Below are 55,262 nucleotides of genomic sequence, written 5' to 3'. Positions count from 1 at the left end.
AGCCGAAATGCTCGGCCAGCGCGTCGAGGGTCTGGCCGTAATAGGGCGAGGTCGATTTCGCCCAGGGGCCGACCGCGCCGCGCTTCAGGCTCAAGGCCGGATCGGAGATCACCAGCTCGGGATCGATCCGCATCTCGTGGCCGATGCCGCTGCAGGTCGGGCAGGCGCCGAACGGGTTGTTGAACGAGAACAGCCGCGGCTCGATCTCCGCGATGGTGAAGCCCGAGACGGGACAGGCGAAGCGCGACGAGAAGGTGATGGTCCGGGGCGCCTCGCCCTCGGGCGCATCCGCGAACACGATTTCGGCGATCCCGTCGGCGAGTTCCAGCGCGGTCTCGAAGGAATCGGCCAGCCGCGAGCCGATATCGGCCCGGACCACGATCCGGTCGACCACCACGTCGATGTCGTGCTTGAACTTCTTGTCGAGCTTGGGCACGTCGTCGATGGCGTAATACTCGCCGTTGACGCGCAGCCGCTGAAAACCCTTCTTTTGGTAGTCGGCGATTTCCTTGCGGTACTCGCCCTTGCGGCCGCGGACGACGGGCGCCAGCAGGTAGAGCCGGGTCTTCTCCGGCAGTTCCAGCACCCGGTCGACCATCTGCTGGACGGTCTGGCTCTCGATCGGCAGGCCGGTGGCGGGCGAGTAGGGGATGCCGACCCGCGCCCAGAGCAGGCGCATGTAGTCGTAAATCTCGGTGACCGTCCCCACAGTGGAGCGGGGGTTCTTCGAGGTGGTCTTCTGCTCGATGGAGATCGCCGGCGACAGCCCGTCGATCTGGTCGACATCGGGCTTGGACATCATCTCCAGGAACTGGCGGGCATAGGCCGAGAGCGACTCGACGTAGCGGCGCTGCCCCTCGGCGTAGATCGTGTCGAAGGCGAGCGACGACTTGCCCGACCCCGACAGCCCGGTGAACACGACGAGCTTGTCCCGGGGGATGGTCAGATCGACGTTCTTGAGATTGTGCTCCCGGGCACCGCGGACCGCGATCACCCGCCGGTCATGGGCGCTCCCGGGCGCGGCATCGAACAGGGCCGCCAGCTTGGCGTCGGTGGCAGCCTCCGCGGCCGCTTGGGGCTGGGCGGGTGCTTTTTCGAGCTTGGCGCGGGCCGGCTTGGACTGGGCTGCCTTGGGCTGTGCCGCCTTGGGCTGTGCCGCCTCGGCGGCGACAGGCTCCTTCGGAACCGTCGGGGTGGCAGTTTTCGGAGCGGCTTGAGCGGCGCCGGCGCGGCTTGCGACACGACTTGCGACACGACTTCCAGCTTGGGCTTTGGCCATGGGGGCGGCGGTCTTTCGAGGCGTCGACGCGGTCGGATCGGATTCGCGCGCGGGCCAGCCGCCGCATCGACTCATGTCGAGCCCGAAGGGCCCATGGCAAGATGCGGCCGGCGGGACGCAGGCCCGACATGCGCCGCCCTTGCTAGAACGAAACGCGTACGGCGGCAACCGCTCCGCGAGCGCGCAACTGTCCTTGCGAGCGCAGCGAAGCAATCCAGGGCAGCGCCGCGTTCGACGGCGCTCTGCGTCCCCGGGTCGCTGCGCTCGCGCCGATGCGGTGCAGCCGACGGCCGCCCTCAGCGTCGGCGGCCCTATGTTCGCCAAACCTTGGCCCATCTCCGGTGATGCACCGCGGGAACCGAGATCCACGCCGCCAGATCCCACGCTCAGATCCCCATCCAGACAGGTGCCGATGCCAGCACGCGACCTGACCGATCCGGTTGCCATCCCCAGGGCCGACGACCGGGCCCAGCAGAGGCTGTCGACGCGGCTGCTGTTCCTGATCGTCGGGATCGCCAACGCCACCTGGGCGCCCCTGGTGCCGCTGGTGAAGGACCGCGCCGGTCTCGACGCGGCCGGGCTCGGCCTGCTGCTCCTCACCTTCGGCATCGGTTCGATCCTGGCGATGCCGAGCGCCGGGATGGCGGCCGCGCGCCTCGGCTTCCGGCCGGTCCTGCTCGCCGGCACGCTGGCGCTCGGCCTCGCGCTGCCGGTGCTGGCCGTGGGCGCGGGACTCGTGCCGCTCACCGGAGCGCTTCTGCTGTTCGGGGCCGGGATGGGGGCGATCGACTGCGTCATGAACCTGCAGGCCGTCGCGGTGGAGCGCGCGGGCGGGCGCCCGATGATGTCGGGCTTCCACGGCCTCTACAGCCTCGGCTGCATCCTGGGGGCGCTGCTGGCCAGCGTCCTGCTGGCCACCGGCCTCGGCGCGGGCTGGAGCGTTCTGATCCTGGTCGCCGGCATCGCGGCCCTGTTCGCGGCCGCCTGGCCCGGCATTCTGCGGGCCAACCGGACAGGGGGGAGCGGGCCCGCCTTCGCGCTGCCCCGCGGCCCGGTGCTGGTGCTGGGCCTGCTCTGCTTCGTGGTGTTCCTCACCGAGGGCTCGGCCCTCGACTGGAGCGCCCTGTTCCTGATCCAGCAGCGCGGTCTCGATCCGGCCTGGGCGGCGCTGGGCTACGCGGCCTTCTCGGTGACCATGACGGCCGGGCGGCTCGGCGGCGACCGGGTGGTGGCCCGGCTCGGAAGGCGGCGCGTGGTGGTCCTCGGCGGCCTGCTGGCGGCCGCGGGTCTCGCGCTCTCGGTTCTGGTTCCGGCCTGGGAGGCGGCGCTGGGCGGCTACGCCCTGGTCGGGGCGGGCTGCGCCAATATCGTCCCGGTCCTGTTCACGGCCGCCGGCCGCCAGACCGCGATGCCCGCGAGCGTGGCGGTGCCGGCGGTGACGACGCTGGGCTATGCCGGGGTGCTGGCGGGCCCGGCGCTGATCGGCTTCGCCGCGCAGGCGCTCGGCCTGCCCGCGGCGCTGCTGATCGTGGCGGCGCTTCTCCTCGGCGTGGCGGCGGCCGGGCGGTCCCTGCGGGCGTGAGGCTCACGCATCGGCGTTGCGCGCCATGAAAGTCGCGGGGCTGCCGTCCTCCGGGTTGACGAAGACGATGTCGCTGGGTGGCCGCCGGGGCGTGTCGAGCGACAGGAAGGTCACCGGCGTGCCGGGCTCGATCTCCGGCATGGCGTGGACCGTGCCCTTGGCGAAGAACAGCAGCTGGCCGGGCCCGAACGCGGCCACGGAGGCGGGGTCGCCCATCCAGAAGGTGCCCCGGCCCGACAGGCAGTACAGGTACTCGTCGCAGGTGGCGTGGTAATGCGGCGGGGTCGGGCGGTAGACCCGGAACACCCGGGCGCTCGCCGCCGCCCGGTCGGTCAGATAGGTGTCGACCAGGAGCGTGCTGGCGCTGTCGGGCAGCGCCGCCGCCAGCGCCGCCACGTCGAAGATGCCGGTTTCCGCCATCCTGTCCCCCGTCACGCCGAAAAGCCTGCGAGCACGATCTTGCCCTTGGCGCGCCCGCTCTCGATCAGCGCATGGGCGCGCCGCAGGTTCGCGGCGTCGATCCGGCCGTAATGCTCTCCCAGAGTGGTGCGCAGGCGGCCCGCGTCAACGAGGCGGGCGACCTCGTCGAGCAGCGCGCCCTGGGCGGCGATGTCGGCGGTGGCGAACATCGACCGGGTGAACATGAACTCCCAGTGCAGCGACAGGCTCTTGCGCTTGAGGAGCCCGACATCGAGGCGCTCCGGATCGTCGATCAGGGCGAGGCGGCCCTGCGGGGCGATGAGCTCGGCGATCGCGGCGAGGTGCGCGTCGGTGTTGGTCGTGGAGAAGACCAGACCCGGCGCGCCGAGCCCCAGGGCCGCGACCGCGGCCGCCAGGGGCCTGGAATGGTCGACCACGTGATGCGCGCCGAGGTCCCGGCACCATTGCGCCGTCTCGGGCCGCGACGCGGTGGCGATCACGGTGAGGCCGGTGAGATTCCGGGCGAGCTGGATCGCCACCGAGCCGACGCCCCCCGCGCCGCCGACGATCAGGATCGCCGGGGCGGCCCCGGGCACGGGCTTTCCCGCGTCGAGCCGGTCGACCAGGGTCTCCCAGGCGGTGATCGCGGTGAGCGGCAGGGCGGCGGCCTGCGCCCAGTCGAGGGTTTGGGGCTTGTGCCCGACGATGCGGGCATCGACGCAATGGAATTCCGCGTTCGTCCCCGGCCGGGTGAGGTCGCCCGCATAGAACACCGCGTCGCCCAGTGCGAAGTTTTGGACCTCCGCGCCCGCGGCCACGACGGTGCCGGCCGCGTCCCAGCCCAGCACCCTGACGCCGCCTTCCTCCGGCTCGGCCCGGCGCCGGACCTTGGTGTCGACCGGGTTCACCGAGACCGCCTCGACCTTCACCAGCAGGTCGTGCGGGCCGGGCTCGGGCTGCGGCAGGTCGCAATCGACCAGGGCTTCGGGATCGGTGATCGGCAGGGACTTGCGGTAGCCGACGGCGCGCATCGTGGTCTCCTCGGGCTGTCGCCGCAGGAGATGCCGCCCGCCTTCACGGACCGCAAGTACGCACATAAAACGCCCATAGTGACGAGAATGATACCGTCGGAGACATCGCCATGCCGCGCACCCGCCATCACGCCGGCGCCTGCAGCCCCGGCTGCGCCGTCGAGGCGACCCTCCGGTTCATCGACGGCAAGTGGAAGGGCGTGATCCTCTATCACCTGCTGGAAGGGACCCTGCGGTTCAGCGAGATCCGCCGGCGGCTGACCAGCGTGACCCAGCGCATGCTCACGAACCAGCTGCGCGAAATGGAGGCGGACGGCCTGATCACCCGGACGGTCTACGCTCAAGTCCCGCCCAAGGTCGAATACAGCCTGACCACGCGCGGGCGCTCCCTGGAACCGGTCATCCGCGCCCTGAAGACCTGGGGAGACCTGCACGCCGATCAGGCAGCGACCGCCTAGGACGCCGCTTGATTGGGCAGGCGGGACCGGCGGCCTTGGCAGACCTATAACGTGTTCTTTAAGACTTGGCCGGATGGTGAACCGTCTTCTTCCGGACACTTCCAGATCCACCGATGCCGATCCTCGCCTCGCTCCGCGCCCGCATCCTGGCGGTGGCGCTCGCCCCGTGCCTTGCCTTCGCGGGGGCGGCGGGCCTCGCGGTGTCCGACCAGTGGGCGCGGCGGGCCGAGATGGACCGGGTCGAGAGCCTGGTCGGCCTCGCCTCGCGGATCAGCGCCTTCGTGCACGAGGCCCAGCGCGAGCGCGGCGCCTCCAGCCTGTTCCTGGGCGCGAAGGGCGCGCAGTTCGGGCCGGAGCTGGCGGCCCAGCGCGGGCGCACCGACGCGGCGCTGGCCGGCCTGCCCGAGGCCATGGCGGGCGCGACCGGCTTCGGTCCGCACTTCGCGGCCCGGGGCAGGGGGTTCGCCACGGCGCTGACCGGGCTCGCGGCGCAGCGCCGGGGCGTCGATGCCCTCGGCCCGAGCGCGCCGCAGGCGGCCGCCTTCTACACCGGTCTGATCGGCGAGGGGCTCGGGCTGGTGCGGGCGATGGGCGGCGTGATCGACGAGGCCGGCCTCGCCGCCCGGGCGAACGCCTACGCGGCCTTCCTGGCGCTGAAGGAGGCCGCGGGCCAGGAGCGGGCCGCCGTCTCGGCCGCCTTCGCGTCCGGCAGCCTGGACCTCGCGGCCGCGCGCCGGCTCGTCGCGCTCTCGGCCGAGCAGGCGACCCATGCCGCCCTGTTCCGGGCCGGGGCCGAGGCCGGACAGGCGGTCCTGCTCGACGCCGCCGAGGCGACCGAGCCGGCCCGGGCGGTGGCGCGCCTGCGCGAGGGCGCGCAGGCAACGATGCCGGGGACGTCGCTCGCCTTCCGCGACGCGCCCGCCTGGTTCCGCCTCGCCACGCAGCGGATCGACGCCCTGAAGGGCGTGGAGGACCGGCTGACCGCCGACCTCGTGGCGGCCGCCGGCGCGGTGCGCGCGCAGGCCGACCGGATGCTGACCCTCTGGATCGCCGGAGGGCTCGTCCTGTTCGCGCTCTCGGCCGGCCTCGCGGCCTGGCTCGGCACCGCGATCGCCCGGCCGCTGGCCCGGATGGCGCGGGTGCTGACCGCGATCGGCCGCGACGCGGGGACCGAGGATCTGGCAATCCCGTCCGGCGGCCCGCGCGAGGTCCGGGCGATCGCCGCCGCCGCGCTCGCCTTCCGCGACAGCGTCGCCGAGCGCCGGGCGGCCCGGGCCGCGCAGGAGCGGCTGGCCGCCGAGACCCGCGCCGCCCAGCGGGCGGCCGCCCGCGGCCTCGCCGACAGCTTCGAGCGCCAGATCGGCGGCATCGTGGCGGCGGTCTCGGCGGCGTCCGGACGGCTGGAGGCCGCCGCGCACGGCATGGCCCGGGCCGCGCAGGACACGACCGATCTCAGCCGCACGGTCGCGGAATCCGCGGATTCTGCCGCACGTTCGGCCGACACGGTGGCGGCGGCCACCGAGGAGCTCACCGCCTCGGTACGGGAGATCGGCGTGCAGGTCGGGGCCTCGGCCGACCTCGCGGCCGCGGCGACCCGGGATGCGGACGGGATGGCCGGGGAGGTGCACCGCCTCGCCCGGGCCGCCGGCAGCATCGGGGAGATCGTCGCGATGATCTCGCAGATCGCCGGCCAGACGAACCTTCTGGCGCTCAACGCCACCATCGAGGCGGCGCGCGCGGGCGAGGCCGGCCGCGGCTTCGCGGTGGTGGCCGCCGAGGTGAAGCACCTCGCCGAGCAGACGGCCCGGGCCACCGCGGAGATCGCCGCCAAGGTCGCGGAGATCACCGGATCGACGGAGGCCTCGGTCCGGTCCATCGGCGGCATCACCAAGGTGATCCGCACCCTGGCGCGGATCGGCGCCGAGATCGCCGCCATGGTCGAGCAGCAGGGCGGCGCGACCGCGGAGATCGCCCGGACCACCGCGCAGACCTCGCAGGACACCAGCGGGGTCTCGAAGCATATGGCGGGCGTCGGCGCGGCGGCCGGCACGGCGAGCCAGGGCTCGGCCCAGGTGCTCCAGGCGGCCGGCGACCTCTCCCGGCAGGCGGGCGACCTGCGCGGCGCGGTGGAGGACTTCCTGGCCCAGGTCCGCGCAGCCTGAAGCGGGATCCCAAAGGGCTCAGCCCTTTGGCGGGGCGTCGGGGCAGCGCCCCGACATTCGGGCCGTGCCCGCGAAAGGTCTCGACCTTTCGAGACCCGACTGTCCCTACGCCCCCAGGCCGAGCCCGAGGAGCCGGTCGGCGTTGCGCCAGAGGGCGGCGTCCAGGGCCTCCTCCGACAGGCCGAGGCCGCGGAAATCCGCGACGCCCTGGCCCATCGGGCGGAACGGGAACGAGGAGCCGAACAGGAACTGATCCCTCATGAACCTGTTCGCCGCCTCGACGTAGAGGCCGCCGCCCGGCGCGAACGTGTACATGTCCGGCGAGACGAAGACGTTCTCGTTGCGGAGCGCCACCGTCACCATGTCGGCGACGCGCGGGTAGAACCCGTGGCAGCACACGATCGGCAGCTTCGGGAAGGTCCGGGCGACCCGGTCGACCGCGAGCGGGTCGTTGAGGCGCAGGTCCGGCGTCGTCGGCCCCGACATCACGAAGGCCGGGACCTTGAGATCCTGGCACAGGTCGTAGAGCGGCATCAGGCGCTCGTCGTCGGCCGTCATGGCCTCGCGGTAGAAGCCGGCATCGAGGTTGATGCCCTTGAAGCCGAGCTCGGTCACGGCGCGCTTCGCCTCCGCGACCGCGGCCTTGCGGCCGAGCTTCACCGGATCCACCGAGGCGATGCCGATCAGCCGCTTCGGGTCGTGCCGGGCGGCCTCCGCCAGCGCGTCGTTCGTGACCCGCACGCCCGGCACCGAGCGGGCGACCATGATTGCGACGTCGATGCCGGCCCCGTCCATCTCGGCGCGGAAGCCCTCGATCGTCGCGCCGCGGGTGAAGTGCTCCACCTCCCGGCTGCCGACCCGGGCATTCAGCCAGCGCGCGATGCCGAATTCCGGCGTGTCGGGCTCGGCGCCGAAGAACCGGTGCAGAAAGGTCGGCCGGCTGCGCATGTCCACGACGGGCATTTCTTGTGACTCCCCAGTGTGATCGGCGGATAGCTCGGATTTCCAAAGGGCCGAGCCCTTTGGCGGGTCGTCAGGGCGGAGCCCTGACCGTTCAGGTTCCAGATCGCCTCAGTGCGAGACGGCCTCCAGCACCTTGCCGCGGGTCTCGACGCCGAGGGTCAGCACCAGCAGGGCGGCGATCAGGAAGCCGCCCGCGCCGACCTGGAAGGCCACGGCCGGGCCGTGATCGCGCACCAGCACCGGCACGATCATCGGCCCCAGGATCGCGCCGATCCGCCCGAAGGCCGAGGCGAAGCCGGCCCCCGTGGCCCTGGCCCGGGTCGGGTACAGTTCCGGCGTGTAGGCGTAGAGGCAACTCCACATGCCGAACATGAAGAACTGCATGACGAAGCCGGCGACCAACAGCCACGTCACCGCGACCCCCGCAACGGTCAGCACCGCGTCCCCGCCGGCATTGCCGTAGAGGTAGGCCGAAGCCGCCGCGCAGACCAGGAAGAGGGCGGTGGCGGGCTTGCGGCCGACCCGCTCGAGCAGCAGAGCCGCCGCCGCGAAGCCCGGAATGCCGCCGAGCGTGATCAGGGTGACGAAGCCCACCGAGCCGACGATCGAGAAGCCGCGCTCCTTGAGCAGCACGGCGATCCAGGAATTGAGCCCGAAGAAGCCGATCAGCGCGAAGAACCACAGGCCGAACGCCATCACGGTGCGCAGCCGGTATTCGGGTGCGAACAGGGTCGCGACGGCGCCGCGCCGCGGGCCGGAGGGGGCAGCAGCCGCGGCCAGGCCCGGGGCGACCGGGGGCAGGGGCCGGCCGGTGGCGCGTTCCACGGCCCGCTCCATCGTGGCCATCACGGCTTCCGCCTCCGCTCCGCGTCCGGCCTCGGCGAGCCAGCGCGGCGATTCCGGCATGGATCGGCGGACCGCCAGCACCACCAGCGACAGCAGCCCCACCACCACGAAGGCCCAGCGCCAGCCGAGATAGGGCAGCACGAAGAAGCTGATCGCCCCCGACAGGACGTAGCCCACCGCCCAGAACCCCTCCATGATCGCGATGTACTTGCCGCGCACGGAGGCCGGGACGATCTCCGAGACCATGGCCTGGGCCACTGGCGCCTCGCCGCCGACCCCGACCCCGATCAGGAACCGGCAGGCCATCAGCACGGGCAGGCTCCAGGCCGCCGCCGCCGCGAGGCTCGCCAGCCCCCAGACCACCATGGTCACCTGGAACACCGCCTTGCGGCCGAACCGGTCGGAGGCGGTGCCGGCCAGGATGTTGCCCACGAGCTGGCCCGCGAAGGTCATGGCGGCGAGCTGGCCGGCCTCCGTGGGGGTCAGGCCGAACGCCACCACGATCGAGCCGAGCAGGAAGGTCAGGAGTGCCACGTCGATCTGGTCGACGAGCCACGCAGAGGCGATGATCGCGAAGATCCTGCGCTGGTAGCCCGACATGGGCAGCCGCTCCAGACGGGCCGCGATATCGGGGCCGCGCGGCCGTGCGGCTCCCGGAGGAAGGGCGGCCGGGATTTCGACGGTGGGTGGCACGGCGGGCTCTCGTCCTCCGCGCCCCGGACCGTCCTGGGGCGCTCGTGGGGACCCGGTACATCACCCCCGGCCGCCGGAACAGGGATAGGGGCTGGGCGGAGGAACCGCCGGGCGGGCCCGGATCCGGGCCACAATCGGGCGCGATCGCCGCGCCGTTCCATCCGGGCGGCTGACCGCGCGGGTCCCGGAGCGGTCCGATCAGTCGGGGATCGCGAAGCCGATCGACAGGCACAGGGCGGCGACGGCGGTCAGGGCCACGGCGGCTTGCCGGACCTGATACCAGCGCGCGCTGCGGGCGCGCTCCTCCGGGCTGGCACCCAGATGCAGCTCGTCGTCGAACCCCTTCACGAAGGCGTCGAAGCTCGGGAAGGCCCGCCGGGCGAGCCACACCCACACCAGGAGGGCGAACAGGCTGAAAGCCCAGCCCCCGTAGGTCAATGTATCGTCCAGCATCCGGCGCACGCCCTCAAGGCTACGCCCCCCTCGCCAGTCACTCTACGGCAGGTTGCGGATATTGACTAGGTCGAACGACGACCGCCGCTGCCGCTGCCGTGTTTCCGGATGTCTCCGGGCGGCCTGCAGAGCACCGACCCGGGCGCTGACCCAGGCGGGCATTGACGCAGGATCGTGCCCCGGACGCCGCCTCAAGCCGGAATCCGGCCCAGGGCGTAGAGGGTGATGGCGGCCGCGTTCGAGACGTTGAGGCTGCGGATCGCCCCCGAGAACGGGATCCGGGCCAGGACATCGCAGCAGTTCCGGGTGCGCTCGCGCAGGCCCTTGCCCTCGGCACCCAGCACGATCACCAGCGGCCGGGCGACCGTCAGCGCGTCGAGGCTCTCGGGCGCATCGGAGTCGAGACCGACCCGCGTGAAGCCGCGCTCGCCCAAGGCGATCAGCGCCTCGGCGAGGTTCCGGACGGTCACGAACGGCACGTGCTCAAGGCCGCCGGAGGCGGATTTCGCCAGGACCCCGGTGGCGCCCGGTGCGTGCCGTGCCGTGGTGACGATCCCCGCCACCCCGAAGGCCGCGGCGGTGCGCACGATCGCCCCGACATTGTGCGGGTCGGTGATCTGGTCGAGCGCCAGCAGCAAGGCGTCGGCGGGCAGGTCGTCGAGACCGGGGGCGGGCAGGGCCTCCGCCTCGAGATACAGGCCCTGGTGGACCGCGTCGGGCCCGAGCAGCCGGCCGATCTCGCTCGGCCGCACCAGTTCGGGGACGATCCGCAGGGCGCCACCGAACTCCGCCTCGAGCCGCGCCGCCGCGTTCTCCGTGGCCAACAGCCGGTGCAGCCCGCGCGCCGCGTTGCCCAGGGCCTGCACTACCGGGTGCCAGCCGTAGAGCACGGTGGATCCGTCGGCGCCGGCTTGGCTTCTGGCTTGGCTTGCGGCTCGGCCACCGGCCTCCCGCCGGGAACCTGCCGGAAAGGGCCGGTGTCCCGGCCGGTGCGGGCCGGGCGGCCGGCCATGCGGCGGGCGTCCGTCATTGCGGCGGTCGGTCATCGAAGCGCGATCGGGAAGCAGGGCATCGGCACGGCGTTCTCTGGCGGGCCTCTCGGGACATCCCGACAAACCGGGCGGCATGGTCCGCGTCAAGCCGGATCCGCGGGGACCGGCCCGATCAGGCCCGGAACTTTCCCCGGCGAGTGGCCCGGCTTGTGGAAAAAACCGGAATATTCCCTTCAAACCGTGTGCATGCCGGCACCTCCGGCGTTCGTTCGTCAGAACGAACATGGCTCGGCGGCACTAGGAAAAATATCTAGAAGACCTTTTCAGAGAGTCAGTTCAGCAAGCTATATGGGGTGGCAAATAGCCTCTCTCTTTCAGTGGCTTGGCTCGGATTTCCGTATCCCACTCTGCGCGGAGGCGCATCGAGCTCTGCGTAGCGGCGTATCGGAATCTGCGCGGGGCCGGCGGGTCGGCGTATCGGAGTCTGCGCGGTTGCGTATCGGATTCGGCGCGGATTCGGGCTTGGCGCGGTGAATAACGGGGACGGAACGGGCGGATCCCGGCGTATCGGACTCTGCGTGGGCCGAACCGGCCGCGCCTGCCCGTATGCAACTCTGCGCAGATGCGATCGCTTGCCGGTCGCACACCCCGCCCGGGGAAGCGTGGATTGCCGGGACAAGCCCGACCGGGCCGGGATCCCGGAGGCCGAATCGTGTCATGGCAGGATCGGGCCGCCCTCCCGTTCGCCGGAGGGCGGCTTCGACTGACGCGGGCCGAGGGGCGATGGGCATCGAGGAGAAGATCGCCGGGATCCACGATCCGGACCTGCGGGCGGAGATCGAGGCGGCGCGGGGCGGCTTCCTGTTCGCGCAGATCGTCGAGCATGTGCTGCATCGCCAGCGCGAGCGCGACGCCCAGGCCGCGCTCCACGGCGAGGAGGAGAGCCGCCGCGCCGGGCTCTCGCGCGACCAGCGCCGCCGCGACGCGGTGCGCCTCGTGATCGAGAGCGAGCCGGCGCTGCCGTCGAGCCTGCAGCACATCCACTCGGTGCTGGCCCTGTGCGGCCTGCCCTACCGCGATCCCGGGCCGGTGCGCGAATTCAACCGCACCTACGGGCGCAACTCGCTTAGCCTGATCGCCGGCCGGATCAAGGATCCGGAGACCGGCGCCTTCGCGCCGCAGGGGTTGCCCTACGGGCCAAAGGCCCGGCTGGTGCTGCTTCACCTCTGCACCGAGGCCGTGCGCCAGCGCAGCCCCACCGTGAAGGTCGCCGAGACCCTGTCGGGCTTCATGCGCGAGATGGGCTTCGCGGTCACCGGGGGCGAGCGCGGCACCATCCGGCAGTTCAAGGAACAGCTGAACCGGCTGGCCGCCTGCTCCATGCAGATCGGCCTGTGGGACGGGCGCGACAGCGCCACCACCCTCAACGTCCCGCCATTCCGCAGCCTGGAATTGTGGCGCCCCCGGGCCGGGGAGGGTGACGACGAGGCGGGGCGCACGGTGCGCTTCGACCCCGAATTCTACGAGACCCTGATCCGGCACGCCCTGCCGGTGGACGTGCGGGCGGCCCGGGCCTTCTCGGGCTCGGCGCGCAAGCTCGACCTGCTGTTCTGGACCGGCTACCGGCTGCGGTCGCTGCAGCGCCCGCTGCGCCTGACCTGGACCAACCTGCACGCGCAGTTCGGCGCCGAGAACGCCTCGATCCGCAGCTTCCGGCAGGCGTTCAAGGCGGATCTCGCCCATCTGCGGGAGGTCTTCCCGCGCCTGCCCCTGGTGCTCGACGATGGCGGGTTGACGCTCCATCCGGCCGATCCGGGGACGCTGCTGGTGCCGCCGCGCCCGGCAGGGAAGGGAACGCGGATCCGGCGACAGGGAACATGAAGCCCGCAACGGAATATGCCATGTTCTCTCCGGATCGACGACAGAACGATAGGAATAGGAACTGTTATATTCCCTGTTGCGAGGGAACGTGCTAGGTGTGACGTTCACTGGCAGGGAACGTCACGTGAGTTTATCGGAATCCGCGATCGTCGCCCGGCTCGCCGCGTTGCGGAGCCAGCGTGAGGCGCTCGACCGGGAGATTGCCGATCTCGTGCTCTATCTGGAACTCGGCCGCCGCCTGAGCGCCGCCGGAACGATCTCCGACCCGTCGCCCCAGCCCGCCCCGCCGGAGCGCGACCGGCGCGATCCCGCGCCGGCCCCCGGCCGGGCACCCGGCCAAGCTGCGGTTGGGCGTTCCGATCCCGCTGCCCTGCTGCCCTTTGGGCAAGCCACGCCTTCGCTTCGGGGCCCCGAGGCCCCACCGGCGGTTTCGTCCGCGCCACGGTCCACGGCGCGGTCGGACGCACCGTCGGAGTTTCATCCCGAAGCCGGCCGGCCGCCCGGGGCGATCCCGCCGCCGGTCGCCTTCACGGACGATGCCGCGGGGGCCCGCCGCTACGGCCGGGCCGTGGTGCAGGCGGCCTGCGCGGCGATCGCGCAGGCCGGCCGGCCACTGCATGCCGCCGAGATCCTGGAGGTCCTCCTGAAGCAGGGCTTCATCCTGCCGGGCCGGGATCCGGTGGCGGCGCTCAACACCCGCCTGTGGAAGCGGACGGGCACCGGTGGCCCTCTATGCCGCGTCGGCGAGGCGACCTACGCGCTGGCGGCGCCGGGGGCGGTGTGAGCGGCGGCCCACGGGTCACGAAAGCGTGACGGCGCGCCGGCCGACGCGTCCCCCATATTGGGGACGAGGGCGCCCGGAAAACCCGCATCGTACCGCCCTTCGGTATCGGGCCGGATCAGGCGGGCCGTCGGAGAGCGCGTATGATGGACGTCGTCGGCAGGATCGACCGGTGCCCCGGGGGCGCGCGGTGACGGCGGTCCTGGTGACCCCGGCCGCGCAGGCCTGCGCCTTCGTGCTCGGCTGCGCGGTGATTCACGCCGCCCGCGCGCATGCCGAGATCCTCACGCGGCTGCTCGGCGCGGCGGCGGTCGCGGCCGCCGTGCTGGTTCTGCTCGTGGCGTCCATGGACTACGCGCCGGAGCCGGACGAGACCTTCGACGAGGTCTCGGTCTACGCGGCCTCGTGAGCCGTGCGTCCGGCCTGCCGGGCCGGCCCGCCTCAATTGACCAGGCAGAAGCCCGCTCCGGTCCCGACCCGGCGTTCCTGCGCGCACCAGGGCTTCACCGGACCGGGCGAGGTCTTCAGGTCGGCGATCCGCGCCGGGCCCGGATCGGCGCCGCGCAGCGTCAGGCTGGCGACGCTCGCCCGTCCGGCATCCGGGTGCGCCGGCTCGGACGGGCCGCCCGGCGCGGGAGCCGGCTGCGCCAGATCGGGCGGGCTCAAGGTCGCAAGTCCGGGCATGTCCTGCGCGGCGGCGGCGCCGCACAGGACCAGGCAGGCGGCCGGGGCCGCGAGGAACCTGAGCATCGACGAAGCTCCTGCCGAGAACGATCCGCCAACCGGGCCCGCGCGGCGGACCGATCGACGGGGCGAGTCTGGCGGTCCCGCGTTAAGGGGGCGCGAAGATTCAGGATTAACCGGTCTTGAAGACCGCGCCGTTCACGCGGCCCGCGGGCGGCTGCCGACGTAGGAAGTCTCGGCCACGGGCATGTCGGCCTCGGCGATCGGCCGGAAGCGGCCGCGCGCGCCGTCATAGGCCGGGCGTGCGCCGGTCTCGATCTCGAAGAACCAGCCGTGCAGGCGCAGGGCGCCCCTGGCGAGGGCGGCCGCGACGCTCGCATGGGTGCGCAGGTTGGCCAGCTGTACCACGACGTTCTCCAGGGCGAGGGCGTGGTGGCGGTCCTGCTCGGGATAGGCCTCGCAGACGATCCGCTCGGCGGCGTCGGCGTGGCGTAGCCGGGCCGCAACGCTCGGCATCCGCTTGAGCAGGTCCCGGTTCATCAGGCCCTTCATGGCGCCGCAATCGGAATGGCCGCAGACGACGATGTCGCGCACGCCGAGCGCCACGACGGCGTACGCGATCGCCGCGGAGACGCCGCCGACCACGTCGGAGGCCCGGGGCACGATGTTGCCGGCGTTGCGGCAGACGAACAGCGCACCGGGACCCGCCTGGGTGATGTGCCCGGGCGCGACGCGGGAATCCGCGCAGGCGATGATCAGCGCGCTCGGGTGCTGACCGTCCCGCACGAGCTGCCGGTTCATCCGGCGCTGGCCGGGGACGACGCTGCCCTGGAAGGTCGCGATGCCCCGGATGAGGCTGTTCACGAAGGCATCCCTAGACGCTGGACGAAACGAGACGCCGGAGAGCGGTCGGTCGCGCCGCCGGCCGGTCCGGATGGGCAGGGGCCGTCGCGCCCGGCCGGAGACCGGGAGCCCCCTCCGGGCGGCCGGCGGATCTCAGCGGCGGCCCCGGTGGCGCTCGGCGGACCCGGAGGCCCAGTGCGGATCGACCACGCGGCGGCGCACGACCGGGGCTCCGGCCCGCTCGTGGACCATTGGAGCGCCGAGGATCTGCCCGGTGCCGAGGCGCTGCGCGTGCAGCGAGCGCGGATCGTGCTGGGGATCGCCGATGTAGGAACTCATATGGCCGCCCCCCGCGGCCTGGCGGCTTCCGCCGCCGCCCTCGCCCGCCTGGGCGGCCAGGGGCAGCGCGCACGCGCCGGCCAGGAGATCAAGGCCGAGGGTGAAACGGTGACGTGTCGTCGTCATCGGGCTTCCTCACATGTTCGTTTTCTGGTCGGGAACACCATGCGCCCGGCCGATAGGCAGAACATACGCGTGATCGCGCAGAGTTTATGTGCGAATTGGCACAGTATATCAGCGTAAAAGTTAATCCATATCTTCAGTTTTACTGGGTGCGGGCGCGCACGTCAGTGTCCCGGCAGCATCGCGCCGCTGGGATTAAGACCGCCTCGCAGGAGGCCTGCTCACCGGGAGCCCTTCCCGGGCTACGATTGCGCCGCGGAACGTGCGTGAGGGGCTCACGAGTCCGGCGGCCACGCGCCCGGGATGCGTCTGCGGCGACCGACGGTCGGGCGGAGCGCCCTGACGGCGTCCGCCGGAACCGTCCTCAGGCCCGGCCGGCCCGGATCCGCCGCGCTGGAGCCGAACCGGCCTCCGTGCGGGTGGCAGGGGGCAGGGGGCAGGCCGCCCGATAGATCAGGCCTGAGGTCTCGTAGGCGAGGCTGGCGGTGTTCCGGCCCGCGAAACCCCGTTCCAGAAGGCGGCTCCCGAATCCGATCCGCGACGGGGCCGTGACCGGAGGGCCGTCCCGCTCGTGCCAGCGCATCCGCAGGATCCGGGCCTCCGGGCCGGGCTCCAGCGTCCAGGCCAGCGCTACCCGCCCGCCCGGAACCGAGAGGGCGCCGTGCTTGACCGCGTTGGTGCACAATTCGTGCAGGATCATCGTGAGCGCGAGCGCCCCCTCGGGCGGCAGCCGCAGGTCGGGTCCGTCCAGGGTGATGCGCGGGGCCGGCGCGCCCGGATGCGCGTGGTCCAGGAAGGGGCGCACGGCCTGATCGGCGATGCCGCGCAGGTCCGCGCTCGCCCAGCTCTCACGGGTCAGGATATCGTGGGCCCGCGACAGGGCGAGGAGCCGCGCCTCGAAGGCGTCGCGTCCGGCCGCGGCCCCGCCGCCGAGATTCTTCAGGCTCTGCGCCGCCATCGACTGCACGGTGGCGAGGGTGTTTTTCACTCTGTGGTTGAGCTCATCGACCAGCAGCCGGTGGGCCTCCGCGCGCCGGGCGAGCTCGTCGGCCGCCGCGCCGAGGGCGTCGGCGATCATCGCGCCCTCGCGCACGAGGGAGCGGGGGAGGGGCGGCAGCTTCTGGTCGCGGCCCAGCGCGCCCGCGGCGGCGGCCAGGTCCCGCAGAGGGCGGGCGATCAGGCCGGCGAGCAGCCACGCGAGCAGCGCCGAGGCCAGCGCCACGGTGCTCCCCGCAATCAGGATGCTCCGGCGCAGGGCCGCGACCGAGGCCAGGGCCCGGTCGGCCGTCTGGCGCACCACCACCTGCCAGCCGAGCCCGGGATAGTCGCGGTATCCGGCCGTGGCTGCCCGCGCGCTGAGATACGCGGCGGGGCCGTCCGGCCAGCGCCCGACCCGGCTCGTGCCCTGCGGGTCGCTGGACTGGCCGCCGGTCAGTACGGCCGGGGGCAGGGGCCCGCCCTGCAGGGCGGGTGGCCCGAGGAACACGGTTCCGTCACGGGAGAGGATCAGGATCTCGGCGCCCTGGCGGTGGCCCCGCAGCGAGCCTTCGAGGATGCGCGCCATGTCGCGCGCCCAGGTCCAGTCGAGATGGGCGGCCAGCACCCCGAGGACGCGCCCGTCCGCGGCTCGGACCGGGGCCGCGACGTCGAGGAGGCGGAGCGGTTCCCGGGCGGTCGCGTTCCCGCTCGCCGCGTCCGGGCTCAGCAGCGCCTGCAGGAGCTTGGCGGGATGCACGTCCCCCACGAAGGGCCGCTCGCGGCCGGCCCGGAAATAGTCGCGGCCCGAGACGTCGGCGCCCTCCAGGGCGCCGGTGCTGGTCACCGCGACCCGGCCGTCCGCGTCGATCAGCCCGATGATCGAGTAGGCCGGGTAGGTCGCCTGGAGCCGCTGCATCAGGGCGCGCTTGGCGTCCGGCCCCACCCCGGGATCGCGCAGGCTGTCCGAGGCGGCGGCGATCTGGATGTCGCGCCAGCGCTCGAACATGCCGAGGTCGAGACCCCGCGCCATCTGGCCGGCAATCTCGGCGAGCTGGCCGCCGACCTCCGCCTCAAGCCGGCGGCTCGCCTCGCGGCTGACCAGGGCGGCGAGCGCCAGGGTCGCCAGGAAGCCGATCGCGCCGAAACTCACGGCCAGCACGACACGCAACCGCGGCGGCGCCCCGCGGCGCAGCCTGGTCCGGCTCAGGGGAGCCGCTGCCGCACGCACCGCTGCAGGCAATTCCGATTGCGCGCCCGCCTGCATCCGACCCCCCCGGACCCGGCCCTGGAGACCGCGCCCGCCAAGCCTGCTCAGGACACGTTCTGAGCACGCGCCGGGAGGCTCAGCAAGGCAGGTTCGGCTTCCGGCGGTGCACTATTACTATCGAGAGTTGCAAATATGCACCCTGCGATATCGGTCTCGCGTGCGGTCCGCAACCGCTTTTGGATGACTGTTGTCCTCCGGTCGGACCCGTCCCGGTCATGCCCCCAGCAGGGCGTGGGCCGCCCGGACCAGGATCCCGTCCGGCCGGCGCAGGGCGTCGAGCACCGAGAAATGCTCGGCGCCGGGCACCGGCAGCAGGGGGCCGGGAGCGTGGGCCGCCGCCCGCAGGGCGTGCAGGTTGCGGGCGTCATGCACCAGGGCCGGCAGCTCGCGGGTGCCGTAGGCGATGCACAGGGGCTTGCCGATTGCCGGCAGGCGCAGGGGCGAGAGCGCCGCGACCTCGGACTCCGTGAGGCCGAGCTTGGCGTCGAGATAGGTCTGGCGGATCGGCGCGAGGTCGTAGACGCCCGAGATCGCGAGGCCCGCGGCGACCGCCGGATGGGCGAGCTGCATCGCGGTGAGCAGTCCGCCCGCCGACCAGCCTGACAGGACCAGGGGACCGCGGATCCCGTGCGCGGCGCCGTTCGCGGCGAGCCAGTCGAGGGCCGCGCCGGTCTCGGCCACGATCCGGGTGAGGCTCGCCTCCGGGGCCAGGGTGTAGCCGACCATCGCCACCGACCAGCCGGCGGCGTTCGGACCTTCCGCGAAGCAGGCGAACAGCTCCCGGGCGCCCCGCTGCCAGTAGCCGCCGTGAAGGAAGACCAGGCAGGGCGCCGCTCCGTCCCGCGCGGGGTAGAGGTCGAGGGCGTTGCGGGCGCCCGCGCCGTAGGCGATGTCGAGGCCGGCCGGATGGGCGGCCCGGTAGGCCGCCGAGGCTCCGTCCCGCGCGTCCACCTGCCGCGCACTGTCGGCCACCGCCCGGGTGTTGTCGTAGCAGGCGTCCCGCGCCGCCTGGTCGAGGTCGGCCCAGCGGCGGCGCGGATCCGCGGGGGTCGGGTCGTCCAGGCGGAAATCCAGAACCATCGTGGGTTGTCTCCAGCGCCCCATCCGCCGCACCATGGCAGGGTGCCGGACCGGGGTCGAGGCGGATCAGGGCTCCGGGCCGGCCGCGCCCCGAGCCTGCCCATCCGGATCTTGCGCGCCGATCGCCCGCAGGGCGGCGCGGGCCACCGCCACGTCCTGGTCGCTGGTCCCCGAGCCGACTCCGATGCCCCCGAGGCAGGTGCCGTCGATCAGGATCGGCAGGCCGCCCGGGAGGTTGGTGAGCCGTCGGAGGCGGCGGTCACCGCCTTGGCCAGCGCGCTCTCGCGGGACAGGAGCTTGGCGCCGTCCATGCGCAGGAAGGCCAGCAGGTTGCCCCCCTGGTCCACCACAGCCACGTTCTCCGGCACCCCGATCGCCTCCGCGTGGGCGACGGCCGCCTGCAGGGCGGCCAGCGCGGCCGCATGGGTGAGCTGCGGGACGGGGCGGGTGGCGGCGGGAGGACTGGTCGTCATGGTGCGATCATGAAGCGGGCCGGACGGGGGGATTCGGGCATGGCCCGGGACATCCGGCGGCTCAGAATCCGGGCCAGGCGCCGGGAATCGTGCCGCCGTAGCCCCAGCCCGTGAAGGGTGGGGCCGCGACCCGCTCCCGGGTGGCCGGCGCGAAGACCGGCGCGCGCGGCCATCTCTGCTGCCGACCCGCCTGCCAGCCCCGGAGCCGGTCGCGCGCGGCCATGCGGGCCAGGGTCCGGTCCATGTCGGACCCGGAGGCCGGCCCGGGGTGGCGGCCGGGATGCGGACGCGCCCCGGCCGGGCCGCTCGCCAGCATCGCGGCGGTGAGGAGCAGGATCGCGGGGATCGCGTTCGGACCGGCGCGCATGGTTCGGGCTCGTCGGGGAGGGGCCTTCACCGGCAGCTACGCCGTGGACGCCTCTCGGGTTCCGGCAGTTTTTGGACCCGCCGGACGGGCGAGGCGTTTCCCGGGATGCCCGGATCGGCGAAAACCTCGTAGGAAGCCGGACGCCTGCCCCGAGACGCTTCGAGCGCGAACCGCCCATGCCAGAACCCGGACCGACAGAGCCCGAACCGAACGCCGCCCCGCCGCCCGCCGATGCGCCCGATCCGGTGGCGCTGCTGGAGAGGCTCGTCGCCTTCGACACGGTGAGTGCCCGCTCGAACCTGCCGCTGATCGACTGGGCGGAGGCCTATTGCCGCCGCCACGGCGCCGCGGTGGAGCGCGTCGGCGACCCGACCGGGCGGAAGGCGGCGCTCCTCGTCAGCGTCGGTCCGTTCGCGAGCCGGCCCGGCTACGTGCTCTCCGGCCACAGTGACGTGGTGCCGGCCGAGGGCCAGCCCTGGTCGTCGGACCCGTTCATCCTGCGGGAGGCCGAGGGCCGTCTCTACGGGCGCGGCACCTCCGACATGAAGGGGTTCCTGGCGGTCTGCCTCGCGCTCCTGCCCGAGATGGTTGCGGCGGAGCTCGCCACCCCGATCCACCTCGCGATCTCGTACGACGAGGAAGTGGGCTGCCTCGGGGTGCGGCCGCTGATCGACCGGATGCTGGCCTGCGTTCCCCGCCCGCTCGGCTGCTTCGTGGGCGAGCCCACCGGGATGGCGGTGGTTGTCGGCCACAAGGGCAAGTCGGCTGCCCGCCTCACCTTCCGGGGCAGGGCCAGCCATTCGGCCCTGGCGCCCCAGGGCGTCAACGCGGTGGAATATGCCGCCCGCTTCATCGAGCATGTCCGCCTGTCCGCGGAGGCGCTCGCCCGGGACGGTACCCGCGACCCGCTCTACGACGTGCCCCACACCACCGGCCTGTCGAGCGTGGTGCAGGGCGGCACGGCCCTCAACATCGTGCCCGACACCTGCAGCGTCAGCTTCGAGTACCGGGCGATCGGCGCGGACGATGCCGCGGCGCTGGCGGCCGCGGCCATCGCCTACGCCACCGACACCCTGGCGCCGCTGATGCGGGCGGTCGACGCGGCGTGCGGCGTCACGGTCGAGCCGCTGATCGACTATCCGGGCCTCGACACCGACCCGGAGGCGCCGATCGTGACCCTGGCCAAGCGGCTCGCCGGCCGGAACGGCCACGCCAAGGTCTCGTACGGCACCGAGGGCGGGCTGTTCGAGCGGCTCGGCGGCGTGCCCGCCGTGGTGATCGGCCCCGGCTCCATCGCCCGCGCCCACAAGGCCGACGAGTACGTGACCCGGGACGAGCTGGACGCCTGCGCGGGCTTCGTGCGGCGGCTGATCCGGGACTGCCGGGGCTGAGGCGCGCCGCCGCGCGGGTGCGGGGGAAGAAACCTTTGCGCCGCTCGCGGCTTGGAACAGCGGCCCGAAGCGGGCCGGGTCGGGAGTCGTCTCAGCGCATGGCCAGCCTCAGCGTCGCGATCGCGTTCGGCACCCGCCTGCTCCTGGTTCTGCTGTTCCTGCCGTTCAGCGCGCTCGACAAGATCCTGAACTTCAGGGGCGCGGTCGGCCAGGCGCGGGAGGCCGTGCACGCCACGGCCCCCGCCACGGCGCTGATCCTGACCGGCCTCTGCGTGGAGATCGGGATGTCGCTCTGCATCCTGACCGGCACCGCCGACCGGGCGGCCGCCTTCGTGATGGCCGGCTATTGCGGCGTCACCGCGCTCCTGTGGAAGCAGTTCTGGGTGCCGGGCGACTTCCGGGCCGGCGGCAAGGGCCGCGCGTTGTTCTGGGACTTCCTGAAGAACTTCGCGCTCGCGGGCGGCTTCCTGCTCATCACCTTCGGCACGGGCGCCGGGACGGTGGAGACTTTCTTCGCCGACCCGCTGGGCTCCACGAACCCCTACGCGACCGCCGAAAGGACCCGGCCGTAGCCGGGCCCGAGGGCGGGATCCTCAGCCCTTCGGGACGGTGGCTACCATCGACGGCCGGCGCTCGAACTCCGCGTACCACGCGGCGATGGCCGGACGGCTCTCGCGCCACGCGAGGTCGGGGAAGCGCAGATCGAGGTAGCCGACCGCGCAGGCCAGCGCGACGGTGCCGATATCCAGCGGCGGCATCCCGGCGACCAGGGTCTCGAACCGGTCCAGAGCCGACCGGATCTTGCCGATCTGGCCGGCCTCCCAGGCGTCCCAGCGCTGCGGTTCCGGGCGCAGCACGCGCTCGTAGCGGGTCAGCAGCGCCGCATCGAGCAGGCCGTCGGCGAGCGCCTGCCGGGTCAGCGCGTCCCAGCGGGCGGGTCCTTCGGGGAACAGGCGCGGCCCGGCCGAGAGACCGTCGAGATACTCGCAGATCACCCGGCTGTCGTAGAGGGCGATGCCGTCCTCCAGCACCAGGGCCGGGATCTTGCCCAGGGGGTTGTGGGCGGCGACCTCCGGCGCCGAGCCGGTCGGCGAGGCTCCGGCGGCGGTGACGGCGATCCGGTCGATCAACCCGGTCTCGTGGGCGAGAACCAGCACCTTGCGGGCATAGGGAGAGGCGGGGGAGTAGAGGAGCTTCATCGGACCGTCCCGGTTGGTCTCGGCGCCGGGATCATGGCGCCGTGATCGTGGCGCCGGGACCTTGCACCGATACCCCGCCGAATCCAGCCCCGGGCGGCCCGCCGCCGCGTCGTCGAATCCTGTGCGTCACGCGATCTTCGTCACGAGACCCTGCGCGTCATCCCGGAGCCGGCATGGACCACCCGCGACCGGACCCGGCGACCCTGCTTGGCCCGCTCGCGCCAGACCAGGAAGCGGCTGGCCACCCGGTCCAGGAGAAGCATGCACAGGCTGCCGACGATCGCCAGCACGCAGGCGGCCCCGATCAGCACGCCCCAGATCCCCGGCGCCGGGATGATCATCAGGCACAGCAGGCCGAAGACGGCCGCGCCGGGTATCCACTTCGCCATCGCGCCGCCTGCCAGAATCGAAATTGCCTCGTGTCGGCAAAAGCTGATCCGAGACTCTTAAGGAGTTGGCGCGGCTGGAGCGACCGTGCCGAGATTTGCTGTAACGCTGGAATAATCTATTGATCGAGGTTTATAGCCGGTAAATACACATTCTGTATTGACTTGGCTTGCATAGCGCCACGGCGCAGGCGGCAGGCGGCAGGCGGCAGGCGGCAGGCGGCAGGCGGCAGGCGGCAGGCGGCAGGCGGCAGGCGGCGCTCCCGGGCGCGACCGGATCGGGCCGGGCTCGCATCCGACGCGGCGGCTCCGACCTCCGGGCCGCGCTACCCCGTGCGGCGGGCCGTCCAGCGCCCTGAGCACGAGCCCAGACCGGAGAGCGTCCAGCGCCCGCGTCCCGCGGCTCCCCTGAGGCGGCCGGACACGGCGACGTTGGCGAGGCCCCTGCGGATTGTGCCGGTGATCCGGCCATCCTCTCCGGCGTGGCCGGCGGCATCAACGCCGTTGTCCCCGGCCTCATCCACCTGTCCGTCCCGGATCACGATCGGGTAGCGATAGGGCCCTGTGCAGGTCCCGCTCTCAGCCATCGCCACGACCGACCAAGCCCCATCGAATCGGTTCGACGCGTGGGCTGCCCCCGAGGCGAGGCCGAGGATCAGCGCCGGTGCGAGCACCGCATGACGAAGTCGGTTCATGGTCTCCTCTGCGAGGTCCTGAGACGAGGTCGGGGTCCATCGCGTCCGATCCGAACGCGGATGGGCGCGCCCGGCACAACCTCGACGGCAGGGTGCCGGGATTCGAGAGGCTGTCACGCAGCGTCCCGAGACGGCGATATAGGAGCGAACGGCCTCAGCGCCCTGAGAGAACGCTACCGGTAAGCGGCTTTTTTCCAGGGCCTGAACTCCACGGCCCGCGCCCCGTCCGATGGCGCGCGGCTTCCGATCCCAGGAGCGCGCCGCTGACGCACGGGAATGGCGGCAGCCCCGGTCTCTGTCGGCGCGGGATCTTATCGGAAACGATCCCGTGTCGCCGCACCAAGCCCTAATGGCTTGGCGGCAGGGTCCGGCCCTCGCTGACGAGATGATAGAAGCGCCCCTCGAACATCCGCATCACCGCCTCGGTGGCGGCGTGCGATTCCGGGCGGATCGGGGAGGCGAGGCAGGCGTCCAGCGCCGCCTGATCGGGGAAGTCCATCTCCAGGATCATGGCGATCGGCCGGGCGTCGGCGTCCTTGGCGACGAGGCGCTGCACCCGCACGGCGGTGACGCCCGGGAAACGCCGCCAGAACGGCTCCAGCTCGTCCCGGACCCGGCGGAAGAACTCCTCCTCGCGGCCGTCGCGCACCGTGCCCTCGTAGATCGCCGTCCGCGTCAGCATCCGTCGCTCCCTGAAACCCTCCGTCAACCGACGACGGCCGAGATCGCTCCCGGCGGTGACAACCGGCATCGGCTGTCGGCGGAATCGGTCGCGGCCGGGGCGGGCGGGCTTTTCCGTCGCGGCCGACCGGCGTAAACCCGAGGTGCCCATCGCGACGATGCGGGAGAGACCGGGATCTTCCCAGAGAGGGGACCCGGCGCCGACGGAGCAACCGCCCCGGAAACTCTCAGGCACCGGAACCGTGTCGTCAGGGCGATCTGGAGAGTGGTGCAGCGGGCGAGCCCGTGGGCACCCGCCGAAGGGGACGTCCGTGCTTCGCCTCGCCAGGCCGGGGCCGGATCAAGCTCTCAGGCACCGGGACAGATGGGGCGCGCAACCGGCCGACCGCTTGAGGCGGCCTCCACGCGTCCTCGTTCCGGAGTCCCACCCATGACCCACATCGCCGTGATCGGCGCCGGCATCACCGGCGTGACGACCGCCTATGCGCTAGCCCAGCGCGGCTACCGCGTCACCGTCCTCGACCGGCAGCGCTACGCCGCCATGGAGACCTCCTTCGCCAATGGCGGCCAGCTCTCGGCCTGCAACGCCGAGGTCTGGAACAAGCTCTCCACGGTGATGCAGGGCCTGCGCTGGATGCTGCGCCGGGACGCGCCGCTGCTGATGAATCCCAAGCCCTCCTGGCACAAGCTGTCCTGGATGGCGGAATTCGTTCGTGAGATCGCCCATTATCGCGAGAACACGGTCGAGACCGTGCGGCTGGCGCTGCGGGCCCGGGAAACCCTGTTCGCCATGGCGGAGGCCGAGGGGATCGACTTCGACCTGAAGACCCGCGGCATCCTGCACTTCTACCGGGACCGGGCGAGCTTCGAGAAGGCCACGTCCGTCAACGCGCTGCTGCGGGAGGGCGGCCTGGAGCGCTACGCCGTGAGCCCGGAGGAGATCCGCGCCATCGAGCCGACGCTCGGCGGCACCTATCACGGCGGCTACTTCACGCCCTCGGACGCCACCGGCGACATCCACAAGTTCACCCGGGGCCTCGCCGCGGCCTGCGCCCGCAAGGGCGTCCGCTTCGTCCAGGATGCCACCGTCGAGACCATCGCGCCGGGGGAGGGGGGCTACGCTGTCGGCTGGCGGCAGGCGGGCCGTCAGACGGCTCATCCGGCTGGCCGCCCCGCCGAGCTCCCGCAGGTCCTGCGGGCCGACGCGGTCGTGATCTGCGCGGGCTGCGCCAGCCGGCACTTCGCCGCCATGCTGGGCGACCGGGTCAACGTCTACCCGGTGAAGGGCTACTCGATCACCGTGAACCTGCTGACCCCGGAGGCGCAGGCGGCGGCGCCCGAGGTGAGCATCCTCGACGAGGCGTCCAAGATCGTCACCAGCCGGCTCGGCGACGAGCGCCTGCGGGTCGCCGGGACCGCCGAGTTCAACGGCTTCAACCGCGACATCCGCCACGACCGGATCCAGCCGCTGGTCGACTGGACCCGGGAGCAGTTCCCGCTTGTCGACACCGATCGGGTCGTGGCCTGGAGCGGCCTGCGTCCGATGCTGCCGAACATGCTGCCCAAGGTCGGCCGCGGCCGCCGGCCCGGTGTCTTCTACAACACCGGTCACGGCCATCTCGGCTGGACCCTCTCGGGCGCCACCGCGGAACTCGTCGCCGAGGCGATCGCGGCCGAGCACGCGCCGGAGCGGGCGATCCTGCCGCTCGCAGCCTGAGGCCCTTGGCGGGTTGTCAGGGCGGAGCCCTGACGAACATCGCGGCGCGCCGTCATGTCGGTGACGGGGGGCGCGCCGCCCAACATTATTTTGTATTCTCTTTTCGAACCGCCCCGGAACCCGAGCCGCGATGCCCCCGTCACCCGCCTATCTCGACCCCGCCACCGGGGCGACCTACCCGATCGCGACGCCGCGCTGGCGCTCGGAGACGGGCGGGCCGCTGATGATCACCGACCTTCCCGGTATCGATCGCGAGGAGATCGATACGGCCGAGCGCTCCCTCTGGCGCTACGCCGCCGCGCTGCCGGTGGCGGTCTCCGATCCGGTGACCCTCGGGGAGGGCTGCACCCCGCTGGTGCGCCGGCCCTGGCGGGGCGGGCACGCGCATTTCAAGCTCGAATGGTTCGCCCCCTCGGGCAGCTTCAAGGACCGGGGCGCGTCCGTGATGCTGTCGATCCTGCGCCAGCAGGGGGTGGACGCGGTGCTGGAGGATTCCTCCGGGAACGGCGGCGCCGCGGTGGCGACCTACGCGGCCGCCGCCGGGATGCGGGCGAAGATCCTGGTCCCGGCCTCGACCTCGCCGGCCAAGACCGTGCAGATGCGGGCCGCCGGCGCGGAGGTCGAGCTGGTGCCCGGCACCCGCCAGGACACGGCCGACGCGGCCGTCAGCCAAGCGGACTCAATCTTCTACGCCAGCCACAACTGGCAGGCGCATTTCCTCCAGGGCACCAAGACGCTGGCCTACGAGCTGTGGGAGGATCTGGGGTTTTCCGCGCCCGACGCCGTCATCATCCCCTGCGGCGCGGGCAGCAACATCCTCGGCTGCGATATCGGCTTCTCGGAGCTGCTGCGCCGGGGGGAGATCGCCCGCCTGCCGCGGCTCTACGCGGTGCAGCCGGCCCATTGCGCCCCCCTGCATGCGGGCTTCGCGGCGGGCGCCGAGGATTTCGTGCCGGTCACCCCGCGCCCGACGCTCGCCGAGGGCGCCTCGATCGCCCAGCCTGTCCGCGGCCGGGAGGTGCTGGCGGCGCTCCGCCGCTCCGGCGGCGGCACCGTGGCGGTGTCCGAGGCGGCGATCGAGACTGCGCTGATGGAGCTCGCCCGGTCGGGCCTCTACGTCGAGCCGACCTGCGCCATGGCGGCGGCGGCGCTCACCGACCTGACCGCACGCGGTACGATCCGGCCCGAGGAGACCACCGTGGTGGTGCTCACCGGCACGGGCATCAAGGCGACGCCGCGCATCGCCGAACTCCTGGGCCTCGCCCCCTGACGGGACCCGCCGACCCGACCCAATGATCCGGAGGAGACACCCATGCGCAACAACATCCCCGCCAGCGTCGGCATGTCGGTCGAGGAAGTCGACACCCCCTGCCTGCTGGTCGATCTCGACGCCCTCGAGCGCAACATCGATAAGCTCGGCCGCTTCATGAAGGAGCGCGGCCTGCGCCACCGGGCGCACGCCAAGACGCACAAGTCGTCCGACATCGCCGTGATGCAGATCGAGCGGGGCGGCGCCTGCGGCGTCTGCTGCCAGAAGGTCAGCGAGGCTGAGGCGCTGGTGAGTGCCGGCATCCGCGACGTGCTGGTCTCCAATCAGGTGACCGCGCCGAAGAAGATCGAGCGCCTCGCGGCGCTCGCCACCCGGGCGCGGGTGCTGGTCTGCGTCGACGACCTCGGCAATGTCGACGACCTCTCGGCGGCGGCGGTGAAGTACGGCGTCACCCTCGAATGCCTCGTGGAGATCGATGTCGGGGCCGGGCGCTGCGGCGTCGCGCCGGGCGAGCCCGCTCTGGCGATCGCCAGAAGAATCGCGGCGGCGCCGGGCCTGAGCTTCGCCGGCCTGCAGGCCTATCAGGGCAAGGCCCAGCACGTGCGCGACTACGGCGAGCGCCAGGCCCTGATCCAGACGGCGATCGACGAGACCCGGCGTACCGTCGACCTGCTCAAGGCCGAGGGCCTCGCCTGCGCCATCGTGGCGGGGGCCGGCACCGGCAGTTTCGCCATGGAGGGCGGCAGCGGCGTCTACAACGAGCTGCAATGCGGCTCCTACGTCTTCATGGACGCGGATTACCAGCGGGTGAAGGACGCCGAGGGCCGGCCGATCACGGATTTCGAGAACAGCCTGTTCATCTACACGGCGATCATGAGCAAGGCGAAGACGGATGTCGCGGTCTGCGACGCCGGCCTGAAGGCGCAGAGCATCGACAGCGGCCTGCCGGTGGTGTTCGGCCGGGACGACGTGGAGTACATCAAGTGCTCGGACGAGCACGGCGTGATCAGCGATCCCGGCAACGTGCTGAAGCTCAACGAGCGCCTGAAGCTGATCCCCGGCCATTGCGACCCGACGGTCAACGTCTACGATTGGTACGTGGGCGTGCGGAACGGCCGGGTCGAGGCGATCTGGCCTGTCACCGCCCGCGGCATGACGTTGTAACGGGATTCCAAAGGGTCGAGGCCCTTTGGCGGGATGTCGGGGCAGGGCCCCGACATCGAGCTTCGCTCGACACCCGCGAAAGGTCGAAGACCTATCGAAACCATGACTTGGGAGGTCCCTGAATCCATGCGCTTCATCTCGGAAGAGGAATCGGCCGCGCTGGTCGATCACGCCATGGCGTTCGCGGCGGCTCGGGAGGCGCTGATCGCCGCGGTGGCGCCGGGCACCACCCTGTTCCCGGCGGTGCTCGGCCATGGCTCGGAGCCGACCAACCGGTTCTCGATCAAGTCGGGTGCGACCGCCGACTATGCCGGCCTGAAGGTCGGCTCGTTCTGGCCCGGCAACCCGGACCGGGGCCTGCCACGGCACAATTCGGTGATCCTGCTGTTCGATCAGGATGTCGGCCGCATCGACACGGTGATCGAGGCGGGCCGCGTCAACGCCTACCGCACCGCCGCCGCCGATGCGGTGGCGGCGAGCGTGCTGGCCCGGCCGGATTCGGCGGTGCTCGCATTGTTCGGGGCCGGCAACCAAGCGGAGTTCGAAGCCGCGGCGCTCGCCCGGGTCCTGCCGATCAGGACGGTGCTGGTCGTCGCCCGGGATTCCGCGAAGGTCGCGGGGCTCAGTGAGCGTCTGGCGGGGCAGGGGGCGTCCGGGCTCGAGGTGCGGGCGGCCGCGCCGCAGGAGGCCTGTGCAGCCGCCGACGTGATCGTCACGGCGACGCCCGCCCGCGCGCCGCTGTTCGAGGCCGCCTGGGTCCGCCCCGGCACGCATGTCGCCGCCATGGGCGCGGACGCAAAGGGCAAGCAGGAGCTGCCCCCCGCCCTGCTGGAGCGGGCGGCCCTGTTCTGCGACCTGCCGCAGCAGTCGCGCACGATCGGCGAGTTCCAGCACGCCTCCGCGCAGGCTCAGGCGGGCCTGCGGGCGATCGGCGAGGTGTTGCGCAGCGGGGAGGGGGGCCGGACGGATCCAGACCAGATCACCGTGTTCGATTCCTCCGGCATCGCCCTGCAGGACCTGACCATCGCGCGGGCCATCCTCGCCAAAGCCGACGCGCGCTTGTAGGGGAGGCCGGCGCCGGCCCTCCCCCGCCCCGGCGGAGGAGGGCCGCACATGCAGGACCGGCAGATCCGGGTCATCGGCATCGGCACGGGCGATCCCGAGCACCTGACCCTCCAGGCGGTGCGGGCGCTCGCCGATGTCGACGCGGTGTTCGTCCTCGACAAGCGCGCCGAGACCGCCGATCTCGTCGAGAGCCGCCGCCGGATCTGCGCGGCCCATATCCGAAGGCCCCACCGGATCGTCGCCGTGGACGACCCGCCCCGGGAGCGCCGCCCGGCCGATTACGGCAGCACCGTCGCGGCGTGGCACGCGGCCCGGGCCGAGCGGCTGGAGGCGGCCTTCGCCGCGCATCTCGGAGCAGGGGAGGTGGGGGCGATCCTCGCCTGGGGCGATCCGGCCCTCTACGACAGCGTGCTCCGCATCCTCGACCGCATCGCCGCGCGGGGGCGGATGGCGTTCACCCGCACGGTGGTCCCCGGCCTGTCGAGCGTGCAGGTGCTCGCCGCCCGCCACGGCGTTCCGCTGAACGGCATCGGCGGATCGGTGCTGATCACCACCGGCCGGCGCCTCGCCGCGGGCTGGCCGGCGGAGGCGGAGAGCGTCGTGGTGATGCTCGACGGCGATCCGGCCTTCGCGCATCTCGACCCGGACCTGACGATCTATTGGGGTGCCTATCTCGGCAGCCCGGACGAGATCCTGGTCTCCGGCCGGCTGGGCGATACGGGCGACGAGATCCGCCGGGCCCGTGCCGAGGCTCGGGCGCGGCACGGCTGGATCATGGACATCTACCTGCTGCGCCGTGACCGCGCCGCCACGGACAGGGCCGGCGCGGCCGGCTAGACCGCCGCCATGCTGCGCCTGCGGGACTATCAGCGCGCCAGCCTCGACGCGCTCTCGGCCGCCTGGGCGCGGGGAGGGGCGGACGAGGCGGCGCCCGGCCACCTGATCGTGCTGCCCACCGGGGCCGGCAAGGCGCTCGTGATCGCGGCGCTGGCCCGGGAGACCCTGGAAGAGAACCCCCTCGCCCGGGTGGCGATCGTCACCCACAGCCGCGAACTGGTCGCCCAGAATTTCGCGGAATTGACCCGCTCCTGGCCGGAGGCGCCGGCCGGGATCTTCTCCGCCGGGCTCGGGCGGCGGGAGGCCGGAGCACAGGTGCTGGTCTGCGGCATCCAGTCGGTGGCCGACCGGCTCGACGCGATCGGCCCGCGTGATCTCGTGATCGTCGACGAGGCCCACCTGATCCCCCGCGCCGCCGACACCCGCTACGGCCGCTTCCTGGCGGGACTGCGCGCGCGGACCCCCGGGCTGCGGGTAACGGGCTTCACCGCCACGCCTTACCGCCTCGATTCGGGCCGCCTCGACGAAGGCGAGCACCGGCTCTTCTCCGGCATCGCCTACGAGGCCGACACGTTCACGCTGATCCGGGGCGGCTTCCTGGCGCCCCTCGTCTCCAAGGCGACGCTCACCCAGCTCGACGTCTCGGGCGTCGGCCGGCGCGGGGGCGACTACATCCCGGGCGAGCTGGAGGCGGCGGTCAACCGCGACTGGATCACCCGGGCGGCGGTCGCGGAACTCGCGGAATACGGGCGCGCCCGCCGGGCCTGGCTCGCCTTCTGCGCCGGGCTCGCCCATGCGGACGCCGTGCGCGACGCGGTGCGGGCGGAGGGGTATTCCTGCGAGAGCGTCTCGGGCGAGACGCCCCGCCGGGAGCGCGACCGGATCGTGGCGGCGTTCCGGGCCGGACAGATCCGCTGCCTGACCTCGGTCGGTGTGCTCGGCACCGGCTTCAACGTGCCCGAGGTCGATCTCGTGGCGCTGCTGCGCCCGACCCGCAGCACCGGCCTCTACGTGCAGCAGGTCGGCCGGGCGCTGCGCTGCGCGCCCGGCAAGGCCGACGCGCTGATCCTCGACTATGCCGGTCTGGTGCGGATGCACGGGCCCGTGGACGCCGTGACGGTCCGGAGCGCCACCCAGGGACTGGGCGGGGCAGGGGCCCCACGCGCCAAGCCCTGCCCCGGCTGCGGCGCCCTGATCGCGCTGAACGCCTCCACCTGCGAGGCGTGCTGGACCGAGCCGGAGGCGGACGCGGACACCGAGGCCCCGCACGAGGCCGCCGCCGACGACGAACTGGCGATCCTCTCGGCGGATCCCGGGCTGCCCGGCCCCGAGCCGGCGGGCCCTGCCCCAGCGGAGACCGGCTGGCACGAGGCCAGCTGGCATCCGGTCACGGCCCTGGATCTGGAGGCAGCGCCGGACGGGCTCGACCTCGTCCTCGGCTGGCGGGACGGCCCCGCCGAGGCGGCGTGGCGCGTCCGCCTGCGGCCCGAGCGCAGCGGCTACGAGCGGGAGAAGGCGGTGTCCTGGTGGCGTGGCCTCGGTGGCGGCCGGGACGCGCCGATGAGCGCCGCGGAGTTCCTGGAGCGCGCCGCGCTCCTGGCCCGGCCCGCGGCGATCCGGGTCCGGCCCGGCCGGCTGTCGGAGCACATCGAGTGTCGGACGCAGGACGGCCGGATCCTCGGCGATGTGTGCCGCCTGGCGAGCCGCGCCGCGTGAGACCGTATGGCTGGCGCAAGCCGCCCGCGGGGAGGGGGCTCGGACCGCCCTCGCCCGATCGGGCCGCGATCGGGGCATCGCGTCCGGCAACGTCGAAGTCATGTGCCCTGGAGATCGTGCCGCTCGGAACCGGACGCGGTACGAAGTGGCATGTACCGAAGGCTCGCCAGCTGGCGGCTAAACTGGCATACCGCACCCCCTCGCCGTCCCGGCACAACGATCATATTCCATAATATATCTTATGCGAATTATGGATGGAGAGGCGTGGGTGGCTTCGAGTCCGGAACAGAGCGGCCACATCGAGAACAAATAGAGGTTAAAAATAGAACATGATCGAAGAGCTCGAGCCGGACCCGGCGTGATCGGGGAAATCGGCGCCCTTGAGATATCGACCCCCGGAAGTCGAGCGGGCCTCCAGTCCGGATGCGGCAGGTTGCGGTATCGCCACGGGCGGTGATGACCGCGGACCATCGACTGGTTCCCGCCAGCCGGATCGGGCGAGGGCGGTCCGGCGCCCCTCCCCGCGAGCCGGTCACGCTCGCCCGCCCAGCGCCGTCGGCTGCGCGGATTCTGACCCGCGTGGACTGCGCGCGATCGGCCCGCCCTCCCCGACGAGGCGGCCCGTTTCCAGCTCGGGCCGGAGCACGCCGAGCCCGACATCCGGATGCTGGTCGGGCACTGCGCCTTCGCCTCGGACGCCGCCGGCCTGCTGGTCTCGCTCCTGCCGCACCATGTGCATGTGCGCGGCGAGCGGCGGCTGATCGCGCTGGTGGAACTCGTGAGTGACGAGTCGCGCGCGGCCCGGCCGGGCCGGGAATCCGTCCTGGCGCGGCTTCTCGAGGTCCTTCTCATCGAGGCGCTGCGTTCGACCGCGGGTCCGTCCGCATCGGCCGGGCTCCTGCGCGGTCTTCGCGACGATCAGCTCGCCGCCGCCCTGCGGTGCATCCATGATCGGCCGGCCCAGGCCTGGACGGTGGCTGCCCTCGCCCGGGAGGCCGCCCTGTCACGGTCCGCCTTCTTCGAGCGGTTCCAGCGCACGGTCGGGGTCGCGCCGATGGCCTACGTCACCGGCTGACGCATGGTGCTGGCCAAGGCGTTCCTGCGCCGGGACGGGATCACCGTCGCGGAGGCGGCCGCACGGGTGGGCTACAGCTCCGCCGGCACGTTCAGCATGGCCTTCACACGCCATGTCGGGACGCCGCCTGCCCGCTACGCGCGGGGCGGTTGAGGGGGAAGCGGAAGCGGACGGGCGGGGCGTCCGACCTTACAGGAAATGCGCCCGCAGCCGGCCGAGGAGATCCCGGCCCGGGAACCGGAACGGCGGCATCGGCAGATCCGGCGCGGGCTCATCGCCCGGGATCGGCCCCTCGGCGAAGCGCGCCCCGGCGGACCAGAACCCGTCCCGCCGCGTGCCGATCATGCCGAGTCCGACGGGTTCCCGTGCCGCCTCGGGCCGCAGCCGCCCCGCGGCCCAGACGCGCTGCCAGCAGCCGCGCCGCGCCAAGTCGGCATCCCGCCAGCCCAGCCGCGCATAGCCGGCCGCCGCGAAGACCCGGTCCCCGCCAAAGTCCTCCGGGATCCACACCCAGCTCGAGAACACGTGGACCGTGTCGGCGCGGAGGCCGGCCGGGTCCACCGCCCGCGTGTAGGCGCTGAGCGCGGTCGCCCGGTGCCGGCCGACATGCCGGCGCAGGCGCCCCGGCAGCCTCAGCGCCTCCGGAAAGGCGGCCGCGTCGAGGCGGGTCGGCGCCGCGCCGCGCTCCAGCGCGTAGGCGCTGTCCACGAGGTGCATCCAGGGTTCGAGATCGACCGACCAAGCCTCCTCCACCGGCGCGAAGCGGCGAACCTGTCCCGCGATCAGCCGGTCGGCGACCCGCCGGGCCAGCTCCGGATGCCAGTCCGGGCCGGCCTCGGTCACGCGCAGCAGCGTCGAGGGCCCGTGCGCCCAGACCGCCTCGGCGAGACGGGCGAAATCGGCCTCGGGCTCGTCGCGGCCGACCTTGCGCACCAGGATCTTCGAGCCGTCGGCGAGATCGTCCAGCATCTTGCCCTTGAGATGGGCCAGCCGGCCGTATTCCCGCTCCAGCAGCACCTCCGGCTCGATCGAGCCGGCCGGATGCCCGGTATTCGCCCAGATGTTGTAGGCCACGCTGTGGCAGTAATAGGTGCCCCCGGCGCTCACGGAGAGCCGCAGATCCCCCGGCACGCCGAAATCCGCGAAGCCGCAGCGCAGGCCGCGGATCAGGTCCGCCATCGGCGTGTAGGAGAACCGCAGCAGGCCGGAGGGCTCGACCCCGCCGTAGCGCTGCACGAACCCGAACTCGCAATTGTCGCCGAGGCTCCGGAAGGCGTGGAGCCGTTCGGCGAGGAGCGCCGCCATCGTCCTGATCCCGGTCACCGCTCACGCTCGCGCTCTGTCGGGCCGAGACCGTCGTGCCCAGAGCGCGACGGGGCAGGGCCTTCGTCCGGTCCCAGCCCCGGCCGGGCGGCGCGCTCAACCGGCAAGCGGCACCTCCAGACGGAAGCAGGCGCCCTTCCCCCGGGCCGGGACCGTCAGGCTGCCGCCGAGCTGGCGCGTGAGGCTGCCGACCACCCGCATGCCGAGGCTCTTCGAGGCGCGCCCGATCTCGAACCCCGTCGGCAGCCCGATCCCGTCATCGGCAACCTCGACCACGAGCCCGTCGGGCCGGCGCTCGGCGCGGACCCGGATCTCGCCGCCCGCCGGGTGCGTCTCGGGCGGGTAGGCGTATTTGAGCGCGTTGGTGACGAGCTCGTTGACCAGCAGGCCGATGGGGATCGCCCGGTCGGCCGAGATCCGCTGCGGGCAGGCCGTGCAGACGAGCTGCCGGCCCGGCACGCCGCTGGCGAGGTTGGCCACCAGCTTCTCCAGGAAGGGCGCGAGGTCGAGCTCGCCCGGCACCCCCTCCCCTTCACCCTTCACCTCGTCACCTTGCCGCCAAAGCTGGTCGTGGACGCCCGCGATCGCCTCGACGCGGCTGCGCGCATCCGCCAGGGCCGTCTGCACGGCCGGGTCTTCGGCGGCCCGGGCCTGAAGGGCGAGCAGGCTCGCCACGATGGCAAGGCTGTTCTTGACCCGGTGGCTCATCTCGCGGGCGAGCAGGTCCTGCCGGGCGAGGGCGGCCCGCAGCAGGCTCTCGGTGCGCTGGCGCTCGATGGCGCCGCCGAGCAGGTTGGCGAAGCCCTGCATGAAGGCGACGTCGGCCTCCTCGAACATGCCCGCGCGGGTGTCGTCCACCTCCAGCACCCCGAAGGCGCCGTCCCGGTTCTCGATCAGCACGTTGATCGCCCGGCGGATGCCGTGATCGGCCATGAGCTGCGGGGTGCGGAACCGGGTCTCGTCGGCGAGGTGGTTGGAGATCACCGGCCGGCCGGTCTTGAGGGCGAAGCCCGCCGGGGAGGCGAGATCGGCCCCGATCCGGGCCTTCCCGATCACGGCGGGCCCCCAGCCGACGCCGGCCCGGACCAGCAGGGTGTCGGCGCCGCGCCGATATTCCAGGGCCTTGCAGAACTCGGCGCCCATGCCCTGCGCGCACAGCTCCGTGGCCCGCTGCAGCAGGTGGTCGACATCGGTGCCGCGCAGCGCCTCGACGCCGAACTCGGAGAGGATCGCCTGCTGGCGCAGACGATCGTCGAGATTGGCGCGCGCGGGCGCGCGGGGCGTCTCGGGGCTCGGTTCCACTTCGGTCTGGTCGGTGTTCGCACGCATGGAGGGCGGCAGAGTAGCAGGAAGGCGGCCCCGGCGCGAAGCGTCGCCGCTCGCAAAGGCGCACCCGTCGTCGCACCCCTGCCGCGGTCCGGACCCCCCGGCCCCGTGCGGCGTTCGTCCGTGAACCGACGCGAGGAACGCAGGCATGGCTGACGACCTGAACGGACTCTCCGACAAGGCCCTCTCGATCTTCGCCTTCGCGGCTTACCATCGCCTCGTCAGCGGCGAAAAGGTCACCTCGGTGATTCGCCGGGACGGCGCCGGCCATGAGGCCGATCCAGAGGGCGTGAAGGAGCTGGAGGGGCGCGGCCTCGTCACCGCCGGCGAGACCGATATCGACCTCGGTGAGACCGCGCAGGCGGCGGTCGAGACGATGGTCGCAGCCCTGCGCCGGGAGGTCGGGCGCTGAAGCGCGGGTGAGATGGGTCGAGGCGCAAGCGGGACGGAACCGGGTCGCTCCGGCTGCGGCATCCCGGCCGTGGAAACCCGGGAACGCGCCCGCCCCCGAGGGCCTTTCCCGCATCCACGATGGAGACACGCATGACCGCCAGGGCGAAGGTGAAGACCGGGGACGACGTCACCTACACATGGGGCAAGGGCACCGTTTCGGGCGCGGTAACCAAGGTTCACACCCAGGACGTCAAGAAGACCATCAAGGGCAATACGGTCAAGCGCGACGCCTCGAAGGCGGAGCCCGCCCTGGAAATCAAGACCACAAAGGGCAAGACCGTGCTGAAGTCGGCTTCCGAAGTCACGGTCAAGTCAGCATAAGCGCGCAACCCTCGCGTGCCGTGATCTTGCGCACATCGCTTCCCGCTGAAGGCCTCGCCGCGAGCGTGGGAGCGGCTATCTGTAACGGTTCCAGCCTTGAAAGCCGGGACCCCCGCATGACCATTCCCCTCAGGCTCACCCTGAACGGGCAGCCGCGCGAGATCGCCCTCGACGATCCGCGCGTCACCCTCCTCGATCTCCTGCGCGAGCGCCTCGGTCTGACGGGTGCCAAGAAGGGCTGCGACCGCGGCCAGTGCGGCGCCTGCACGGTCCTGGTGGACGGGCGGCGCATCAACAGCTGCCTGACCCTCGCCGCAAGCCTCGACGGCGCCGAGGTGCTGACCATCGAGGGGCTCGCCGAGGGCGACCGGCTCCACCCGGTCCAGGCGGCCTTCATCGCCCATGACGGCTTCCAGTGCGGCTTCTGCACGCCCGGCCAGATCATGAGCGCGGTCGGCCTGATCCGCGAGGGCCATGCCGGCACCGATCCCGAGCGCATCCGCGAGGGCATGAGCGGCAATCTCTGCCGCTGCGGCGCCTACGCGGGCATCCTGGACGCCGTGCAGGACGCGGCCGCCCGGACCTCGGAGCAGCGGGAGGACGCGGCGTGAGGACCTTCGACTACATCCGCCCCGCGAGCGTGCCCGAGGCCGTGGCGGCCGGCCAGCTTCCGGGCACCGCCTATCTCGCCGCCGGCACCAACTTGGTCGACCTGATGAAGGGCGGCGTCGCCACCCCGGAGCGGGTCGTCGACATCACCCGCCTCCCCGGCCTCTCGGCCATCGAGCGGCTGCCGGACGGCACGACGCGGGTCGGCGCCCTGGTGCGCAACAGCGACCTCGCCCATGACCCCGCCTTCGCCAAGGCCTACCCGATGGTGGCCGAGGCCCTGCTGGCGGGCGCCTCGGCCCAGCTGCGCAACGCCGCCACGGTCGGCGGCAACCTGATGCAGCGCACCCGCTGCCAATACTTCTCCGACGCCGTCTCGGCCTGCAACAAGCGCGCGCCCGGCTCCGGCTGCGCGGCGCTGGGGCACGCCACCCGGATCCACGCGGTCCAGGGCTGGAGCGAGCATTGCATCGCCACCCACCCGTCCGATTTCTGCGTCCCCCTCGCCGCCCTCGACGCGGTGGTGGAGATTGCCGGGCCGGACGGTGCCCGGGAAGTGCCGCTCACCGGGTTCCACCGCCTGCCCGGCGACCAGCCGGAGCGGGAGACGGAGCTGCGGCCCGGCGAACTGATCACCGCCCTGCGCCTGCCGCCCGAGGCGACCACCTTCCGAAACCATGCCCGCTACCTCAAGGTCCGGGACCGCACCTCCTACGCCTTCGCGGTGGTCTCGGCGGCCGCCGCCCTCACCCTGGAGGCCGGCGGCACGATCGGCCAGGCGCGCCTCGCCTTCGGCGGTCTGGCGCTCAAACCCTGGCGGGTGGCGGAGGCCGAGGCGGCGCTCGCCGGACAGGCGCCCTCCCCCGAGGCCTACGCGAAGGCTGCCGCCGCTGCGCTGGCCGGCGCCAAGCCCACCGGCGAGGCCAACGCCTTCAAGATCGAGCTCGCCCGCCGGGTGGCGATCCGCGCGCTGACCCAGGCTGCCGCCGGGACGCCCGCCCGGATCCCGGCGCTCCCCGCCTCCCCGTTCGGCATCGTCTGACGCCGCCTTCGATGGCCCCGCCGCCGTCTTTGCGAGCGCAGCGAAGCCATCCAGTGCAGCAGCATGCGTCCCGGCGTCGCGCTGCCCTGGGTCACTTCGCTCCGCTCGTGATGACGGAGCGGGTCACTGCAACCGTAGGATTCAACCGGAATCCGTCTTGAGGAGACCCGCATGACCGCGACCTCCAAGCCATCGCACACGCCCGCCTCGAACCTCCCCGCCGGCTCGGTCCGGCTCGGCTCCAGCATCGGCCAGCCGCTGACCCGGCGCGACGGCCCGCTCAAGGTGACCGGCCAAGCCCGCTTCTCCGCCGACAACCTGCCTCCTGGCACGCTCCACGCGGCGCTCTGCGTTGCCCGGATCGCGAAGGGCCGCGTCACCGGGCTCGACGTGGCCGCCGCCGAGGCGCATCCCGGCGTCGTGGCGGTGATGCGACCGGGCAACGTCCCGACTCTCGCCAAGGACCCGGATGCCAAGGACGGGCCCTTCACGTTCCGCCTCGACCTCCTGCAGAACGACCGCGTCCGCTACGCCAACCAGCCCATCGCCGTGGTGATCGCCGAGACCCTGGAGGCGGCCACCGAGGGCGCCCGGCTGCTCGCCCCGACCTACGCGGCCGAGACGCCGCGGATCGGGCTCGATTCCGGCGAGGCCTTCACGCCGGATTCGGTCGGCGTCGGCGCGCCGCCGGTCGAGACGGACGGCGACGTCGAGGCCGGGCTCGCGGCCGCGTCCAAGACGATCGCCGCCACCTACGAGACGCCGGCCCAGTACCACAACGCCATGGAGCCGCACGCGGCCGTGGCCAGCTGGGACGGGGATCGGCTGACGCTGCACATGCCGACCCAGGCGCTCGCCATGTCGCAGGGCCGCCTCGCCGGGTTGTTCGGCATCAGCCCCGACGACATCCACATCGAGAGCCCCTATCTCGGCGGCGGCTTCGGCTCGAAGGGCGTCCCCGCCGGGCCGCAGGTGCTGGCCTGCATGGCAGCCAAGCTCGTGGGCCGGCCGGTGAAGCTCGTTCCGACCCGCACCCAGATGTACGGCCCGATGGGCCATCGCGGGCCGACCCGGCAGACCCTCCGGCTCGGCGCCGATGCGTCCGGCAAGCTGACGGCCCTCGACCATCACATCCGCACCGCCTCGTCGAGCTTCGACGATTTCTTCGAGCCGGCGGGCCGGGCGACCAGCACCCTCTACGCGAGCCCGGCCATCGCGATCCGGCACGAGGCCGTGCGCCTCGACACCGGCACGCCTTTGTTCATGCGCGCGCCCGGCGAGGCTACCGGCAGCGTCGCCCTGGAGAGCGCGCTGGACGAGATGGCCTTTGAGCTCGGCATGGACCCGCTGGATTTCCGGCTCGCCAACTACGCCGAGGTCGAGCCGATCACCGGCAAGCCGTTCTCCTCCAAGGCCCTGCGGGAATGCTACCGCCGCGGCGCCGAGGCCTTCGGCTGGGCCGGACGCCCGCTGAAAGCCCGCCAGACCCGCGACAGGGACGGGTTCCTGGTCGGCACCGGCATGGGTACCGCCACCTTCCCGGCGCTGATCTTCGAAGGCATGGCCCGTGCCGAGATCCGCGCCGACGGCACCGGCACGGTGGAGCTCGGGGCCATCGACATGGGCCAGGGATCCTGGACGGCGCTCGCCCAGATCGCTGCCGACGGGCTCGGGATCGGGATGGACGCCCTCACCTTCCGGATGGGCTCCTCGGACCTTCCGAATGCCGGCATCGCGGGCGGCTCGGGCCACACCGCCACCGCCGGCAACGCGATCCACGCGGCTGCGGCCGACGTGATCCGGCAGCTCGCGGATCTCGCCACCAACGACCCCGCCTCCCCGCTCTACGGCGCCGGCAATGCCGGCGTGACCGCCGCGGGCGGGCGTCTGACCCGGCGCGACGACCCGGGCCGGAGCGAATCCGTCACCGACATCCTCCAGCGGGCCGGCCGGGCCAGCATCGAGGGCCAGGGCAAGGCCGGCGCCGACCCGGCGGCGCAGGCCTCCTACGCCATGCACGCCCACGGCGCGGTCTTCGCCGAGGTGAAGGTCGACCCCGATCTCGGCCAGATCCGGGTGAGCCGCCTCGTCGGCGCCTTCGCGGCTGGCCGGGTGATCAACCCGCGGCTCGTCCAGAGCCAGTATTACGGCGGGATGATCTGGGGCCTGTCCTTCGCCCTGCACGAGCGGGCCGAGATGGATCCGCGCACCGGTCGCTTCCTCAACGACAACCTCGCCGAGTACCACGTGCCGGTGAACGCCGACATTCCCGCCATGGCGGCGATCCTGGTCCACGAGGACGACGCGGTGGTGAACGCGCTCGGCGTGAAGGGCGTCGGCGAGATCGGCATCACCGGCACGGTGGGCGCCATCGCCAACGCGGTCTGGCACGCCACCGGCGTGCGGGTGCGCGAGATGCCGATCACCCTCGACAAGCTGCTGGGCTGATCGAATGGGCTGATCACCGCCTCATCCCATCCCGGGCGTGTCGCAGCGCCCGGGATTTTTTAGTATGGGGCATGCCATCGGCGGCCGGCGGCCGCCGCAGCAGCGCGGAGATCGGCATGCCCCTCACCAGCGAAATCGGCGGCGTCGTGCCGATCGCTCCGACGCCGTTCCATCCGGACGGCCGGATCGACGAGACGTCGCTCGACCGGATGACCGACTTCTTCGGGTCGGCCGGCGTCGACGGCCTGACGATCCTCGGCCAGCTCGGTGAGGCCGGCAAGCTCGACCACGCCGAAGGCATTGCGGTGGCGCGGCGCGTCCTCGGGCGCACCCGGCTCCCGGTGATCGTCGGCGTGACGGCGCCGGGCTTCGCGGCCATGCGGTCGCTGGCCCGGGAGGTGATGGAGCTGGGCGCGGCCGGCGTGATGATCGCCCCGCCCAACACCCTGCGCACCGACGATCAGGTCGTCGGCTACTACCGCAACGCCGTCGAGGCGATCGGGCCGGACGTGCCCTTCGTCCTGCAGGATTACCCCCTCACCTTCTCGGTCCAGATGGCGCCGGGCGTGATCCGCCGGATTGTCACCGACAACCCGTCCTGCGTGATGCTCAAGCACGAGGACTGGCCGGGGCTGGAGAAGATCTCGACGCTGCGCGGCTTCGAGGCGGACGGCTCCATGCGCCACATCTCGATCCTGGTCGGCAACGGCGGCCTGTTCCTCGACTTCGAGACCGAGCGCGGCGCCGACGGGGCCAATACCGGCTACGCCTTCCCGGAAATGCTGGTCGACGTGGTCCGCCTCGGCCAGGCCGGTGAGCGCGATGCCGCCCACGACCTGTTCGACGCCCACCTCCCCTATCTCCGCTACGAGCAGCAGCAGGGCCCGCTGGGGCTCGCGGTGCGCAAATACGTGTTCATGCGACGGGGCATCTTCGCCTCCGACGCGCAGCGCAAACCCTCGCAGGCGCTGACTGCCACCGCGAAGGCCGAAGTCGAGTACCTGCTGGCGCGCCTCGCCCGCACCGACGCGCGGGCGCGGCTCGCGGGTTAGAAGCTCCCCTGCCCCGGCCGGACGGCCGGGGCCACCGCAACGTCCACGGCGCTGCGAGGCCGGCGATTCCCGGGCTCGCGACAGGTGCGCGACGGATCAATCGAGCCGGAAGGCGATGACCGAGTCACCCGGCGTTGTGCCGAGCGAACCGTGCCCGCCCGCCGCGATCACCACGTATTGCCGGCCGTCCTTGCCGCGATAGGTCATCGGCGTGGCCTGGCCGCCGGCCGGCAGCGCCCTGGTCCACAGGATCTCCCCGGTCTGCATGTCGTAAGCGCGGATGCGGTCGTCGAGCGTCGCGCCCGAGAAGGCGACCCCGCCGGCCGTGGCGAGGGTGCCGCCATGGGCCAGCATGCCCATCTCGAACGGGATCGGGACCGCGAGACCGGCGATCTTCTGCCCTGCGACGGTGCCGTTGCGGTGCTTCCAGGCGGTGGTGCCGTCCGCGAGGTTCACCCCCACCCGCACACCCCAGGGCGGCGCGTTGCACGGGACGCCGAGGGCCGAGCGCATGTGGGCGATGGAGACCGCGTAGGGGCCGCCGAGATTCTCGTTGCCTGGGGTGGAATCCGGGTCGGCGGTGACGAGGCGCTTCTCCGGGTCGCCCGGCGGCCGCGGCAGCAGGCGGTAGAGGTAGGTCAGGTATTGCGGCGTCGCGATCATCCAGTGATGGACCGGATCGACGGCCACCGAGCCCCAGTTGAACACCCCGATATTGCCGGGCCAGATGATCGCGCCGCCTGACGCCTGGGGCGGCGTGAACGGATTGCCGTCGTAGCGGTTCGACCGGAAGGCGAGGCGGCACTGGATCTGGTCGAAGGGCGTGACGCCCCACATGTCGGCCTCCGTCAGCGCCGCGGGCGCGAAGCTCAGCGACGACATCGGCTGGACCGAAGACGGCGCCTCCCCCGGGATGTCGGTCCGGGTCGAGACCGAGACCTCGGAGACCGGCCGGATCGGGGCGCCGGTGCGGCGATCGAGGACCCAGACGTTGCCGACCTTGGTGGGGATCAGGATGGCCGGCACTGTCCCGCCGCCCTGCGGCAGGGTCAGGAGAACCGGCTGGGACGGGTTATCGCGGTCCCACAGGTCATGATAGGTGGTCCGGAACGCCCAGGTCAGCCTGCCCGTCTCCAAGTCCAGCGCCGCCAGGGCATCGACGAGGGCCTCGTCCGTCTCCGACCGCGACACGCCGATCTGATCGGGCGCCCGGTTTCCGAACGGCACGTAGACCAGCCCCAAAGCCTCGTCGGCCGAGAACTGCGTCCAGGCCACGGCCGAATTGGGCTCGTAGAGCGCGCCGGGCTGCAGCGGCGCGGTCTCGCCGGGCTTGCCGGCGTCGAACTTCCAGACGATCGCGCCGGTCCGCACGTCGAAGGCGCGGATCACGCCCGAGGGGTTGTCCGCGTAGTAGTTGTCGGCGATCGCGCTGCCGAGGACGATGAGGTTCCGGGTCACCAGCGGCGCCGAGGTCTGCTGATAGCTGGCGCGCCTGAGGTTCGGCATCTGCGCCTTCAGGTCGATGAACCCGTTCGCCCCGAAGGTCCTGCACAGGGCGCCGGTGTCGGCATTCAGCGCGTAGAGCCGCGCATCCACCGAGGCGGCGATGATCCGGCGCGGGCATTCGGCGATGGCGGCCGCGACCGCCTCGGCCGTCGTCGGATCCGTTCCCGCCGGCGGCGTGTAAGCGGCCGAGTCGTTGTAGGATACGCCGCGGCAGGTCTGGTGCTGGTACTGGTTGTCCCGCGCCATGTTCGGATCGAAGGCCCAGACCCGCTTGCCGGTCTCGGGCTCCAGGGCCTCGACGATGTTGTGCGGAGTGCAGAGATAGAGCAGCCCGTTGACCTTGATCGGCGTGGCTTCGAACGTGAATTCCTTCGAATCGGTCCGGCTGTCGCCGCGCAGATCGCCCGTGTGGTGCTCCCAGGCGACCGTGAGGCCCCGGACAGTGCCGGGGGTGATGTCCGTGAGCGCCGAGTAGCGCTGGCCGAGATTGGTGCCGCCATAGGCGACCCAGTCGTCGGCCGGATACGGGACGCCGCTCGGATCGACGGCGGCGGAGCCCATTTCCGCGACCTTCGGCAGACGGCCGCGCGTCTCGACCGGATCGACGAACCACGACGCGGCGCTCAAGGCCGCGATCAGCAGGACGACGGCCCGGAGAACGAGCGGCCCGTTCCCGAGGCTGGGCTTCCAGGGCCGTTCGGGCGCGTCGCGCAGGCGCCGCACGACGAAGGGCAGGCAGAGCACGAGTCCGGCGAGGAGGATCAGGGCCCCGCGCGGGATCCATTGCCACGTGTCGACCCCGACCTCGCCGAGCGTCCACACGAAGGCCGCCGCCAGCACCAGGGCGTAGATCCGGAGGCCGCTCTGCCGTCCTCGGACCAGCTCGCCGCCGGCGGCCAGCACGCCTAAGCCCAGGGCGACGTAGAACCAGGACCCGCCCGCGAAGGCCAGCGGCAGACCGAAGATCGCGAGGGCGAGGCCAAGCAGCGCGATCGACAGCGCTATCGTTCCGAGTGCCACGTCGGTGTTATCCGCTTCCTGAGCCAGCCGGTCACGGCTGGCGCCGGGGGCGGCCCCCCACGGCGCCGCCGCATGCCCGACGGCTTATCGCCGCCGTAGCTGTCCCAGGGCTGGACAAGGCTGCCGGGTGGAGACGCTCCGTTCCGCGCTTCTCGCCGCGCGGCCGCTCACGCCCCGGCCCGATCCTCCGGACGCAGGCTGACCCTGTCGCCGTCGCGCAGCGAGGCCGGCGGGCCCACGACGACGCGCTCGCCGCCGTTCAGGCCGTCGCGCAGCTCCAGCAGCGTGCGGGTCTGGCGGAAGATCGTCACCGGGCGCATCCGCACCACCCCGCTTCCGTCGCCCGAAGGCTCGACCACCGCCACGCGGGTCCCGTGCTGGTCGAAGATCAGGGCATCGTTCGGCACCGTCACGGCGGGCGAGACCCGCGGAATCTCCAGCGTGAGGGTGATGTAGAGCCCCGGCCGCAGCGCGCCGTCGGGATTGGGGATGTCGACCTGCGTGACCAGCGTGCGCGCGGTGGAGAGCAGGGTCGTCGACGAGCGCGAGACCGTGCCGGGAAAGACCTTGCCGGGGATCTGCGCCACCTCGACCTTGGCGGCCAGCCCGTCGCGGACGCCGTCGGCGGCGTAGAGCGGCACGTTCACCGCCATGCGCAGCACGTCGTCCCGGTTCAGCGTCAGGAGCGGCGGACCCGTATTCGTGTCCGCCGTGACCGCGTCCCCGACATCGGTGTTGCGGGCCGTCACCACCCCGTCGAAGGGCGCGCGGATCTCCTCGAAGCCGGTCAGAACCTTCAGGCGGGCGACCTGCGCCTCCTGGGCGGCGATGTTGGCCTGCGCGACCTTCACGGCGGCCTTGGCGGCGTCGACATTGGCGGTCTGCGCCAGCACCCCGGCCTGGGAGGTGTCGGCGTTCTGCCGGGTCTCGACCCCGGTGCCGGCCAGCGTCGAGGTCCGCCGGTTGGTCACGTCGGCGAGGTGACGGTTGGCCTCGGCCTGGTCGACCATCGCCCGCGCCTGGATCAGGGCCGCCTGGAGCTGCAGCACCTGCGACTGCGCCTGGACCAGCTGCTGGTCGAGGTCGGGCGCGCTGATCCGGAACAGCAGGTCGCCCGCCTTCACGTGCGAGCCGATATCGACCTTGCGCTCGACGATGTAGCCGGTTGCCCGCGGGTAGAGGCTGGCGGTGTCGAAGGCCTGGGTGGTGCCCGTCTGGGTCAGGCTCAGGGCGCCCTCGGCCCGCGCCGCGGTGGCAACCCGCACGGTCGGCGGCCTCGCCTCGGCCGCGCGCGGCGGGCTCGCCGCCCGGGACTGGTCCGGCCAGGACCGGTATCCGAGGAAGCCCGTACCCGCCAGCGCCAGCAGGGCCAGCCAGAGGCGGCCGTGAGACGCCGGACGGCCGGCCCTGCCCGCGGCTGAACTGTCCCCGTCCGACATTCTCGCCCTTAGGTCGCACCGCGCGTCATGCGCCGAACGTCATGCGCCGAAGATGGCGCCCGCCGACCGGCCGGGACGCCTCTGGCCCTGTCTTCCCTACATAGACCGCGGCCGGGCTCCGGGCGAGATGCCGCGCCGCACGATCGGGACCGGCCGCGGATCCACCCGGCTCCCCTCCGGTTACCCTGCCAGAAGTCAGGGACCGAGATGCGATGACCGAGATTTCCAGGCGCGCCATCATCGCCGCCGGCGGTGCGATGATGGCGGCTCCCGCTGCTGCGCAATCCTCCGGACCGGCCGCGCCTCTCCCGGAGCGCGGCGGCAAGGGCGCCGACATCCTCGGTCCCCGGAACCAGCCCCGGGCCGCCGAGGAGCCGTTCACCCTGGCTCCGCCCGCCACCGACCACGGCACGATGCCGAACCTGAAATGGTCCTTCTCCGACAGCCACATGCGGCTCGAGGAAGGCGGCTGGGCGCGCCAGACCACGACCCGCGAGCTGCCGGTCTCCACCGCCATGGCCGGGGTCAACATGCGGCTCAAGGCCGGCGCGGTGCGCGAGATGCACTGGCACAAGGAATCCGAGTGGGCCTACATGATCAAGGGCAAGGCCCGGATCACCGCGGTCGATCAGGACGGGCGCACCTTCGCGGACGATGTCGGCGAGGGCGATCTCTGGTACTTCCCGGGCGGCATCCCGCACGCGATCCAGGGCCTCGCGTCCGACGGGGTCGATGGCTGCGAGTTCCTGCTCGTGTTCGACGACGGCGGCTTCTCGGAGGATTCCACCTTCCTGCTGACCGACTGGCTGGCGCACACGCCGAAGGACGTGCTCGCCAAGAATTTCGGCCTGCCCGAGAGCGCCTTCGCCAAGATTCCCGAGAAGGAGCTCTACATCTTCCCCGGTCCGAAGCCCGGCCCGCTCGCGGCCGACAGGATGGGCGGCTCCGGGCCGGTGCCGAAGACCTTCAGCCACCGCATGCTGGCGCAGGAGCCGGTCCGCACCAGGGGCGGCAGCGTACGCATCACCGATTCCACGGTGTTCCCGGCCTCGGTCACCATCGCGGCGGCCCTGGTCGAGGTCGAGCCCGGGGGCCTGCGCGAGCTGCACTGGCACCCCAACGGCGACGAGTGGCAGTACTACCTCTCGGGTCAGGGGCGGATGACGGTATTCGGCTCGGAATCGAAGGCCCGCACCTTCGACTACCAGGCCGGCGACGTCGGCTACGTGCCCTTCGCCATGGGCCACTATATCGAGAATACCGGCGACACGACGCTCACCTTCCTGGAGATGTTCAAGAGCCCGCGCTACGCCGACATCTCGCTGGCCCAGTGGCTGGCGCTGACGCCTCATCCCCTGGTCCAGGCCCATACCGGGCTGGACCCCAGGCTCGTCGACGCCCTCCCGCAGACGAAATCGCCGGTCGTTCCGGGTTGACGCGCCCCGGAACCCGGCCCGATCCTGACGCGTCGACGAATGGATAGGCCAGTTCCTTCACGGAGAGAGTCATGCGCGCCGTGTCCCGTGCGCTCCTCGCCCTGGCGCTCGCTCTCCCAGCGGGCACCGCCTGGGCGCAGGTGCAGCAGAACGACCCGAACGCCGCCAACGCGTCGTTCGCCCTGCAGGGCCAGATCCGGACCCTCAACCAGCAGCGGGTCACGGATTACAACACCCTGAACCAGTCGATCCAGCGGAACGCCCAGTTCCAGCCCCATGGACCCTACCTGCCCTACCGAGGCGTCCATGTCGGTCGTCATATCGGCCGACACGGCATCGTGCCGCGGGGCGGCGGCATCAACACGAGCGTGTGCATCGGCTGCTGATCGGCCCGGAACTCTGCGCAGAGCGGGGAAAGCCCGAAAAAAACCTTTTCCCGCCGGCAGGCTTCGCCCAGAAGCTGGGCCCATGGTGGCGTGCGCATGAACATCCTGCTGATCGGCTCGGGCGGCCGCGAGCACGCTCTGGCCTGGCGTCTGGCCCAGAGCCCGCTCTGTACCCGCCTGTTCACGGCTCCGGGCAATCCCGGTACGGCCCGCCACGGCACGAACCGGCCGGAGCTCAAGGTCACCGACCATGCCGCGGTGGCGGCGTTCTGCACCGCGGAATCGATCGGCCTGGTGGTGGTCGGGCCCGAAGCGCCCCTGGTCGCCGGGCTCGTCGACGATCTGAAGGCAGCCGGGATCCGCGCCTTCGGGCCGACCCGGGACGCCGCCCGCCTCGAGGGCTCGAAGGGCTTCACCAAGGACCTGTGCGCCGCCTGCGGCATCCCCACCGCGGCCTTCGCGCGCTTCACCGCCCTGGAGCCGGCGCTGGCCTATGTCCGCCAGCAGGGCGCCCCGATCGTCGTGAAGGCCGACGGGCTCGCTGCCGGCAAGGGTGTCACGGTCGCCGAGACTGTGGACCAGGCCGAGGACGCGCTCACCGCCCTCTTCGAGGAGCCCGGCGCCGAGGTGGTGGTCGAGGAATGCCTGTTCGGCGAGGAGGCCAGCTTCTTCGCCCTGTGCGATGGCACGCGGGCGATCCCGCTCGGCACCGCGCAAGACCACAAGCGCGTGTTCGACGGGGACCGCGGGCCCAATACCGGCGGCATGGGCGCCTATTCCCCGGCCCGGGTCGTGACCCCGGAGATCGAGGCCCGGGTCATGGCCGAGATCATCGCGCCGACGCTCGCGGGCATGCGGGCGCGGGGCTGCCCGTTCACCGGCATCCTGTATGCCGGGCTGATGCTCACGGCGGACGGCCCCAAGCTGATCGAGTACAACACCCGTTTCGGCGATCCCGAGGCGCAGGTTCTGATGCCGCGCCTCGCCTCCGACCTCGTGCCGGCCCTGCTCTCGGCCTGCGAGGGCGATCTGTCCGGGGTGGGCCTCGAATTCGACCCCCATCGGGCCGCGCTCACCGTGGTGATGGCGGCGGCCGGCTATCCGGGTGCCGTGGTCCGGGGCTCGGTGATCCGCGGGGTCGACGAGGCCGAGGGCGACGGGGTTCACGTGTTCCAGGCCGGCACCCGCGCCGAGGGCGGACAGCTGCTCGCCGAAGGCGGCCGGGTTCTGGCGGTCACGGCCCTGGGTGACAGCGTCACCGACGCCAAGGCCCGCGCCTACGCGGCGGTGGCCCGGATCGACTGGCCGGAGGGTTTTTGCAGGCGCGACATCGGGTACCGCGCCGTGGCGCGGGAGGCGGGAGAGCGCTGAGCGTCTGAGGGTCCTAGGCTGCGGCGGGCGACATGCTCGCCTGTCCGGACACCCGGACCGCAATGAGGGGGATCCGATGCCTGGCACGCGAAGCGGCACGGATCGATCCGGCCGGGAGAGGAAGGGTGCGCAATCGGCTCCGCCCGGCGCCCTATTCCCCGATCGCCGCTCCGGCCGGCCTGCGGTTGTCATTGGCGCCGTAGAGCAGGCCCGGCCGCATCCGCTCCGTGCGCGAGGCGTCGTTGCCCGACGACGCGGCCTCCGGCAGGGCCGGCGCCGCGGCCCGGACCGCGATGAGCTCCTGCGCCCCCCAGGGCTTCTGCTCGACGATCGTGTGGCCCATCCGCCGCAGCAGGCCCTGCGTGTCCGCCGAGAGCGCGAAGGGCTCGGCGTAGAGTGTGTCGGGCAGCCATTGGTGATGGATGCGCGGGGCATCCACGGCCTCCTGCGGCTCCATGCCGAAATCGAGCATGTTGATCAGCGTCTGCGCGTTGATCGTGATGATCCGCGAGCCCCCCGGCGAGCCCGCCACCAGCGCGACCTTGCCGTCGCGCAGCACGATCGTGGGCGCCATGGACGAGAGCGGGCGCTTGCCAGGCTGGATCGCGTTCTTCGACCCCTGCACGAGCCCGAACAGGTTCGGCACTCCGGTCTTGACCGTGAAGTCGTCCATCTCGTCGTTGAGGAAGAATCCCGTGTCGCCGGCGATCACCCCGGCGCCGAAATAGCCGTTGATCGTGTAGGTCAGCGCGACCGCGTTGCCGGCCTTGTCCATCACCGAGATGTGGGTGGTCTCGGGCCGTTCCCGCGCCTCCGGACCGGGATCCGGACGGATCTCCGCCGACGGGGTCGCCCGGTCCGGGCTGATCGAGGCCCGGAGCGTCTCCGCGTAGGCCGGGGACAGCAGCCGGTCGACCGGGTTCTCCACGAAGGCCGGATCGCCGAGCAGCAGGTTGCGGTCCGCGTAGGCACGCCGCATCGCCTCGACCATCAGGTGCACGGTCCGGGCCGCGTTGAACCCGGCGGCCCGCAGGTCGTAGCCGTCGAGGATGTTGAGGATCTCGCAGAGCGTGGCCCCGCCCGACGAGGGCGGGGGCGCCGACAGGATCGTGGCGCCCCGGTAGCGGCAGGTGAGCGGCTCGGACTGCGTCACCGTGTAGGCGGCGAAGTCGGCCGCCGTCAGCAGGCCGCCGCCCGCCCGTGAGGCCGCCTCCACGGCCTCCGGGATCGCACCCTTGTAGAACGCGTCCGCGCCGCGATCGGCGATGGCCTGGAGGGTGCGGGCGAGATCGGTCTGGACCAGCCGGTCCCCGGGCCGCCAGGGGCTGCCATCCGGGCGCAGGAAGATCCGGGCGACGTTCGCTTGGCCCGCGAACAGCGTCGTGCCGGATTCGAGGATGTCGGTGTCGCCCCGGGTCAGCACGAACCCGTCCCGGGCGAGCGCGATCGCCGGCGCCATCACCCGCGCCAGCGACAGGGTCCCGTACGCGGCGAGCGCGGTGTTGAGGCCGAGCACCGTCCCGGGCACGCCGGCCGCCTTCCAGCCGCGCAGGCTCGCGCCCTTCACGACGTTGCCGGCGGCGTCGAGATACATGTCCCGGGTGGCGGCCGCCGGGGCGGTCTCGCGGAAATTGACGAAGCGGCTGCGCCCGTCGGCGCTGTGGAGCACCAGGAAACCGCCGCCGCCGAGGTTGCCGCAGCACGGGTTCACCACCGCTTCGGCGTAGGCCACCGCCACCGCGGCATCGACGGCGTTGCCGCCGGCCTTCAGGATATCGGCCCCCACCTGCGAGGCGAGGCGCTGGGACGAGACCACCATCCCGTTCTCGGCCTCCACGGCCGGTCCCGAGGCGGCCCAGGCCGGTGGGCCGCCGAGGGCGAGCAGGGCCGTCAGGAGCAGCGCGCGTGCCGGTGCGATCATCCCTACCCTCTCCGGTGCGGATCCCGCGCCGGCATATAGGGGATCACACGCCGGAGTCGCGGCTTCCGACTGGAGCCGCATCCGTAAGCGTCGGTCAGGCTCGGCCGAGCGTCATGGGTTCCCTCCCCGCTCCGGCTACGATGTTCTCACATCCCGTGCCGCGGCAATCTCTCCTCCCCCTTGCGGGGAGGAGCCGGAGGCGGGGGTGGTTCAGGATCGAGCGCAGCGGTGCCTTCTGCGCCACCCCCACCCCCAACCCCTCCCCGCAAGGGGGAGGGAGAGATCCCGTTCTTTCAGGACCGATCCACCTCAGCCGTTGCGGAACGTGTAGCTGTAGCCGTTCAGAGCCGGCGCGCCGCCGAGATGGGCGTAGAGCACCTTCGAGCCCTTCGGGAAGAAGCCCTTCTTCACGAGGTCGATCATGCCCTGCATCGACTTCCCCTCGTAGACCGGGTCGGTGATCATTCCCTCGAGCCGGGCCGAGAGGCGGATCGCCTCCACGGTCTCCTGCGAGGGCACGCCGTAGACCGGGTAGGCGTAATCCTCGTTGAGAACCACGTCGTCAGCCACGATGTCGCCGGCGCCGACCAGGGCGGCGGTGTTCTGGGCGATGTCGAGGACCTGGGCCTTGGTCTGGGCCGGGGTGCAGGAGGCGTCGATGCCGATAACGTTGCGGGCGCGCCCATCGGCCGAGAAACCCACCAGCATGCCGGCATGGGTCGAGCCCGTCACCGTGCAGACCACCACGTAGTCGAAGCGCAGGCCCATCTCGGCCTCCTGTCGGCGCACCTCCTCGGCGAAGCCGACATAGCCGAGCCCGCCATACTTGTGCACCGAGGCGCCGGCCGGGATCGCGTAAGGCTTGCCGCCCTCGGCCTCGACCTCGGCGAGCGCGCGCTTCCACGAATCGCGGATGCCGATATCGAACCCGTCATCCACGAGCTGCGTCTGCGCGCCCATGATCCGCGACAGCAGGATGTTGCCGACCCGGTCGTAGACCGCGTCCTCGTGGGGCACCCAGGCTTCCTGGATCAGCCGGCACTTCATGCCGATCTTGGCGGCGACCGCCGCGACCATGCGGGTGTGGTTCGACTGCACGCCGCCGATCGACACCAGCGTGTCGGCCCCGCTCGCGATGGCATCCGGCACGATGTATTCGAGCTTGCGCAGCTTGTTGCCGCCGTAGGCGAGGCCGGAATTGCAATCCTCGCGCTTGGCGTAGAGCTCCACCTCCCCGCCGAGATGCGCAGTCAGGCGCTTGAGCGGCTCGATCGGCGTCGGGCCGAAGGTCAGGGGATAGCGCTCGAATTTGTCCAGCATCGGGTCTCTCCGGGTCTCGGGGCGCGGCTCGGGGCAGGCGCGGTCTCCGTCCGGCCCGGACGCGTCGAAGCGAGGCCTCGGGGACGGCCCGGCGCGAGGCCCGGCTCCGTCTTCGAGGCACAGGGAAAACTACCCGATCCGCGATGAAAGGTGCTCTCGATCTTTTACCTCAGACAGACAGTGACTTGCGTCGTTGATGCGCTTGGCTGAAGAGAATTTCGAATCACGCACTGATTCTGAAAGAATCGTCCATGTCCGCAGGGCTCGACCGGATCGACCAGAAGATCCTCCGCCTCCTCCAGGCGGACGGGCGCATGGCGAATGCCGAGATCGCCGAGCGGGTCGGCACCAGCGCGGCGACCTGCCATCGCCGGATCCAGCGCCTGTTCACCGAGGGGTTCGTGCGGGCGGTGCGGGCTCTGATCGATCCGGCCCGGGTCGGTCGCGGCACCCTGGTCTTCGTCGGCGTCGTGCTCGACCGCTCGACGCCCGAGAGCTTTTCGGAATTCGAGGCGGCCATGCGGTCGATTCCCGTGCTCCTCGACTGCCATCTCGTGGCCGGCGATTTCGACTACATGCTGAAGATCCGTGTCTCCGACATGGCCGATTTCAACCGGCTCCACAGCGCCACGCTGATCGGCCTGCCGGGGGTCCGACAGACGCGGACCTTCTTCGTGATGAAGGAGGTGATCGATAACGCGCCGCTCGACCTGTGACATCGTGTTCGCGAGCGGAGCCAAGCTGATCCAGCCGCGCCACGCTGCCGAGGGTCTCGCTGCCCTGGATCGCTTCGCTGCGCGCGCGATGACGCGCGGGAGGCGGGCCGGCTGCCTACCCCTCCCCGCGTCGCGCCTTCCGCAGGGTTTCCCACCGGTCGAGTCGCTCGGCGATGCGGGTCTCGTAGCCGCGCTCGGTCGGCTGGTAGAGGTGCTGGCGCCCCAGCGCGGCGGGCCAGTAATCCTGGCCCGAGAAGGCATCCGGCTCGTCGTGGTCGAAGCGGTAGCCCTCGCCGTAGCCGATCCGCTTCATCAGCTTGGTCGGCGCGTTGAGAATGGTCCGCGGCGGCGGCAGGGAGCCCGCCTCCTTGGCGAGGCGCGTCGCGGCCTTGTAGGCGGTGTAGACGGCGTTCGATTTCGGCGCGCAGGCGAGGTAGATCGCCGCCTGGGCAAGCGCCAGCTCGCCCTCCGGGCTGCCGAGGAAGTCGAACGCGTCCTTGGCGGCGTTGGCCACCACCAAAGCCTGCGGATCGGCGAGCCCGATATCCTCCACCGCCATGCGCACCAGCCGGCGGGCGATGAACAGCCGGTCCTCACCGGCATCGAGCATCCGGCAGAGATAGTAGAGCGCCGCATCCGGATCCGAGCCGCGCACGGTCTTGTGCAGCGCCGAGATCAGGTTGTAGTGACCCTCCTGCGCCTTGTCGTAGATCGGCGCCCGCCGCTGCACGATCTCCTGCAACGCTTCCGCGTCCAGGGTCTCGCCTGCTTGCGCCGAGCGCCAGACCTCTTCCGCCAGGGTCAGGGCGGCGCGGCCGTCGCCGTCGGCCATGCGGACCAGCACGCCGCGCGCCTCCTCGGTGAGCGGCAGGGCCTGGCCCGTCAGCGCCTCGGCCCGGACCAGGAGCCGCGCGATGGCACCGGGATCCAGCGCCCGGAACAGCAGCACCCGGGCCCGCGACAGGAGCGCGGCGTTGAGCTCGAAGGAGGGGTTCTCGGTGGTGGCGCCCACCAGCGTGACGGTGCCGTCCTCCATCACCGGCAGGAAGGCGTCGAGCTGCGCCCGGTTGAACCGGTGGATCTCGTCGACGAACAGCAGGGTCGCCTGCCCGGCCGTCCGGCGCTTGCGCGCGGCCTCGAACACCTTGCGCAGGTCCGGCACGCCCGAGAAGATCGCCGAGATCTGCTCGAAATGCAGGTCGGTGCCTTGGGCCAGCAGCCGCGCCACCGTGGTCTTGCCGGTGCCGGGCGGACCCCAGAAGATCAGCGAGCCGAGCGTCCGTCCGCGCAGGAGGCGGGTGAGCGCCCCGCCCTCCCCGGTCAGGTGCTCCTGGCCGACGACCTCGGCGAGGCTCTGCGGGCGGAGGCGGTCCGCGAGGGGGCGGGCGGCCTCGGCACCGGCGGCGCGGCCGGGATCCGGCACGGAGGGCGATTCCGCGGAGGCGAACAGGTCGGACATCCGCGCATCAACACCGGGGCTGAGCCCCGGCGCAAGCCGGCCGCCCGCGATCGCATGGGATCAGCCCCCAAAGACCGAGGTCAGGACCTCGCCGTTGCGGTTGATCGCCACCTCCCAGGAATTGAGGCTGTTGCGGGTGACCCGGTCGAGATCCTTGGTGGTCGCGATCGGCACGCCGTTGACCGCCACGATCACGTCGCCCTTCTGCAGCCCGACCCGGGCCGCGACGGAGTTCTCGTCCACCGCCTGCACCACCACGCCGTCCGTCTGGAAATCGACCTGCATCTCCTCGGCGACCGCCGGCGAGGTGTTGACCAGCGTCGCGCCCACGAACGGCGAGCGGGTCTTCACCTTGAGCGCGTCCCGCGGGCGCGTCTCCGGCGCGGAGGCCAGCTTGACGGTGACGGTCTGGCGATTCGTGCCGCGCAGGATCCCGAACCGAGTCTGGCCCTGGACGCCCTTGAGCGCGAAGCGGTAGCCGAAGGCTTCCGGGTCGGCGACCTCCTGGCCATCGACCGTCAGGATCAGGTCGCCGCGCTTCAGGCCCGCATCTTCGGCCGGGCTCTTGGCCTGCAGGCTCGCCACCAGCACGCCGGTCGGATGGTCGAGGCCCATGCTGTCGGCGATGTCGGGGGTGACGCTCTGGATCCGCGCGCCCAGCCAGGGCCGGCGCACCACGCTCGCCCCGTCGCGGGCCGCGTCGACCACCGCCTTGACCATGCCTACGGGAATCGCGAAGCCGATGCCGTGACTGCCACCGGATTGCGAGTAGATCGCGGTGTTGATGCCGACGAGCTGGCCGCGCAGGTCGACCAGCGCGCCGCCGGAATTGCCCGGGTTGATCGCCGCATCGGTCTGGATGAAGTACTGGTAGTCGGCCGAGCCGACCTGCGTGCGCGCCAGCGCCGAGACAATGCCCTGCGTCACCGTCTGTCCGACGCCGAACGGGTTGCCGATCGCCATCACGAAGTCGCCGACCTCCAGGGCATCGGCGTCGCCGAACGGCATGGGCACGAGGCCCTTCGGCGGCTCCTTGAGCTTGAGCACTGCCAGGTCGGTGCGGGTGTCGCGCATCAGGATCGTGGCCTCGAACTCGCGCCGGTCCGCCAGGGCGATCCGCACCTCGTTCATGTTGTCGATGACGTGGTTGTTGGTGATGACGAGGCCGTCGCCGTCGACCAGCACGCCGGAACCCAGGGAGCGCTGCGCCCGGTCACCCCGGG

The 55,262-nt window shown here is 72.1% G+C and carries 51 protein-coding genes, 2 pseudogenes and 2 riboswitches (2 of these 55 running past the window's edge); of the genes and pseudogenes, 27 read left to right on the top strand and 26 right to left on the bottom strand.

Annotation, left to right across the window (positions count from 1 at the left end):
• Window positions 1-1,279: the start of an excinuclease ABC subunit UvrA gene (gene uvrA / locus JOE48_RS29585; protein ID WP_210035353.1), read on the bottom strand. Its footprint begins 1,889 nt before the window's first position; the window shows 1,279 of its 3,168 coding nt (coding positions 1-1,279); it begins with the start codon at window positions 1,277-1,279; its stop codon lies off the left edge, out of view.
• 412 nt (window positions 1,280-1,691) lie between these two features.
• Here uvrA and JOE48_RS29580 point away from each other — a divergent pair, with 412 nt between their 5' ends.
• Entirely contained in the window at window positions 1,692-2,861 is a 1,170-nt protein-coding gene (locus tag JOE48_RS29580) for an MFS transporter (RefSeq protein WP_210035344.1), read from the top strand.
• A 3-nt stretch (window positions 2,862-2,864) separates the two neighbouring features.
• On the opposite strand, the gene JOE48_RS29575 is transcribed toward JOE48_RS29580, so the two are convergent.
• Window positions 2,865-3,281, bottom strand: a complete 417-nt coding sequence (locus JOE48_RS29575) for a cupin domain-containing protein (RefSeq protein WP_210036126.1) — start codon at window positions 3,279-3,281, stop codon at window positions 2,865-2,867.
• A gap of 11 nt (window positions 3,282-3,292) precedes the next feature.
• Window positions 3,293-4,312 carry a zinc-binding alcohol dehydrogenase family protein gene (locus JOE48_RS29570; protein WP_210035341.1) on the bottom strand — a complete coding sequence of 340 codons (1,020 nt, stop codon included), beginning with the start codon at window positions 4,310-4,312 and terminating at the stop codon, window positions 3,293-3,295.
• A 110-nt stretch (window positions 4,313-4,422) separates the two neighbouring features.
• Here JOE48_RS29570 and JOE48_RS29565 point away from each other — a divergent pair, with 110 nt between their 5' ends.
• Together JOE48_RS29565 and JOE48_RS29560 are read left to right on the top strand one after the other, a co-directional pair.
• On the top strand, window positions 4,423-4,770 hold the full coding sequence (locus tag JOE48_RS29565; RefSeq protein ID WP_210035339.1) for a winged helix-turn-helix transcriptional regulator: 348 nt from the start codon (window positions 4,423-4,425) through the stop codon (window positions 4,768-4,770).
• Between the two features lie 113 nt (window positions 4,771-4,883).
• Window positions 4,884-6,932 carry a methyl-accepting chemotaxis protein gene (locus tag JOE48_RS29560; protein WP_210035334.1) on the top strand — a complete coding sequence of 683 codons (2,049 nt, stop codon included), beginning with the start codon at window positions 4,884-4,886 and terminating at the stop codon, window positions 6,930-6,932.
• Between the two features lie 105 nt (window positions 6,933-7,037).
• On the opposite strand, the gene JOE48_RS29555 is transcribed toward JOE48_RS29560, so the two are convergent.
• From JOE48_RS29555 to JOE48_RS29540, 4 genes are all read right to left on the bottom strand, one after another.
• On the bottom strand, window positions 7,038-7,895 hold the full coding sequence (locus JOE48_RS29555) for an amidohydrolase family protein (RefSeq protein WP_210035333.1): 858 nt from the start codon (window positions 7,893-7,895) through the stop codon (window positions 7,038-7,040).
• A gap of 108 nt (window positions 7,896-8,003) precedes the next feature.
• On the bottom strand, window positions 8,004-9,434 hold the full coding sequence (locus JOE48_RS29550) for an MFS transporter (RefSeq protein WP_312893397.1): 1,431 nt from the start codon (window positions 9,432-9,434) through the stop codon (window positions 8,004-8,006).
• Window positions 9,435-9,632: 198 nt separating this feature from the next.
• On the bottom strand, window positions 9,633-9,887 hold the full coding sequence (locus tag JOE48_RS29545) for a hypothetical protein (RefSeq protein ID WP_210035332.1): 255 nt from the start codon (window positions 9,885-9,887) through the stop codon (window positions 9,633-9,635).
• 191 nt (window positions 9,888-10,078) lie between these two features.
• Window positions 10,079-10,933 (bottom strand): TrmH family RNA methyltransferase, encoded by an 855-nt coding sequence (locus tag JOE48_RS29540; RefSeq protein WP_210035331.1) that lies wholly within the window; start codon window positions 10,931-10,933, stop codon window positions 10,079-10,081.
• A gap of 729 nt (window positions 10,934-11,662) precedes the next feature.
• Here JOE48_RS29540 and JOE48_RS29535 point away from each other — a divergent pair.
• The 3 genes from JOE48_RS29535 to JOE48_RS29525 all read left to right on the top strand — a co-directional run bounded on the left by JOE48_RS29535 (window position 11,663) and on the right by JOE48_RS29525 (window position 13,950).
• The gene (locus JOE48_RS29535) at window positions 11,663-12,760 is read left to right on the top strand and encodes a replication protein RepA (protein WP_210035330.1); all 1,098 of its coding nucleotides are present in this window, start codon (window positions 11,663-11,665) and stop codon (window positions 12,758-12,760) included.
• A 124-nt stretch (window positions 12,761-12,884) separates the two neighbouring features.
• On the top strand, window positions 12,885-13,544 hold the full coding sequence (locus JOE48_RS29530) for an HTH domain-containing protein (RefSeq protein WP_210035329.1): 660 nt from the start codon (window positions 12,885-12,887) through the stop codon (window positions 13,542-13,544).
• A gap of 169 nt (window positions 13,545-13,713) precedes the next feature.
• Window positions 13,714-13,950, top strand: a complete 237-nt coding sequence (locus tag JOE48_RS29525) for a hypothetical protein (protein WP_312893396.1) — start codon at window positions 13,714-13,716, stop codon at window positions 13,948-13,950.
• A 32-nt stretch (window positions 13,951-13,982) separates the two neighbouring features.
• Here the strand turns inward: JOE48_RS29525 and JOE48_RS29520 are convergent, their stop codons facing one another.
• The 7 genes and pseudogenes from JOE48_RS29520 to JOE48_RS29490 form a co-directional block, all read right to left on the bottom strand.
• On the bottom strand, window positions 13,983-14,291 hold the full coding sequence (locus JOE48_RS29520; protein ID WP_210035328.1) for a hypothetical protein: 309 nt from the start codon (window positions 14,289-14,291) through the stop codon (window positions 13,983-13,985).
• Window positions 14,292-14,423: 132 nt separating this feature from the next.
• Entirely contained in the window at window positions 14,424-15,089 is a 666-nt protein-coding gene (locus tag JOE48_RS29515; protein WP_210035327.1) for a carbonic anhydrase, read from the bottom strand.
• Between the two features lie 132 nt (window positions 15,090-15,221).
• Window positions 15,222-15,533, bottom strand: coding sequence for a hypothetical protein (locus JOE48_RS29510; protein ID WP_210035325.1), 312 nt, complete (start codon window positions 15,531-15,533; stop codon window positions 15,222-15,224).
• Window positions 15,534-15,894: 361 nt separating this feature from the next.
• Complete coding sequence (locus tag JOE48_RS29505) at window positions 15,895-17,667, bottom strand: sensor histidine kinase (protein ID WP_409518625.1); 1,773 nt, start codon at window positions 17,665-17,667, stop codon at window positions 15,895-15,897.
• A 321-nt stretch (window positions 17,668-17,988) separates the two neighbouring features.
• Window positions 17,989-18,855, bottom strand: a complete 867-nt coding sequence (locus JOE48_RS29500; RefSeq protein ID WP_210035318.1) for an alpha/beta hydrolase — start codon at window positions 18,853-18,855, stop codon at window positions 17,989-17,991.
• Window positions 18,856-18,921: 66 nt separating this feature from the next.
• Window positions 18,922-19,328, bottom strand: a pseudogene (locus JOE48_RS29495) (GlcG/HbpS family heme-binding protein).
• Window positions 19,329-19,389: 61 nt separating this feature from the next.
• Entirely contained in the window at window positions 19,390-19,695 is a 306-nt protein-coding gene (locus JOE48_RS29490; protein ID WP_210035316.1) for a hypothetical protein, read from the bottom strand.
• A 176-nt stretch (window positions 19,696-19,871) separates the two neighbouring features.
• Here JOE48_RS29490 and argE point away from each other — a divergent pair, with 176 nt between their 5' ends.
• Both argE and JOE48_RS29480 read left to right on the top strand, forming a co-directional pair.
• A complete protein-coding gene (gene argE, locus JOE48_RS29485; RefSeq protein WP_210035314.1) occupies window positions 19,872-21,086 on the top strand; it encodes an acetylornithine deacetylase in 1,215 nt (404 codons plus the stop codon).
• 98 nt (window positions 21,087-21,184) lie between these two features.
• On the top strand, window positions 21,185-21,658 hold the full coding sequence (locus JOE48_RS29480) for a DoxX family membrane protein (protein ID WP_210035312.1): 474 nt from the start codon (window positions 21,185-21,187) through the stop codon (window positions 21,656-21,658).
• Window positions 21,659-21,679: 21 nt separating this feature from the next.
• Here the strand turns inward: JOE48_RS29480 and JOE48_RS29475 are convergent, their stop codons facing one another.
• The 4 genes from JOE48_RS29475 to JOE48_RS29460 form a co-directional block, all read right to left on the bottom strand.
• On the bottom strand, window positions 21,680-22,285 hold the full coding sequence (locus tag JOE48_RS29475) for a glutathione S-transferase (RefSeq protein WP_210035310.1): 606 nt from the start codon (window positions 22,283-22,285) through the stop codon (window positions 21,680-21,682).
• Between the two features lie 140 nt (window positions 22,286-22,425).
• The gene (locus JOE48_RS29470; RefSeq protein ID WP_210035308.1) at window positions 22,426-22,674 is read right to left on the bottom strand and encodes a hypothetical protein; all 249 of its coding nucleotides are present in this window, start codon (window positions 22,672-22,674) and stop codon (window positions 22,426-22,428) included.
• 323 nt (window positions 22,675-22,997) lie between these two features.
• Window positions 22,998-23,366 carry a hypothetical protein gene (locus tag JOE48_RS29465; protein WP_210035307.1) on the bottom strand — a complete coding sequence of 123 codons (369 nt, stop codon included), beginning with the start codon at window positions 23,364-23,366 and terminating at the stop codon, window positions 22,998-23,000.
• A 346-nt stretch (window positions 23,367-23,712) separates the two neighbouring features.
• Window positions 23,713-24,048, bottom strand: a complete 336-nt coding sequence (locus JOE48_RS29460) for a hypothetical protein (RefSeq protein WP_210035305.1) — start codon at window positions 24,046-24,048, stop codon at window positions 23,713-23,715.
• 150 nt (window positions 24,049-24,198) lie between these two features.
• A riboswitch (glycine riboswitch) is annotated at window positions 24,199-24,300 on the top strand.
• A gap of 3 nt (window positions 24,301-24,303) precedes the next feature.
• Window positions 24,304-24,413, top strand: a riboswitch (glycine riboswitch).
• Between the two features lie 64 nt (window positions 24,414-24,477).
• Here JOE48_RS29460 and JOE48_RS29455 point away from each other — a divergent pair.
• From JOE48_RS29455 to JOE48_RS31305, 9 genes and pseudogenes are all read left to right on the top strand, one after another.
• Complete coding sequence (locus JOE48_RS29455; RefSeq protein ID WP_210035299.1) at window positions 24,478-25,764, top strand: D-amino acid dehydrogenase; 1,287 nt, start codon at window positions 24,478-24,480, stop codon at window positions 25,762-25,764.
• Between the two features lie 130 nt (window positions 25,765-25,894).
• Window positions 25,895-27,034, top strand: a complete 1,140-nt coding sequence (locus tag JOE48_RS29450) for a pyridoxal-phosphate dependent enzyme (RefSeq protein ID WP_210035298.1) — start codon at window positions 25,895-25,897, stop codon at window positions 27,032-27,034.
• Window positions 27,035-27,076: 42 nt separating this feature from the next.
• Window positions 27,077-28,198, top strand: a complete 1,122-nt coding sequence (locus JOE48_RS29445; protein ID WP_210035297.1) for a DSD1 family PLP-dependent enzyme — start codon at window positions 27,077-27,079, stop codon at window positions 28,196-28,198.
• Window positions 28,199-28,324: 126 nt separating this feature from the next.
• The gene (locus JOE48_RS29440; RefSeq protein ID WP_210035290.1) at window positions 28,325-29,263 is read left to right on the top strand and encodes an ornithine cyclodeaminase family protein; all 939 of its coding nucleotides are present in this window, start codon (window positions 28,325-28,327) and stop codon (window positions 29,261-29,263) included.
• A 48-nt stretch (window positions 29,264-29,311) separates the two neighbouring features.
• Window positions 29,312-30,100: a precorrin-6A synthase (deacetylating) gene (gene cobF, locus JOE48_RS29435; protein ID WP_210035288.1), complete on the top strand. Its 789-nt coding sequence runs from the start codon at window positions 29,312-29,314 to the stop codon at window positions 30,098-30,100.
• A gap of 9 nt (window positions 30,101-30,109) precedes the next feature.
• On the top strand, window positions 30,110-31,816 hold the full coding sequence (locus JOE48_RS29430; RefSeq protein WP_210035286.1) for a DEAD/DEAH box helicase: 1,707 nt from the start codon (window positions 30,110-30,112) through the stop codon (window positions 31,814-31,816).
• Window positions 31,817-32,468: 652 nt separating this feature from the next.
• Window positions 32,469-32,675: pseudogene (locus JOE48_RS31315) on the top strand (cupin domain-containing protein); the annotation flags it as partial.
• A complete protein-coding gene (locus JOE48_RS31310) occupies window positions 32,667-32,891 on the top strand; it encodes a helix-turn-helix transcriptional regulator (RefSeq protein WP_409518650.1) in 225 nt (74 codons plus the stop codon). The pseudogene JOE48_RS31315 and the gene JOE48_RS31310, both read left to right, overlap by 9 nt.
• Before the next feature lie 3 nt (window positions 32,892-32,894).
• Window positions 32,895-33,044, top strand: coding sequence for a helix-turn-helix domain-containing protein (locus JOE48_RS31305; RefSeq protein ID WP_409518624.1), 150 nt, complete (start codon window positions 32,895-32,897; stop codon window positions 33,042-33,044).
• A gap of 36 nt (window positions 33,045-33,080) precedes the next feature.
• Here the strand turns inward: JOE48_RS31305 and JOE48_RS29420 are convergent, their stop codons facing one another.
• The gene (locus tag JOE48_RS29420) at window positions 33,081-34,196 is read right to left on the bottom strand and encodes a hypothetical protein (RefSeq protein ID WP_245253016.1); all 1,116 of its coding nucleotides are present in this window, start codon (window positions 34,194-34,196) and stop codon (window positions 33,081-33,083) included.
• A 114-nt stretch (window positions 34,197-34,310) separates the two neighbouring features.
• Entirely contained in the window at window positions 34,311-35,543 is a 1,233-nt protein-coding gene (locus JOE48_RS29415; protein ID WP_245253015.1) for a sensor histidine kinase, read from the bottom strand.
• A gap of 145 nt (window positions 35,544-35,688) precedes the next feature.
• Between JOE48_RS29415 and JOE48_RS29410 the strand changes: the two genes are divergently transcribed.
• The 6 genes from JOE48_RS29410 to JOE48_RS29385 all read left to right on the top strand — a co-directional run bounded on the left by JOE48_RS29410 (window position 35,689) and on the right by JOE48_RS29385 (window position 41,465).
• A complete protein-coding gene (locus JOE48_RS29410) occupies window positions 35,689-35,952 on the top strand; it encodes a hypothetical protein (protein ID WP_210035282.1) in 264 nt (87 codons plus the stop codon).
• 131 nt (window positions 35,953-36,083) lie between these two features.
• A complete protein-coding gene (locus tag JOE48_RS29405) occupies window positions 36,084-36,314 on the top strand; it encodes a DUF2945 domain-containing protein (protein WP_210035280.1) in 231 nt (76 codons plus the stop codon).
• Between the two features lie 116 nt (window positions 36,315-36,430).
• On the top strand, window positions 36,431-36,925 hold the full coding sequence (locus JOE48_RS29400) for a (2Fe-2S)-binding protein (protein WP_210035279.1): 495 nt from the start codon (window positions 36,431-36,433) through the stop codon (window positions 36,923-36,925).
• Window positions 36,922-37,965, top strand: coding sequence for a xanthine dehydrogenase family protein subunit M (locus tag JOE48_RS29395; RefSeq protein ID WP_210035278.1), 1,044 nt, complete (start codon window positions 36,922-36,924; stop codon window positions 37,963-37,965). The genes JOE48_RS29400 and JOE48_RS29395 overlap by 4 nt, the downstream gene beginning before the upstream one ends.
• A gap of 171 nt (window positions 37,966-38,136) precedes the next feature.
• Complete coding sequence (locus JOE48_RS29390) at window positions 38,137-40,413, top strand: xanthine dehydrogenase family protein molybdopterin-binding subunit (RefSeq protein WP_210035277.1); 2,277 nt, start codon at window positions 38,137-38,139, stop codon at window positions 40,411-40,413.
• Window positions 40,414-40,529: 116 nt separating this feature from the next.
• A complete protein-coding gene (locus JOE48_RS29385) occupies window positions 40,530-41,465 on the top strand; it encodes a dihydrodipicolinate synthase family protein (protein ID WP_210035275.1) in 936 nt (311 codons plus the stop codon).
• A 96-nt stretch (window positions 41,466-41,561) separates the two neighbouring features.
• On the opposite strand, the gene JOE48_RS29380 is transcribed toward JOE48_RS29385, so the two are convergent.
• Window positions 41,562-43,991 carry a membrane-bound PQQ-dependent dehydrogenase, glucose/quinate/shikimate family gene (locus tag JOE48_RS29380; protein WP_210035273.1) on the bottom strand — a complete coding sequence of 810 codons (2,430 nt, stop codon included), beginning with the start codon at window positions 43,989-43,991 and terminating at the stop codon, window positions 41,562-41,564.
• Window positions 43,992-44,158: 167 nt separating this feature from the next.
• Window positions 44,159-45,430, bottom strand: a complete 1,272-nt coding sequence (locus tag JOE48_RS29375) for an efflux RND transporter periplasmic adaptor subunit (RefSeq protein WP_210035271.1) — start codon at window positions 45,428-45,430, stop codon at window positions 44,159-44,161.
• A 212-nt stretch (window positions 45,431-45,642) separates the two neighbouring features.
• Between JOE48_RS29375 and JOE48_RS29370 the strand changes: the two genes are divergently transcribed.
• From JOE48_RS29370 to purD, 3 genes are all read left to right on the top strand, one after another.
• Window positions 45,643-46,866, top strand: a complete 1,224-nt coding sequence (locus JOE48_RS29370) for an oxalate decarboxylase family bicupin (RefSeq protein ID WP_210035269.1) — start codon at window positions 45,643-45,645, stop codon at window positions 46,864-46,866.
• Between the two features lie 71 nt (window positions 46,867-46,937).
• Entirely contained in the window at window positions 46,938-47,252 is a 315-nt protein-coding gene (locus tag JOE48_RS29365; protein ID WP_210035268.1) for a hypothetical protein, read from the top strand.
• A 96-nt stretch (window positions 47,253-47,348) separates the two neighbouring features.
• Window positions 47,349-48,623 carry a phosphoribosylamine--glycine ligase gene (gene purD / locus JOE48_RS29360; protein WP_210035267.1) on the top strand — a complete coding sequence of 425 codons (1,275 nt, stop codon included), beginning with the start codon at window positions 47,349-47,351 and terminating at the stop codon, window positions 48,621-48,623.
• A 151-nt stretch (window positions 48,624-48,774) separates the two neighbouring features.
• On the opposite strand, the gene ggt is transcribed toward purD, so the two are convergent.
• Both ggt and JOE48_RS29350 read right to left on the bottom strand, forming a co-directional pair.
• The gene (gene ggt, locus JOE48_RS29355; RefSeq protein WP_210035266.1) at window positions 48,775-50,544 is read right to left on the bottom strand and encodes a gamma-glutamyltransferase; all 1,770 of its coding nucleotides are present in this window, start codon (window positions 50,542-50,544) and stop codon (window positions 48,775-48,777) included.
• Between the two features lie 309 nt (window positions 50,545-50,853).
• The gene (locus tag JOE48_RS29350; RefSeq protein WP_210035265.1) at window positions 50,854-51,864 is read right to left on the bottom strand and encodes a 1-aminocyclopropane-1-carboxylate deaminase; all 1,011 of its coding nucleotides are present in this window, start codon (window positions 51,862-51,864) and stop codon (window positions 50,854-50,856) included.
• Window positions 51,865-52,115: 251 nt separating this feature from the next.
• Between JOE48_RS29350 and JOE48_RS29345 the strand changes: the two genes are divergently transcribed.
• A complete protein-coding gene (locus JOE48_RS29345) occupies window positions 52,116-52,580 on the top strand; it encodes an Lrp/AsnC family transcriptional regulator (RefSeq protein WP_210035258.1) in 465 nt (154 codons plus the stop codon).
• Window positions 52,581-52,695: 115 nt separating this feature from the next.
• Here JOE48_RS29345 and JOE48_RS29340 read toward each other — a convergent pair whose 3' ends face one another.
• Both JOE48_RS29340 and JOE48_RS29335 read right to left on the bottom strand, forming a co-directional pair.
• Entirely contained in the window at window positions 52,696-54,039 is a 1,344-nt protein-coding gene (locus JOE48_RS29340) for a replication-associated recombination protein A (protein WP_245253014.1), read from the bottom strand.
• A 60-nt stretch (window positions 54,040-54,099) separates the two neighbouring features.
• A protein-coding gene (locus JOE48_RS29335) for a Do family serine endopeptidase (RefSeq protein ID WP_210035256.1) crosses the window boundary here: on the bottom strand, window positions 54,100-55,262 show its 3' portion. Its footprint extends 289 nt past the window's final position; only the last 1,163 of its 1,452 coding nucleotides appear in the window; the start codon falls outside the window, past its right edge; the stop codon is at window positions 54,100-54,102.

The organism is Methylobacterium sp. PvR107 (genome assembly GCF_017833295.1).
Taxonomy (GTDB): Bacteria; Pseudomonadota; Alphaproteobacteria; order Rhizobiales; family Beijerinckiaceae; genus Methylobacterium.
Note: the sequence above shows the minus strand (reverse complement) of the source record. Positions and strands in the feature narration are given on the sequence as shown.

What these genes read in the sequence shown, in the direction of transcription:
- JOE48_RS29580 (WP_210035344.1), top strand. Translation starts at nt 1,692, where the DNA reads ATGCCAGCACGCGACCTGACCGATCCGGTTGCCATCCCCAGGGCCGAC.
- JOE48_RS29575 (WP_210036126.1), bottom strand. Translation starts at nt 3,281, where the DNA reads ATGGCGGAAACCGGCATCTTCGACGTGGCGGCGCTGGCGGCGGCGCTG.
- JOE48_RS29570 (WP_210035341.1), bottom strand. Translation starts at nt 4,312, where the DNA reads ATGCGCGCCGTCGGCTACCGCAAGTCCCTGCCGATCACCGATCCCGAA.
- JOE48_RS29565 (WP_210035339.1), top strand. Translation starts at nt 4,423, where the DNA reads ATGCCGCGCACCCGCCATCACGCCGGCGCCTGCAGCCCCGGCTGCGCC.
- JOE48_RS29560 (WP_210035334.1), top strand. Translation starts at nt 4,884, where the DNA reads ATGCCGATCCTCGCCTCGCTCCGCGCCCGCATCCTGGCGGTGGCGCTC.
- JOE48_RS29555 (WP_210035333.1), bottom strand. Translation starts at nt 7,895, where the DNA reads ATGCCCGTCGTGGACATGCGCAGCCGGCCGACCTTTCTGCACCGGTTC.
- JOE48_RS29545 (WP_210035332.1), bottom strand. Translation starts at nt 9,887, where the DNA reads ATGCTGGACGATACATTGACCTACGGGGGCTGGGCTTTCAGCCTGTTC.
- JOE48_RS29540 (WP_210035331.1), bottom strand. Translation starts at nt 10,933, where the DNA reads ATGACCGACCGCCGCAATGACGGACGCCCGCCGCATGGCCGGCCGCCC.
- JOE48_RS29535 (WP_210035330.1), top strand. Translation starts at nt 11,663, where the DNA reads ATGGGCATCGAGGAGAAGATCGCCGGGATCCACGATCCGGACCTGCGG.
- JOE48_RS29520 (WP_210035328.1), bottom strand. Translation starts at nt 14,291, where the DNA reads ATGCTCAGGTTCCTCGCGGCCCCGGCCGCCTGCCTGGTCCTGTGCGGC.
- JOE48_RS29510 (WP_210035325.1), bottom strand. Translation starts at nt 15,533, where the DNA reads ATGACGACGACACGTCACCGTTTCACCCTCGGCCTTGATCTCCTGGCC.
- JOE48_RS29500 (WP_210035318.1), bottom strand. Translation starts at nt 18,855, where the DNA reads ATGGTTCTGGATTTCCGCCTGGACGACCCGACCCCCGCGGATCCGCGC.
- JOE48_RS29490 (WP_210035316.1), bottom strand. Translation starts at nt 19,695, where the DNA reads ATGCGCGCCGGTCCGAACGCGATCCCCGCGATCCTGCTCCTCACCGCC.
- argE (WP_210035314.1), top strand. Translation starts at nt 19,872, where the DNA reads ATGCCAGAACCCGGACCGACAGAGCCCGAACCGAACGCCGCCCCGCCG.
- JOE48_RS29480 (WP_210035312.1), top strand. Translation starts at nt 21,185, where the DNA reads ATGGCCAGCCTCAGCGTCGCGATCGCGTTCGGCACCCGCCTGCTCCTG.
- JOE48_RS29475 (WP_210035310.1), bottom strand. Translation starts at nt 22,285, where the DNA reads ATGAAGCTCCTCTACTCCCCCGCCTCTCCCTATGCCCGCAAGGTGCTG.
- JOE48_RS29470 (WP_210035308.1), bottom strand. Translation starts at nt 22,674, where the DNA reads ATGGCGAAGTGGATACCCGGCGCGGCCGTCTTCGGCCTGCTGTGCCTG.
- JOE48_RS29465 (WP_210035307.1), bottom strand. Translation starts at nt 23,366, where the DNA reads ATGAACCGACTTCGTCATGCGGTGCTCGCACCGGCGCTGATCCTCGGC.
- JOE48_RS29460 (WP_210035305.1), bottom strand. Translation starts at nt 24,048, where the DNA reads ATGCTGACGCGGACGGCGATCTACGAGGGCACGGTGCGCGACGGCCGC.
- JOE48_RS29455 (WP_210035299.1), top strand. Translation starts at nt 24,478, where the DNA reads ATGACCCACATCGCCGTGATCGGCGCCGGCATCACCGGCGTGACGACC.
- JOE48_RS29450 (WP_210035298.1), top strand. Translation starts at nt 25,895, where the DNA reads ATGCCCCCGTCACCCGCCTATCTCGACCCCGCCACCGGGGCGACCTAC.
- JOE48_RS29445 (WP_210035297.1), top strand. Translation starts at nt 27,077, where the DNA reads ATGCGCAACAACATCCCCGCCAGCGTCGGCATGTCGGTCGAGGAAGTC.
- JOE48_RS29440 (WP_210035290.1), top strand. Translation starts at nt 28,325, where the DNA reads ATGCGCTTCATCTCGGAAGAGGAATCGGCCGCGCTGGTCGATCACGCC.
- cobF (WP_210035288.1), top strand. Translation starts at nt 29,312, where the DNA reads ATGCAGGACCGGCAGATCCGGGTCATCGGCATCGGCACGGGCGATCCC.
- JOE48_RS29430 (WP_210035286.1), top strand. Translation starts at nt 30,110, where the DNA reads ATGCTGCGCCTGCGGGACTATCAGCGCGCCAGCCTCGACGCGCTCTCG.
- JOE48_RS31305 (WP_409518624.1), top strand. Translation starts at nt 32,895, where the DNA reads ATGGTGCTGGCCAAGGCGTTCCTGCGCCGGGACGGGATCACCGTCGCG.
- JOE48_RS29420 (WP_245253016.1), bottom strand. Translation starts at nt 34,196, where the DNA reads ATGGCGGCGCTCCTCGCCGAACGGCTCCACGCCTTCCGGAGCCTCGGC.
- JOE48_RS29415 (WP_245253015.1), bottom strand. Translation starts at nt 35,543, where the DNA reads ATGCGTGCGAACACCGACCAGACCGAAGTGGAACCGAGCCCCGAGACG.
- JOE48_RS29410 (WP_210035282.1), top strand. Translation starts at nt 35,689, where the DNA reads ATGGCTGACGACCTGAACGGACTCTCCGACAAGGCCCTCTCGATCTTC.
- JOE48_RS29405 (WP_210035280.1), top strand. Translation starts at nt 36,084, where the DNA reads ATGACCGCCAGGGCGAAGGTGAAGACCGGGGACGACGTCACCTACACA.
- JOE48_RS29400 (WP_210035279.1), top strand. Translation starts at nt 36,431, where the DNA reads ATGACCATTCCCCTCAGGCTCACCCTGAACGGGCAGCCGCGCGAGATC.
- JOE48_RS29390 (WP_210035277.1), top strand. Translation starts at nt 38,137, where the DNA reads ATGACCGCGACCTCCAAGCCATCGCACACGCCCGCCTCGAACCTCCCC.
- JOE48_RS29385 (WP_210035275.1), top strand. Translation starts at nt 40,530, where the DNA reads ATGCCCCTCACCAGCGAAATCGGCGGCGTCGTGCCGATCGCTCCGACG.
- JOE48_RS29375 (WP_210035271.1), bottom strand. Translation starts at nt 45,430, where the DNA reads ATGTCGGACGGGGACAGTTCAGCCGCGGGCAGGGCCGGCCGTCCGGCG.
- JOE48_RS29370 (WP_210035269.1), top strand. Translation starts at nt 45,643, where the DNA reads ATGACCGAGATTTCCAGGCGCGCCATCATCGCCGCCGGCGGTGCGATG.
- JOE48_RS29365 (WP_210035268.1), top strand. Translation starts at nt 46,938, where the DNA reads ATGCGCGCCGTGTCCCGTGCGCTCCTCGCCCTGGCGCTCGCTCTCCCA.
- purD (WP_210035267.1), top strand. Translation starts at nt 47,349, where the DNA reads ATGAACATCCTGCTGATCGGCTCGGGCGGCCGCGAGCACGCTCTGGCC.
- ggt (WP_210035266.1), bottom strand. Translation starts at nt 50,544, where the DNA reads ATGATCGCACCGGCACGCGCGCTGCTCCTGACGGCCCTGCTCGCCCTC.
- JOE48_RS29350 (WP_210035265.1), bottom strand. Translation starts at nt 51,864, where the DNA reads ATGCTGGACAAATTCGAGCGCTATCCCCTGACCTTCGGCCCGACGCCG.
- JOE48_RS29345 (WP_210035258.1), top strand. Translation starts at nt 52,116, where the DNA reads ATGTCCGCAGGGCTCGACCGGATCGACCAGAAGATCCTCCGCCTCCTC.
- JOE48_RS29340 (WP_245253014.1), bottom strand. Translation starts at nt 54,039, where the DNA reads ATGTCCGACCTGTTCGCCTCCGCGGAATCGCCCTCCGTGCCGGATCCC.